This window comes from Streptomyces durmitorensis (genome assembly GCF_023498005.1).
GTDB lineage: Bacteria > Actinomycetota > Actinomycetes > Streptomycetales > Streptomycetaceae > Streptomyces > Streptomyces durmitorensis.
The window spans coordinates 1,231,206-1,288,876 of record NZ_CP097289.1 but is presented as its reverse complement, the minus strand read 5'-3'; the positions used below and the strand labels follow the sequence as shown (position 1 = coordinate 1,288,876).

Genomic DNA, 57,671 nt, shown 5'->3' with positions numbered 1-57,671 from the left:
GCAAGGACGGCGAACCCACCAAACGCACCGCGCACCTCACCCCCGTCCACCAGCAGGGCTGGCTCCTGGACCCCAAACGCCAGGAGCGCGCAGGGTTCCGCATCCTGGAGAAGCCACAGGACCAACGCCTGCTGCCCGGCGGCACCACCCACCACAACCACCCGCACCACGGCGACCGGTACCAACTGACCGTCCGCGACGAGCGAGCCCTGTCCTTCGCCAAGTCTCGCGAAGAGCGGTCACAGGCCCACCGGGTGAAATTCGTGATGGTCACCTTCGATGGCCGCCTCGAAGTCACCGACCCCGACGCCCTGCGTCGCACCCTCACCCAGGGGCTGGGTAAGGCCAAGGCGTACGGCTGCGGGCTCATGACCCTCGCCCCTGTGCCGACGCCTCCGGCACCCGGGGAGTGAGGCGGTGTCGACAGTCGGCAAGCGGGCCGCCCTCACCCCGCGCCATCTCACCCGTACCGGTGAGCGGGTCTCTTTCCTCTACCTGGAGCGCTGCACCGTCCACCGCGATGCCAACGCCATCACGGTTGAGGACGCCGACGGCACCACCCATATCCCCTCCGCCACGATCGCCACCCTCCTGCTCGGGCCCGGCACCCGCATCACCCACCAGGCGATGAGCGTTCTCGGCGAGACGGGAGCGGCGGTCGTCTGGGTAGGAGAGCACGGCGTGCGCTACTACGCCGGAGGCAGAGCGTTGAGCCGTTCAGCTGCACTCGTCGAAGCCCAGGCCGCGCAGTGGGCCAATCTACGCAGCCGCCTCACCGTCGCCTGCGCCATGTACCGGCTGCGCTTCCCCGACGAGGACCCGGACGGCCTGACCCGTCAACAGCTCCTGGGCCGCGAAGGCGACCGTGTCAAAGAGTGCTACCGCGCCCAGGCAGCCCGCACCGGCGTCCGCTGGCAGGGCAGGAAATACACCCCAAGCGACTTCGGCAGCGGCGACCCTGTCAACCAGGGCATCACCGCCGCAGCCCAGTGCATGTACGGTATCGCCCACGCCGTCGTCGCTTCGCTCGGATGCAGCCCCGGCCTCGGCTTCGTCCACTCTGGACACGAACTCTCCTTCGTCCTGGACATCGCAGATCTCTACAAGACCGAGATCGGCATCCCTCTCGCCTTCGACATCGCGGCCGAGGGCCCCGAGGACGTGGGCCCCCGAACCCGCCGCGGCCTGCGCGACCACATCAACGAGACCGGACTCCTGGACCGCTGCGTCAAGGACATCAAGCACCTGCTGCTGCCCGGCGCCCAGGCTGCGGCTGACGACCGGGCTAGCGAACAGGACCGCGTCACACTCCAGAGCGACCAAGGCCAACAGGTGGCAGCCGGAGTGAACTACGGCTCCGCAGACGTGGTCACGGACGCGGATGAGGCGGTCATCTGGTGACCGTCATCGTCCTCTCCACCTGCCCACCCGGGCTTCGTGGGTTCCTCACCCGCTGGCTCCTCGAAATCTCTGCGGGCGTCTTCACTGGCAACCCCTCCGCGCGCGTCCGTGACGTCCTGTGGAACGAGGTTCAGCAATACGCGGGCCAGGGCCGCGCCCTGCTCGCCCACACCACCAACAACGAACAGGGCTTCACCTTCCACACCCATGAACACGCTTGGCACCCGGTTGACCACGAGGGCCTGACCCTCATCCGCCGCCCGAACACACAGACGCCACCGGCCTCCGCCACACCGAAACCCGGCTGGAGCAACGCTGCGAAGCGCCGCCGATTCGGTAAAGGCTGACCTGACTCCATGACCCTTTTGCCGCCGTGCCGGTTTCGGAGAAACTGCTCCGTAACCGCTCTACGGGCTGACAAAAGAGCAGGTCGAGCAGTGTGCTCCCCGCACCCGCGGGGATGGCCCCCGGTGCCGCCGCGGCGGCCGAGGCGGGATCAGGTGCTCCCCGCACCCGCGGGGATGGCCCCGTTTGAACGACCGCGCGTCCGGCTCCCGCACCGTGCTCCCCGCACCCGCGGGGATGGCCCCGAGCCCGACGGAGGCGGACGATGACGACGTACGTGCTCCCCGCACCCGCGGGGATGGCCCCTGGCCGAGCTGCTCTTCGAACCCGCCGCTGTGGTGCTCCCCGCACCCGCGGGGATGGCCTCCCCCATGGACCTGACCACCTTGACCGACGCCCAGTGCTCCCTGCACCCGCGGGGATGGCCCCTGACTGCGGCCTTTCTGAAGTAGGACGGTCATGTGCTCCCCGCACCCGCGGGGATGGCCGCGCACGACGGAAGAGCATCGACTCCACCCAGGTGCTCCCCGCACCCCCGGGGATGGCCCCGACCCGGTACGGCTGTGCGAGCCTGTGCCGATGCGCTCCCCGCACCCGCGGGGATGGCCCCCTCCCCGAGCAGACCGGGATGAGTGCCGCTCAGCGCGAGCTCGTCAGTGCTCCCCGTACCCGCGGGGATGGTCCCCCGGACAGCCACGCCAACGAGGTCACGGTGTCCTCTTTGTTTATCTCCGCCTGCGGGAGTCGCAGGTCATCACCGAGGGTGACAAGTTGCACTCTCGGTGCGGGCGGCGGTGAGGCGGACGGGCGTTCAGTAATACGTCGGAGAAGGGGTGCTCTTCTGCCCCGGCCGAGGTGAGTCGTGGACCGCACGGGGATCAGCTCAGCGGTTTCGCGTCGCAGCGGATGCGTGCAGCGAACGCTGCACCGCATCCGCTGGAGTCGGATCGAGCGGGACGCAGCCGGACGGAAACAGGTTGATATGCCCGCTTCGCCAAGAAAACCGCAGGTGAGAAGTGTCACTGGGATAGTTCGAGTCCCACTCGCCCCACCGCGCTGCCCAGGAAGAATCGTTCTGACCTGGGGAAATGCGCTTTCTGGGGACCTGCGGGCTCCGTAACGGTGCAGCGAACGTGCAGCGTTCTGCGTCCTTGTGACCTTCCGGGCATCCGTGACCTGGGGCTTTGACGCCTTCTCGGTGGGATGAGTGGTCTACGGTCCCACGGCCGCCCCAGTGGGTGACTCGCCTGCACCGAACATCCGTGCCTTTGGTGGCGAAAGGGGACCATCCCGCATATGCGGGGGCCACAACGACGCTTTGGCCGATGCCAAGGGATCACCCCTGCATACGCGGGGACCACGCCAATCTAGCGGTCCCGGCATGTCACGGGACCATCTCCCACAGGTGCGGGGAGCACCGCGGCGATCAGCAGGGTCAGCGCGATCTCGCCGGACCATCCCCGCGGGCGCGGGCAGCACGAACGCTGGCCGGGCACGGCGAGTTTGGACGAGGGGCCACCCCCGCGGGCGCGGGGAGCACCTGCATCTACGGTTCACCTTCGGTTCCCTACGGGGAGCATCCCCGCGGGTGCGGGGAGCACGACCTCACGTCCTGCGAGGACAAGCGGGCCGCGGGACCATCCCCGCGGGCGCGGGGAACACTCCCGGGGTGTGAACCACCCAAGTGCGACTTCGGGACCACCCCCGCTGGTGCAGGGAGCACAAAGTGTCGCCTGCTGCACCGGCCTGCCATTGGGGACCATCCCCGCGAGCGCGGGGAGCATTCCTCGTCTTCGGCGGACTCGGCAGCGGCATCGGGCCCATCCCCGCGCGTGCGGGGAGCGCTTCAGCCGCTTCATCTGCACCGAGATGCGGTCGGGACCATTCCCGCGGGTGCGGGGAGCAGACGCTCATCGATCCGTTCCGGGACCGCATCATGGGAACATCCGCGCGTGTGCGGGGAGCAGACGTCGCACCCGGCGGCGCGGCCAATGCCGGGACCATCCCCGTATGCGCGGGAAGAAGACGCTCTCAACCTGCTACCCGGAGACGACCCGGGGTCATTTCCGCCGACGCGGGGAACAGGGAGTCCCATCGAGGGACCATCCCCGGGTGTGCGGGGACCAGCAGGGACGGACGTACAAGGTGGCACAGCGTCAATATCACCGATCGGTTCAGTGGGCTTGTGGTGTGTGGAGGTGGGTGATTGTGATGTCGCGGATGGCGGTGAGTGCTTCGGGGGCGAGTTTGTGTAGGGGGTGAATGGTGTGGTGCCAGGCTGGAGTGGCCAGGGCGTGGTGGAGGGCTTGGGCGGATGCTGCGTGGTTGGGGGGCAGGGTTGTGGTGGTGTGTGCCAGGTGCTGGATGGCGCGGGTGTAGTGGATGTGTCTGGGTGGACCGGTGGTGGGGTGGTGGCGGATGGACAGGTGCGCGTGGTGGGTTGCGACTGCGGTGAGTGCAAGGGCCCGCAGGAGCGGGTTGGCAGGTTGTTTTGCCACGTGGAGTGCGGTGTGAGTGTCGCCGAGGGCTGCGTGCAGGACGGCGAGGGCGGGGGTGGGGAAGTGTTCGGGCCCCCGGCTGGCGAGGTCGCGTGTCAGCCAGGTCAGTTGCAGGTCGGGGTGCTCGCCGGCCTTGAGGCGCAGGAGTGCCTGGACAAGGACGTCTTCGGGGAGCCAGGAGTGTGGGCTGTGGCGTGATACCTGGTCGCGGGCTTGTTCTAGCAGCGTCTCAAGAAGCTGTCGTGGCGCGGGCGGTAGGTGGTCTGCGGCGGGCAGGAGTTCGGCCAGCGAGGACAGTAGACCGGTGCTTCGAGTGCTGCGGCTGGTGGCGTGGAGGCGTTCGAGGAGGGGAAGGAGCAAGTCACCCGCCTGCTCGGGGGTGCGAGGGGCCAGTTCGGTGGCGACGGCGATGCGGGCTGCGCGGTCGGTGGTACGCCAGGCCGCCCGTGCGGCGGCGCCGCGGGGTTGCGTGTGTTGTTCGATGAGGCGGACGGCGGCCTGTGCCTCGCCGGTGCTGGCCAGTGCTTGTGCCGCATGAGGCCAGTGAGGGTTGTGGGTGGCGGCGTGGGCGGCTTGGTGTGCGTGGCGGCGTGCGAGGGCGGGTTGGTGGGTGTCGCTGTAGGCCAGGGCGAGAGCGGCGTGGATGCGGGCGCGGTCGGTGGGGTGCTGGGCCAGGTCGGTGAGGGGCTGAGTGTCCGCGGCGGGGTCGTTGCGGACGAGGGCGGCTGCCAGGTCGGGGAGCCAGATGGGGCTGCGGCCGCCGCCGGGGATGCTGGCGGGCATGAGCGCCAGTGCCTGCTCCAGTCGCTGCTCGGCCTCACTGCCGGGGGCCGCTTCGGCCAGGCGGAGGGCCTCCTCGGCGAGTTCGATGGCTTCCGTAGGGAACTCATCCGCGCTCGGGGAAGGTTGCTCCGTGTGGTCTTGCGGCTCTGCCGTGAGGTGGGGGTCGGCGAGTTGCCGCACGTGGGTGATCTGCTCGCGCGGTGCGCCGACGTCACTGAGCGCCTCGGTAAGGAGGGCGAGGGTGTGCTGGAAGCCGAATTCGAGGTGGAAGGCGTCGGCCGGCGTCAGGGGGGCAGCGTCCGGGCCCAGGACGTGTTCGATGTGGCGGCAGGCGGTACTCACGAGGCGTGCAGCCGGCCCGGGCCGAAGGGGCGCGGCATAGTGGGCGGCGAGCGAGAGGGTGGAGACGTTTTCCAGGGTGGCCGCGTCGGTGAAGACCTCTTGCGCGTGGGTCAGGATGCGGTCGATGAGGCGGTCAGTGCGGTCGGGGGCCGCGCAGGCTGCTGTGTGCCAGAGCTGGATCGCGCAGGTTGCGGAGTCTGTTTCGGCTGGCTCGTCGCATGTGAGGTCTTCGGCTTGTTCTTCCAGTGTGTTCAGGAGCTCGTCGGCCCGCTCGGGGTGGTCCGCTGCCAGTAGGCGGGCGGCCTGCGCCCAGGTCTCCAGGCGGGCCGTTCCCATCCCGCGGGTGCAGCGCAGCAGGGCCAGGCCCTCCTTGAGGAGACCCTGGCGCTCGCGGCCTTCGCGCGTAGCGCGGGCCGGGGTGGTGGGCTCGGCCCAGTACTCTGCTGGCTGCCGGCGAGGGGTGTTCCCCTCGTGTGTACCGTCGTCGTTCGCTAGGGCTGCTTCCAGCAGGGCGAGGGCCGCGTGCCCGGCGGCGCCTTCCGCTTCGTCGACGCTGTCGCCGAATTGGCTGGCCTCGCGCAGTGCTTGCTGTGCCCACTTGGCTGCCTCCTGGGCGGTGGCAGGGGCATGGATGTCACCTGTGGTTTGCGGGGCGCGTGCCACGCCGGCCAGGTTCAGTGCCTTGTCGACGGTGCGCCCGGCGGTGCTGGTCAGGGCGCGGGCTCGGGGTGCGTCGCCGAGCCGGGCGATGGTCTGCGCCACGGCTGGGGGCAGCGGTCGCACGTGGGGCAGCAGCACGTCCCGGGAGGCGGCGAGCGCCGCGGCCGTGCCCAGCGCTGACACTGAGTTCGCGGATGCGGATGCGGCCCAGTCGAGGTGGAGCAGGGCGACGTCCGCCCCAGCATGCTCAACGAGGCGGAGTTGACGGCGCGCGTCGAGAGCCAGGGCGGTGAGCCGTTTGGTGTCGGCGTCCGCGTGCAGGAGGCGGGCGTAGCCGGTGAGCAGGTAGTTCGGGGTGTCGTGGGGCCAGCCGTCCTCGCCGTACTGGCGAGCCCAGTTGTGCAAGGCAGTGACACAGGCGGTACGGAAGGGTCGGCCGAGTTTCTGATACGCGGTGTTATGAAGTTCCTGGTGGGCGAGCACGAATGTCTGGCTTCCCGCTTCTGCTTCTGCCTCGGTGTGCACGTCCAGGGGCAGCAGATCGGTGCGGGTGGGGGCCAGGGATCGGCCGGTGACACCGGAGAGTTTGTCGCGCACCTGCAAGGGACTGATCGCGGCGAGTTCGGCGAGGTCCGCCCCGGTGAGGGCGCCGTGCGCCGTGACCAACAGACCCAGCAGGTGTTGTCCGACGGGGTCGGCAAGCAGAGTCCGTAGCTCGGTCAGGGCGGCATCGCGGATGATGCGCGCGGCGGGGGAGTCGGCCAGGGGCCGGACGATGGCAGGGTCGCGCAGGGGGTGATCCGATGCCAACTTCTCTGGCACGCGCGGGTGGGGCCGTCCGGCGACGATGACGCGCATCCCGGCAGGCGGGTCCTTGGGCAGGAGTCCGGCGATACCGGTCGAGTCGGAACCGGCATCGGCATCTTCGTCGAGTCCGTCGACGATCAGGATGAGACGGCGATGACGCGCCGCGCAGGCCCGGGCCGCTGCTTCGTACAGCGGGCCTAGGTTCGGTTGCTGCAGGTCGATGGGCGGACGCCGCTTGCCTTCCGCCGCGGCAGCCAGCTGGTTACTGACGGTGCGGACGAAGCCGTCACGGCGGTCGGTGCCCAGACGGCCGACGATGAAGTAGTACGCGATGTCGATTCCGGCGGGCAAACAGCGGGCGGCAAACCAGGACAGCAGCGCCGACTTACCGGCCCAGGGCCCGGCCTGCCACCACAGGTAGTTGGGGGAGCCGTGGGGAGCCGTGACGAAGCGTTCCAGATCGTCAAGTTCCTCCTCGCGTCCCACGAAGTCGACGGGCAGGACATCGAGGAGGGTCTGGGAGGCACCGCGCAGCAGATGGCCTTTTGAGGCTGCGCCCACCCGAGGGCCGCGGCCCCCCTTGCCGCTCTGGCTGACCCTTTGCGCGGCTGCGAGCCGGGCGGCCCAAACTGCCTCAGAGACCGGGACGTGGCCCGGTGATCGGCGATCGGCCCTTGTTTGCAGGTCGGGGATGAGCTTCCTCATCACGTACTCGACGTGGGGCTGATCGGTCGGGGGGTACGCCTTCAGAGGGCTCGTGTTCATCCAGGCCGTGAAGCTGGACTTGTTCACGGTGAAGCCGGACGCGGTGGCCTCACGGACCAACTTCGTGTAGCCGAGCCCGCTGTGGCCGCCCGCAGCCTCGTAAAGCGCCTTCAGGTCGCTCATGAACGTCGGCGTCTGCCTGTCACCGCCGGCTCCGTCGTCTGCGGAAGAGTTCGCTGAACGCATTTTCATCTGCCCCCTGACCAGGTTCTATGCGGGTTCTTCGGCCATGTGAAGTCTGCTGAACGCCCTCGGGAAGGTGGATATCTGTGGGACCGCGCCGGGGGAGAGAACCTCTGGCTGCTGATCCCGAGGGGGACTTGTATGTCCGTGCTGCTGAGTGTCGTCGAGCCCGTCTTCCGGGTGAGTGTCGTCCTGTCCGCCGTCACTGCCTTCGCGTACTGCGCGGTGGTGGTGACGGTGGCGGCCTCGTCGGTCCTTTTCCGTACTCTGGAGCGCCGACGTGATGCCCGGGCGACCTTGAGCATTTTGATGCGGCGCCGTGGCGGCCGGTGAGGTGTATCGGGCTGGTCCTGGCAGGGTCGCTGGGCGTAGCCTCGGCCCCCATCGGATCTCCCGCGAATGTGCGGGAATGGCTCCCGTTAGGAGCACTGCGTCCTTCTCCTCCCGCGTGTGCGGGGATGACCGGCGTGCCGCGGGCCCGGCCCGCCGCATGCGTCCTCAACCGGGCTGCGGCGTGCCCGCGCCTTGCTGTCGGTTGTTGGGTTCAGCGGGTCAGGATGAGACCGCAGCTGTAGGCGCGGGCGTGGCCAAGGCCATTGGTCAGGGCCTCGACGAGGGTTTCGGGGTCAGTGACCGTGAGGGTGCCGCGGATTTCGGCTCGGCCGATCCGGACGGGTTTGTTGCGGTGGGCGCTGGAGATGGTCGGCAGCATGCGGATCCCGAGGGCTTCGGGGGCGGTGGTGGCGCCGATGCGGGCGACGCCGTCCGGGGCCGTCTTGGGTTCGCCAGCGGGTTGCAGGCGCCGGGTGAACCACCGTTTCACGTGCTCGGGTGTGGTGTGTGCGGTGCGGGTGCCCCGGACGCCTTCGGAGACGGGTTTGCCCGACGGTTTGCTGCGGGTGGGGTTGACGGCCGTGCGGAAGGTGACGGGTTCGCCTGTGGTGAAGGTGCGGTCGATGGTGATGATGTGCGGTGCGGTGGTGAAGGCCGCGCGCGGAATCCGCGTCCAATCGCCGGGGACGCGGGACTGGACGACGAGGACGAGGGCGGCGGCTTTCAGGTCCACGGACCAGGTGGACAGGACTCCCATGTCGGCGCGCGGGTTGGGGGCGCCGTCCTCGACCCAGCCGCGGAAGCCGCTCATGACGGTCCGGTGCATCTCCTGAGCGTCGATCAGGGACTTGGCGACCAGGGGGTGGCGGGCGTCGAGGCAGAGGACGGAGTGGGTGGCGACGAAGCGGGCGGTGGAGGCCCGGGTGCTGGTCACGGGATGATGTCCCATTCGGTGGCGGTCGGTGCGATGGTGATGCGGGTGCGGGTCTCCCAGCGGGTGGCGTGTGTGCGGCGGCCGGGGGCGAAGCTGACGGGCTGGTCGTTGATCTGCAGGGCGCCGCGGGTGCCGGAGGGGACCTGGATCCACGCCGAGGTGCGACGGCCTGCGCTGTCGTTGGCCGGCAGGTCGGGCAGGAGGCGTTTGGCGGTGAACGCTTCGGTGATGGTGCCGGGCAGGATCTCCGCGGCCAGGGTGCCGGAGGGCGGGCAGGATTTGCGGCCGAGCCACAGCAGCCTTTTCGGGTGTTCCAGGGCGTAAGCGACGTCCTCCAGCAGTGCCCTGTCGGGGTGGTGCAGGGCGGCGACGAACGCGGCGTCCGACAGATACCAGCGTTCGGTGATCATCGCGGAGCGGGCCAGCTCGGCGGAGACGAGGGTGCCGGAGACGGGATCCTGGGTGATCTTCTTCGGGGCCCCGTACCAGCGGGCGAGTTCGTGGTGGCCGAACTCTGCTCCCTCGGCACTTTCCATGCTTTTGGCGAGGGCGGCGGCCCGTCGGTGATCGGTGATGAGGTCGCGGGGCCGCAGCGGAAAGTGGCCGGCGCCGACGGTGTGGTAGTCGCGTACCGGGGTGCCCGGGTGGTCGGCGCGGACTCCGAAGGTGAGGGCGGCGAGGTCGTCCACCGGCTCGGTGCGATTTCGGCCGAGGGCCGCGGCGCACAGACCGATGACGGCGGACTTGGTGGGGCGGGGATGGGTGTCACGGTGGGAGAACCGGGAGGCCACCCCCCAGGCCTGTAGGGGGGCGGCCAGGCGGACGAGCAGGACGTGCCCGCTCACGCCGTGAGCTCCTCGATGCCGGACACGGCCGCAACGCCGGTGTCGTCCAGGGTGTGCAGGAGTTCGTTGATCTGCGGGTCGTAGGTCAGCACGTGTCCGGCGCTGATGTCGGGCCGACGCCGGCTGACGAAGGCGTGGTGCTTCAGCAGCCGTTTGACCGCGGCCGGCCCGGCGGGGCCTTCGCCGTTCTTGTCGAGGGGGCTTTCGTCGATGGGGGTCTGGAAGGCGGCCGCGTAGTTGTAGGGGCGCTCGCCTTCGAAGGCGAGGACGAGGGCGGGCAGGGAGCCGGTGGAGGCGGTGGAGTTCCTCTTCGCCTCGGGGAAGGCCTCGACGAAGGCGGTGACGAACTCCGCCTCCGCCGCCGCCGACACTTCCTCCGCTTCCTGCTCGCTCATTCCGGCCGCCTGCATGTTGTGGCGCAGCCGTCGGCGGTCGAGTACCGCGTGGCGGTAGAACGTGCCCGAGATCAGGGACTGGTAGCCGGTCATCCCGGCGCCGGCGTTGTCGGCCGCGTCGAGGAAGTCCAGCGCGTTCTTCTTGCGGTCCAGCTTGGCATCGTCGGCCGCGGCGTAGAAGTCGTCGACCTGCTCCGCTTCGTGCACGGTGAAGGCGTGGCTGCTCTGGACCGCTCCGTCGACGTTGGGCGAGTCCGCGATCTCGGCGAGGAAGCGCCCGTACAGGGCGATGTCGATGGCGTCGCGCGGGGCGAGCGCGGTGAGGACCGCGGCGCGGGTCTCGGCCGGCACCGGGGGCAGCTTCGGCTCTGCTGCGCTGTCCTCCTCCGCTTCGTTTGGCACCGTGTCCTTGTCCTTGCGGCCCCGCTTCTTCTTGGCCGCCGCCGCGCCGGCCTGCGCCGCCAGGTACTCGTCGCTCCACGCCCGCACACTTTCGGCGTGCTCGGCGATATGGACCGCGATGCGGGCGCCCGCGTCTGCCGGTGCGAACAGCAGCACCCGGGTCAGGTTGGCGACGGTCTTCTTGTCCGCCTCGCCGAACTTGAGGCCGGTGGCCTCGATCACCGCGCGCGCGGTGCGGATCGCCTCGTCCTGTTGCCAGCCGTGCTCGGCGGTGAGCTCGCGTGCGGTGAGCAGCGCCCACTCGCGGGTGCGGATGCCGGTGGCCCGCCCGGCCAGGGCGCCACGCCCGGCGTTGGCGCGGTCGCGGGCGTGGATCCGCTCCGCCCGGCGTCGCGCCTGACTGGTGATCATGTGGCGCTCGGCGCCGCCGTAGATGATGGACTTGGGTGCGCCGTTCTCATCACGCACCGGGAGCACGGCCACCAGGGTCTCCAGCAGATGCAGGGAGAGGAACTGGCCACCGGTGGAAGTTGAGTTGCTGTTCACGTAAGGGAGTCCTTCTCGGGAGAGGAGGCGGCAGGCAGGGCAGTGGAACGCGTGGCGGCAGCCCGGGCCGCGGGGATGTGGAAGGCCACGCCCCATTCGTAGGGAACCCGGGCCTTGCGGTCGTGCCATCGGGTGAGGTCGTCGACCAGACGGGCCCAGGAGGGCGGCTGCCGCTCGCAGGCCCGAAGGCGGGCGACGGCATGCTGCAGATGCCGCCACGGGATGCGGCGACTGGAGACGATGCGGTCAATCAGACGGGCAGCGCCCGGATCCTCCGGGCCGCGCCTGTCCCCGCTGCCGATCCGACGCGCCGCCTCCCCGAGACTGCCGTACCCGTAGGCGGGCCGGGAACGGCCCTGGTGGTAGATGGCGAACAGGAAAGCTACCTGCGCGTAGACCTCACGCTGCGCCTCGTCCGGGCTGAACCACAGGGCCCTGAAGTGCGGTTCGAGCTGGACGCGGGGGCGCCGGAGCTCGGCGAGGCTGGCGTAGTCGTGGTTGCGGACAAGGCTGGCGAGCCATGCCGTGAGCGCGACGGCGCTGTCACTGGCTTCCGGTTCGGCGCCCGGCCTGGTAGTCATGCGGGCTCCCCTCTCAGTTCGGCCGGAGCCTTCGGCGAAGCCAACTCCTCGTCGAACCGCCTCAGTGCGGCGGCCCGGGCCTTGGCGCCCTGCGCACTCCTGGGCAGCGGATCAAGGCATTCGGCCAGGAACCTGCGCGCGGTGAGGGCGACGGTCTCCGCATACTCCAGCAGCAGCGCCCGCACGTCCTCGCCCAGCGTCGTCTCCTCCATCAGCACATCGAACGGCTCCTGCGTCGCCGCCCAGTGCTGCGAGCGCGCATCGAACCGCGCGATCTGATTGCTCTTGTCGGCCGGTTTCGGGTTCGGATACGCCACGCGCCACGCCGCGAACGCCGCCTTGTACAAGGCGCCCGCCACGTGTTCGGCGATCTCTGACCCCCGGTAGGACGCGAGATACAGGCGGGCCTCCAGCCCGGGGGCGAACGGGAACGTCCCATCCACCCACGCGATCGCGGTCGTCTGCTTGGCGACCAGCCCGACCGCCCACAGGTCAATGCGGCGCGCGGGCTGCTGGCCGGGCTCGGGAGCCACATCCTCGGCCGGGAAAAGCGCCAGCCTGCGGTACAAGGTGCCGCCGTCGTTGCCGCCGGCCTGCGAACGGGCCTCGGCCACCGCCGCGTAGAGGGCGTGCGCCTGCCGCCAGACCGCCCGGGTCGCCGAAGCCCACAGCGGTCTGCGGCTGCCGTCCGCCCGCGCGGCATACACCGCATCCTGCATGTGCTCGTCCGTCAGAGACAGGATCTCACCCGCACCGAGCAGCACCCGGTCCACGAACTCACCATCCGGGGTCGGACGCAGCAGGATCGACCGGCCGAGGTAGCTGTGCAGATCGGCCGGGCCCGCCACCGCCCGACCCTTGGGCTTCGAGGTGAATTCCCGCCGCTTCGTGCCGACGGTCCACGTACGGTTCAGCTCCCCACACGGCCCGTTGACCGGAGCGAGATTGAGGCGCAGCGTCTCACCCAGGGTGTCCCCGAGCGCGATGACCCGGATGCGCGTGCCCAGGCGGGCAGCAGCGAGATTGGTGATGGTGGCACCCAGCGTCGCCTTCCCCGAGATCCTGGCCCGCCCGGCCGGCCCGTACACGTGCTGGGTGAGCATGGCCCTGAAGGCCGCTGCGACCGACAGCGGGCTGGGGTGCTCCAGGTGGTGATGGTCGAAGAACTGGTTGTAGTCACCGACGCGTTCGATCACCAGTTGCGCCGGCCCGGCGCCGTGCTCATCAAGGTACGGGGCGAGCATGGCGTTCTGCCCCAGCGGCTCCACGGGATGGAACAGGTCCCAGACCTCGCTCTCGGGCCGTTGGGCGAGCCACTGGGCAGCCGGCCGGAGAGCATCCTTCTGATCCACCCACGCAGGCCACTGCGCAGCCGACTCCGGATACGTGCCGGACGCGTAGCAGATGGCCAGGAGGAACTCGATGATCGCGACCTTCTCGCCCGGCGTGCCGCCTTCCACAGTCCGCAGGCCGTCGGCATCGTGGAGCAGGTCCACCAGGCTCACATCGACAAGCTGGTCGTCCAGAGTGAGCACCGGGATGCATGAGACCTCCCGCGGATCCCATCTGGGCCGAAATGGTCTCGCACGTAAGGCACTTGGGTCAGGCACGTTCCGCCGCCGCTTCATTGCTCTTAACGGTTACCTTCTGGCATGTGACGGGACGCTAGCAGGAGGGAGCATCCGAGACGACCGGTTCGAAGAGATTGCGAAATCCCTTGAGGGGGAGGGAAGTTGACGATTGGACGGGATGTGTATCAACGCTCGAAAGTGCTGCTTGCAGATGCCTTACCGAACCTGCGGGACGGTTGCCACTGGGAGCGGGCGATCGAGTCACCCGCCGCGCGTTCCCCGCACCCGCGGGGGTGGTCCCCACGATCACGCTTTGCGGTCACGCTTCGCGCTGTGCTGCCCGCACCTGCGGGGATGGTCCCGTCGGAGCACTCCGAAATCGGGGACAAGTAGTGTGCTCCCCGCACCCGCGGGGATGGGCCCGAGGAGACCGTCGACACCACGGCCTTCGACTCGTGCTCCCTGCACCCGCGGGCATGGTTCCTTCCTCTTCAACCCGAGCACGATCTCGGTGATGTGCTCCCTGCACCCGCGGGGATGGTCCCATTTCGATATGGTCGGAGGAGTGTTCGAGGTCGCGCTCCCCGCATCCGCAGGGATGGTCCCCCGGGCAGGGGTGTCGTCGAGGGCCCGATGTACTGCTCCCCGCACTCGCGGGGATGGTCCCTTCTGCGGCACGAGCATCGACGCCACCAACGACTGCTCCCCGCACCGGCAGGGAGGATGTGCGGCGCGGGCCCTTCGCGCTGGGGGGCTACGGACCACCCCCGCACCTGCCGGGGATGTTCCCGCCGTCGGCCAGATGATCAAAACAGGGCTGGCGTGCTCCCCGCGCCCGCAGGGATGGCCCCGCGGTGTAGACCTGCATGAGATTCGCGAGGAGTTGCTCCCTGCGCCCGCAGGGATGGTCCCAGCGCGATAGCTAGGCCGCCACCGACGACGAGCTGCTCCACGCGTTCGCGGGTGGCCCCCCGTCGTCCTGCCCGGCCTCCTCGCCGGTATGTGCTCCCCGCACCCACGAGGGTGCTCCGCCGCCCTGAAGTGGACCAAGACCCAGGCCAGGGCCCTCTCCGCCGACGCGTAGGTGCTCGTAGGGTTGGAGAAGGTTCGCCTGCCGCTGCAAGGCAAAAGGCGTTTGTTGGGCTGACAGTACGTACAAGGTCGGTCTATGCGTGTTCAGTTGGCCCGCTGTTATCAGTGAGGCGGGCTGAAATGTGGCCTTGTCTCGCGGCCTGCCTGGTGGCTGATCTCCTGTCGCTTGGCCGGGGACGGCTGCCAGGAATGCGTGATCAGGTGAGCGCCCTCAGGGCCGCTGCGGAAGAAACAAGACGGTTCCTGTCGAGTCGCTCGATCACGTCGGCAACCGTGCCGGGTGGGTTCTTCCAACTGTCGGCGATACGTTGGATCTCTCCGTAGACGATCTCCGGCGCCAGGTCTATCTGCGCTTCGAGGAATGCGTCCGGGTGGACGGCTTCTACGTCCCATGGCGCCAAGGCTTCCGCGGGGAAATCTTTGAGGTTGAACGTCACAATCACTTGGGCTTTGGCGCGGATCGCCGCAGCCAGAACGTGGCGGTCGTCCTTGTCCGGGAGCTCCAGTATGTCGATGAGCGGCTCGTGTCCCTTCACGAGACAGTCCCGTACCGCTGCCTTCATCAGCCGCCGTGTCCTGTCGAGCACTTCGGGGGCCAGGTCCGGCCTGTCAGCCTTCAGGTTGCGAAAAGTTTCGTCGAGGATGGTCTCGGTCCACTTCGCTTGTACAAGGCCAGCCCCCCGCGACGCGGATGAGGACGTCGCGGAGGATGTTCGGGTAGAGCACGTTCGCGTCGTAAACGGCGACGAAGGCCATCGACTACATCATTCCCATCTCCTGGCCGAGCTGAGTGAGCTCGTCTGCTGCTTCACGACGGCGCCGGTCGTCTGCTTGCTTGTACTCCATGAGCGAGGACGCCGTGATCCTGCGGTGCGTTCCGACTAGACGGCACTCGATTTCGCCTGCGTCCAGGAGGCCGATGAGGAAGGGCCGGGAAACGTTGAGGATGTCTGCCGCTTGCTGGGTAGTGAGCTCCGCGGTGCTGGGGACGATGGACACGCCTCGGCCTGCCCCGAGGTGAGCGAGGAGACCGGCGAGGAGCTCGACGGCCTCACGGGGCAGTGTGAGGGGCTCAGGCTCTCTGTCGTCGAGCGGCTTGACGGCAATCTGTCCGAGGTCGGGATGTTCGGCAAGGTAGCCGCGGACACGGGTGAGGGCACGGTTCGCTGTGGCGGTCTTCTCGGGCGGGAGCTTCACGGGCCTGAAGTCTGTCTTCGTCACGGTGCGCCCCTAGAGTTCGTGGCGGGTGGGCGTCATTGCTTGACGGCACCTCCAGTATCCGCAATAACCGAAACATGTGCAATAAATGAAACAGGTCTGGGTTGAACGTAGGAAGTTCCCGCTGATCGCCCCGCACCCGCTGGGACGGTCACGCACCCGGGTACCGACCCCAGAGAAGACCGAAGTGCTCTCCGCACCCGCGGGGATGCTCTCGACGTCGCCGCCGCCTCCGAAATCTTCGTCAGGTACTCGCCGTACCTGCGGGGGTGTTCCCGGAAAGTCAATAAGAGCGCTTCCTGCGTCTACGCCGCCGGGTTCGACGTCTGCTACCTGCACGCGCGGGGATGGTCCCGCCGGCAAAACCCACTGCCCCGTTGGCCAGGCCTGCTCCCCGCGCCCGCGGGGATGGTCCTACCCCCCGGCATCGAGAGCGGCCGGTGCTGGCAGTACTCCCCGCGGCGCGTGCGGGGAGCAGTTGGCCAGGGCGAACAGATGCGTGGCCAGCGGGGGACCATCCCCGCGTGTGCGAGTAGCAGATCATGCGGTGGGACTACCCGCAGATTGGTGAAGGACCATCCCCGCGGGTGCGGGGAGCAGCCGTCGTGCCGGGCGGCGATGACGTTGGTGTGGGGATCAGCCCTGCGGGTGCGGGGAGCAGCGCAGTGCCGCGTTGAACCGCACTCAGGTGCCGGGACCATTCCGCGTGTGCGGGGAGCAGTGGATGTACGCGCACCGGACGGCGCCGGTGAGGGAATCACCCGCGCGGGTGCGGGGGGTAGCAAGGCCGAGAGGACGACTCGATGAGCGCCGTGGGGTCATTTCCGCGCGTGCGGGGAGCAGGCCGGCATGGGCTCCCACAACGTCGCCCAGGTGGGACCATCCCCGCCTGCGCGAGGAGTAGAGCTGGCTCTTGACCGCGGCTGCTCGCACCGTGGGATCATCCCCGGGCGTGCGGGGAGCAGTGGTTACGCCAGACCAGGGCGTAGCGCGGGCAGGGACCATCCCCGCGTGTGCGGGGAGCAGTCGGATGCCGTGAGGGCATCCAACGTGATCTTGGGACCATCCTCGCACGTGCGAGGAGTAGACGACACGGTCCTTGAACGCCCAGCCCGTCTGGGGACCATCCCCACGGGTGCGGGGAGCAGGTCCAGTTCCAGTGGTACACGACCGAGATCGAGGGACCATCCCCGCATGCGCAGAGGACTGGGTCTTCCCCTTAAGTTCGTCGGCGGGCTTCAGAGACCATCCCCGCGCGTGCAGAGAGCAGCTCGCCAGCATCGTCCTCCAGGCATCGGCGCGGGGCCATCCCCGAGGCTACCGGGAGCAGGACGGGGATCGGCTGTGTCTCGGCGATGACATGGGGCCATCCCCGCGGGTGCGGGGAGCACGAGGGCCTGTGGCGTCGGGTCAAGCTGATCCCGGGGCCATCCCCGTGGGTGCGGGGAGCACGGCGTCGCCGTCGCGGCCGGGCCCGCCGCCATGGGAACATCCTCGCGAGTGTGGGGAGCACTACTATGCCGTCTGGGTCGAAGGTGACGGGGCGGAAACATCCCCGTGCCCACGGGGATGGTCCCACGACGCGATATCCGCGACAGCATGAACCGCTTGCTGCCAGCGCTCGCAGGGACTCTTCCGAGCGCAGACGATCGCCGAGATCGCGCTCCGGTCCCCCCGGCACTTGCGGGGATGGTCCCCCGGAACTGAAGCACCGCACCGGGCCTGGACCACTGCTTCCCGTGCCCGCGGAGAGGTTCCCAGCGCTGAGCCAGGCGGTGGTGTCGATGTTGAGTGCTTCAGGCGCCTGCGAGGATGTTCCCGGCTGTCCGCCGGGTCGCAGGGTGTCGCGGGAGGTGTCCCCGCACCCGCGGGGATGGCCCCCAACACCGCCGAGCCCAAGGCTGGCGGGTTGTGCTCTCCCACCCGCAGAGATGTTCCAGCTACCGGGTCGGCATACGGGCCCGGGGTAGCGTGGTCTTTGCAACCACGGGATGCTCCCGGCCCCGCCTCCGGGTGGGTGTCGGCCTTCCTCGCTCCCCGCATACGCGGGGATGTTCCCGCGTATGCGGGGAGCGAGGAAGCGACCCTGCCGGTACTCCCCGCACCCGCGGGGACGGCCCCGAGTATCGGATGCTGTTCTACCCACCGTCCGAGTGCTTCCCGCCCCCGCGGGATGCCCCCCCGCCGCGCGTCGACTTTCACTTGCGAGAGTGGTTTTCCACGCACCCGCGGGATGTTCCCGCCTGGTAGGAGTCGCTGTGTTCGCTGGTGGCGTGCTCCCCGCACTCGCGGGGATGTTCCCGGCGACCGCCCGGCGGGAATGACGGAGCGGGACTGCCCCCCCCGCACCCGCGAGGATGTCCCAAAGATCGCCTCGGCGTTCGGCGCCAAGAAGATGTGCTTCCCGCTCCTGCGGGGGTGTCCCCGACGCCAGTCATCCCGTCGACGACCTTGATGAATGTTTCCCGCGCCCGCGGGGGTGCTCCCGACTCATACCGCGCTGCCTACTACGGCTCGTATGCGCCCCGCCCCCGCGGGGAGGGTCCCACGTGCCGGTAGGGCAGTTCCCGCAGGCGCCTGTGCTCCCCGCACCCGCGGGGGTGCTCCCTCGGCAGCGGTAACGATCCTCTGACCAGCAACGTGCTCCCCGCACCTGCGGGGGATGGTCCCCCTTCGCTGTACGCGGCTCGTTCGCCATCCTGGTGCTCCCCGCAACCGCGGGGATGGTCCCATCGCCGACGCCTACGCAGCCCGTGCGGGCGGGTGCTCCCCGCACCCGCGGGGGTGGTCCTGACAGGGCCCCGGCGACGCCGGCGGTCAGGCAGTGCTCCCCGCACCAGCGGGGATGGTCCCGATCCGGACGCACTCGTCTGCAGGCGCGACGGGTGCTCCCCGCACCAGCAGGGATGGTCCCCAGATCTTCGCCGAGCCCGCCACCGTCGAGGCGTGCTCCCCGCACCCGCGGGGATGGTCCCTGGCCGGGCCACTTCGCGCGCTACTGCACGAAGTGCTCCCCGCCCCTGCGGGGTTGGTCCCGCCGTTCTCGAAGCGCCGCTAGACGAGTACGAGTGCTCCCCGCACCCCGCGGGGATGGTCCACAGCAGGACCGCTGCCCACGGGCAGCGGTCCGTCCGGGTGGGCGGATTTTTCAGGTCCCTGCGGGCGGACAGTTAATCTCCCTGCCCGGTACTACTTTCTGTCCCTCGGGGGTTCGGTTGCGGGCCTCGCGGCTTCCGCAGCAGCCTCGATGTCAGTGGTGACTGTGATGTTGTCGGCATGAGCTCTTGGAACCTGCTCGACCTTGACAGTGCCTTGCGCGCCAGCTGGGCCGCTGACACCTGTCCCCGGACGACCTCGCTCGCTCTGGCTGGCAGTCGGAGAACCCGGCCTGGGGCCACTGTGACATCACGGCTTTGATCGTCAATGACGTCTTCGGTGGCGATCTCATGGCGGGCGAGGTGCACTTCAACGAGGTCCGGCACGGCTTCCACGTGTGGAACCGGCTGCCCAGTGGCATCGAGATCGACCTGACACGCGAGCAGTTCCAGCGGGGCCAGACCGTCACCAAGGGCCGTGTGGTTGAGCGCCCGCCGGGCCCTTTGCGTCGTTGGGACGAGCTTCTTCGCAAGCGGGTCATCGAGCACCTCGGCTATCTGCCGGAGCCCGCTGTTTGAGCTTGTCGGGATAAGCCTGGCTCGTTCAGCGGGGCAACGCCCCGGCCGACAGTACGCCGACCAGCTGCCTACCCTGACCGTAGCGCGTGGTGACCGAGCATCGATGTGGCCCATGCGCTCGTCCACGAGGGCCTTCTCGGTGCCGAGCTCTCCACCGTCGTCAGGTGGGAGCAGGCAGGCTGGTCACCTGGCCAGAGCCGCCGGTATCGGTACAGGCGGGGCGCCGGGATTACACCTGCAGACCCGCTGCAGGCAGGTGCACCGCACCAGGCCGCTCGAAAAACCTGCGCAACGCGACACAGAAGCCGCAAGACTGGGCCCATGCAGAAGCCGACCTCTTCATCCGCAACACAGGTAGTCATCAAGCCCGTTGGGGCCCGCGACGAGCAGCTCCTGGCCGCGATCGTGGAACTCGGCGACCGCTTCAACAAGACCCTGGGATTCATGCCGCCTGCTGCATACGCGCAGGCGGCTGCGGAGAACCGATTGCTTGCCGCGATGGCCGGCCGGAAGCTCGTCGGGTACACCCTCTTTTCGCTACCCCGACAACAGATCCGTCTCACCCACCTGTGTGTTGATCCTGATTCCCGGGGGCAAGGCATCGGCCGCCTTCTCGTGGACGAGATCTCCGCTCGCCACCACGACCGGTCTGGCATCGTCCTCAAGTGCCGCAAGGACTACGGCTACGACGCCATGTGGCGGCAATTGGGATTCGAGGCACGCAACGAGGTCGACGGCCGCGGCAAGGACCGCAAACCCCTTGTTGTCTGGTCACGCGATCACAACCATCCGCATCTGTTCTCTGACCTTGAGTCGACCGCGCTCTTGTCCGTGGCTATGGACTGCAACGTCTTCGCAGACCTGCATTCGTCTGGAGAGCGGCACGGAGCCCAGGAGTCCCGGACACTCACCTCGGACTGGCTTGCCGGCCTGGTGGACCTCGCTGTTCTGCCGCAGCTCAAGGCCGAGATCGGCAAGATCACTGACTCTGCAGAGCGGCGGCGACAGCTCCAGGCGACCCATGGCTACACCGAGCCGAGTGTGAGCCGTAACGACGCAGACCGCCTGATCGAGGAGCTTCGGTCCGCAGTCCAGGCTCATATCGGCGACAAACGGCAGCTCTCTCAAAATGATCTCCGTGATCTGCGTTATGTCGCGGAGAGCAGTGCCAGCGGCATCCTGTTCTTGGTGACCAGGGATGAGTTCCTCGCCTCTCTTTCTGACATCGCCATGTCGGTTTGTCAGGTACGAATCCTCAGGCCCTCGGATATCGTCCTGCACGTGGACGAGCTCACCAGAGCCCAGGTCTACCAGCCTGGCGATCTCCTCGGCACTTCGCTCACGGTCCAGTCCATCCCCGCCGGACAGGAGCAAGGACACCTTGTCTTCCTCAACAAGGCGGCGGGGGAGCGCCGGAACGGGTTCGTCGCAGAACTACGTCGGCTCGCGACGCATCCGGCCCGGTGGGTCCGGCAGCAGGTGGTTGATGCCGAAGGCACCATCGCAGCTATCTACGGATATGGAGTACGCGACGGCCAGTTGGTCGTGCCGCTGCTTCGGGTTCTTGACGGCCACCCCATGCACCAAACCCTGGCCCGCCAGATCCTCTTCCGGCTGCGTGATCACTGCCGCCGTTCGGGCGTTCGCCTGTTGTCTCTCACCGACAGCCACCTTCAGCCGTCCGTACGCATCGCAGCTGGCGAGGACGGCTTCCGCGAGCACGACAAGGCGCTGGTCACACTCGTCCTGGACGTCTGTGCGGAGGCTCAGACAGTGGACGAGCAGGCACAGTCCGCAGCGGCCCTCATCGGTCTCCAGGTATCAGCCGTACCGGCTGCCATGCCGGCGGCAGCCGCTGCTGCGCTCGAGCGCGCCTGGTGGCCCGCGAAGATCACTGATTCACAGCTGCCGTGCTTTCTCGTTCCCATCCAGCCCTTGTGGTCCAGCGATCTCTTCGGCGTCCCCAGCGCGCTCACTCCCCGCGCCGATCACCTGGGCATCAGTCGCGAGCACGTCTACTACCGCGCCGCGCGCTCTCACGGTGAGAAGGTCCCTGCCCGGATCCTCTGGTACGCCAGCTCGGACAAGAACCAGTCTGTTTCAGCTGTGATCGCCTGCTCCAGTTTCGACACCACTGTCGTCGACACCGGCCGCTCCTTGTACAACCGCTTCCGGCACCTGGGAGTGTGGGGACTGGATGACATCCTGCGCGCGTGCGGTGATCGAGGCCAGGCACGGGCTCTACTGTTTTCCGACACAGAGATCTTCCCTCGACCGGTAGGGCTCCACAAAGTGCAGTCGCTGGCCGCACAGCGCGGGCACCCGCTCGGTGTTCAGTCGATCTTTGCACTCACTCCCGACCTGTTCAGCGCTATCTATCAGGAAGGCCAACCAGCCCAGTGAACGAGCACGAACGCTCACTCCTGATGTCCCTCCACCCTCGCTATGCGTCGGCCATCTTGGACGGAAGGAAGTCCGTCGAACTGCGTCGCCAACGCGTCGCAGTGCCGCCGGGAACGAAGGTCATCCTCTATGCCACATCGCCCGTGATGGCCTTGGTGGGCACCGCAACCGTCACTGAGGTGCAGATCGGGTCGCCATCCGAGATCTGGAAGACGCACAAGGAACATGGTGCTATCAGCCGCCGTGACTACCTCGCCTATATGAAAGGCGCAGAACAGGCGTCAGCCCTGCTCCTCGATGCGGTTAGGTCCTTCTCCGAGCCAGTTCCGCTGGCCCATCTCCGTGCGGGCGGCTCGTTCCACCCGCCTCAGAGCTATCGCTACGTTGACCCCGAAACGCTGCGTGGCTGGGTCCTGGGGCACCCGACAGCAGAAGAAGTACTCCAAGGAACCAGCTCACAGCCAGCAGCCGGTGAGACCAAGTCCGCAGCGACGAACCGGTCACAACGAGGTGAGGGTTCACCCCTGGGCGGCAGCATGGTATTTGCCCGACATGTAGCAGCCTGACCTGCCTAGCTGTGGATCGCGCTGGTGCCGATCTTGATCGAACGTCATTCGGAACGAAGAGGCCATGGGTCCAGATCCGCCATCCGGCACCGGCTGGCAGCGATCGTTGCTGCGATCCGGAGCAGCACTCTCTTGTCTGGGTAGGAATCTGCACCTCGTAGGCCTATCCATGCGTGAGCGGACGGCGCCCCACACTCCACCCTCTGACGGATCATGCAACAGCCCACACCACTCCTGCCCAGCTGCCCACGGACGGACGGGGATCGCCCGGACCCACCCGGACAGCGCCCTCCAGGATTTGCTCTCCATTGGTGCCAGCTGCTCCCCACACCCGCGGGGATAGTTCCGGAGGTTGACGCCGTGCCTATGCACAGCGATGGTGCTCCTCGGACCCGCGGGATGACCCCAAGGCAGACAGCCACAGCGGTGAGGCCCGCACGGTGCTCCCCGCACCCGCAGGGATGGTCCCTACGACTACCGCGACAACGGCGGCCTCGAAGCGTGCTCCCCGCACCCGTGGGGATGGTCCCAGGAGGGGGCTCCCGCCTTTGCCCGCAGTCACGTGCTCCCCGCACCCGCGGGGATGGTCCCGAGGTGTAGAGCGACAGAGGGAGGACGTTACGGTGCTCCCCGTACCCGCGGGGATGGTCCCCCGGACAGCCACGCCAACGAGGTCACGGTGTCCTCTTTGTTTATCTCCGCCTGCGGGAGTCGCAGGTCATCACCGAGGGTGACAAGTTGCACTCTCGGTGCGGGCGGCGGTGAGGCGGACGGGCGTTCAGTAATACGTCGGAGAAGGGGTGCTCTTCTGCCCCGGCCGAGGTGAGTCGTGGACCGCACGGGGATCAGCTCAGCGGTTTCGCGTCGCAGCGGATGCGTGCAGCGAACGCTGCACCGCATCCGCTGGAGTCGGATCGAGCGGGACGCAGCCGGACGGAAACAGGTTGATATGCCCGCTTCGCCAAGAAAACCGCAGGTGAGAAGCGTCACCGGAATAGGTTCGAGTCCCACCCGCCCCACCGAGCCGACCCCAACAGAATCGTTCTGACCTGGGGAAACGCGATTCTCGGGGGCGTTTTCCGTGCAGTGGGCGCTGCATGGAGGTGGGGCGAACGGTCTCGCCATATCCCTTGAACGCGGCGCGGGCCCGCTCGGGCGTCATGTCGTGACCGTTGTCGGTCACGACGATCTGAGTGATGGCATCCCAGTCTCGGTGCAATTCGACGCCGACCAGCGTCGCGTTTGCGTCCAGGGTGTTCCACACCAGTTCCGCGGCGGCAGCGATCTGGGGCTCCTTCTTGAACTGAAGAATCTTTCCAGAGGTGTTGTTGTGTACGCATCCCGACTGTGTCGGTCAGGCGCGCTTGGTGCTCTTGTGGGCCGCGACGATGGCCGCAGGTGTCGCCACAAAGGCGAGGGCGCCGCACAGGACGGCGAGGATCGGGTAGCTGGTGGCGGCGACGACGATGCCGGAGGCCAGGCCGCCGACGGCGCCCGCGATGGCGATGGCGACGTCGACCAGTCCCTGCACCTTGGCCCGGGTTGTCAGGGATGTGCTGTTGGTGACGATCGCGGTGCCGGTGACCAGGCCGAAGCTCCAGCCGACGCCGAGAAGGACGAGGGCGAGGGTGATCAGGGCGAAGGAGTGGCCGGGTGCGAGGGCGGCGACTACGCCCGCGGTGAGCAGCGTGCCGGCCGTTACAACGCTCATCGCAGTGGCGCCGAATCGGTCGACGAGGCGGCCGGCCAGCGGCGACGGCAGGTACATGGAACCCGTGTGCAGGGCGATGACGAGGCCGGACGCGGCGGTGCCGAAGCCGTGGGCGTGCATGTGGATAGGGGTCATGGTCATCACGGCGACCATGACGAGCTGGCTGAGGACGAGGACCAGGACGCCGATGAGCAGGCCGGGGCCGGACCGGGCGGGGGAGTCCGCGGATGTGCTCTCGCCTGAGACCGCGGGCAGGGTGCGGGCGAGTACCAGCGGGTCGGGGCGCAGCCATACGAGGAGGGTGAGTGCGGCCAGCGTGAACGCGACCGTGGAGAGGAGGAACAGGCCGGTCAGCTCGGGCAGGTGGAGCGCGGTCGCCAGGTGTCCGGCGGGGGCGGCGAGCAGGGGGCCGGCGATGCCGCCGACGGTGGTGGCGACGATGACGGTGGAGGTGGCGCGGGCGCGCTGGTGGGGTGCGGCGAGGTCGGCTCCGGCGTAGCGGGCCTGGAGGTTGGACGTGGTGCCGGCGCCGTACAGGAAGAGGGAGATGAAGAGCAGCGCGGGGCTGTCGAGCGCGGCCGCGGCGACGACGCCGGCGCCGCCGAGGGCGCCGGTGAGGTATCCGGCGGCCAGTCCGGGGCGGCGGCCGAGGCGCTGGGAGAGGCGTCCGATGACGACGGCGGCGCCGGCGGAGCCGGCGGTGAGCAGAGCGATGGGCAGTCCGGACAGGGAGGTGTTGTGGAGCATCTGCCCGGCCAGCAGCCCGGCGACGGTGACACCGGCGGCGAGGCCGAGACCGCTGAGGACCTGGGAGACGAGCAGCACGGTCAGGGTGCGCTTTTGCACCGCGGATATGGAGGGAGCGAGAGCGGCGGTGGGCGGGGTGCGGATGGGAGTGCGGGACAGGTGGGCCATGTGGTCCGTACTTTCGGAATACCGGAGCGCCGGAAGGCCAGGGCGGCGGCTACCGGGCGGGGCGGTCGGTGGTCGTCAGGCGGCGGTCAGGTGTGCGCGGGACGGGAGAGCGAGGTCGAACTGGTCGATGACGCGGGTCAGTTGCCTCTCGTCGTCGTGGTCGACGGTCATCGCGCCGTCCGGGGCGGTCGTGAGGTGCCGGTCCAGGACGAACCGGCCCTGACAGACCTGGGCGCCGAGCGCGGTGAGGACCGGGCGCAGGGCGTAGTCGAGGGCCAGGACGTGGGCCGGGCTGCCGCCGGTGGCCAGGGGGAGCACCGGTTTCCCGGTGAACGCGTGCTGGGGCAGCAGGTCGAGGAAGGTCTTGAGCAGGCCGGAGTAGGCGGCCTTGTAGATGGGGGTGGCCACGACGAGGGCGTCGGCCTCGGCGACCAGATTCACGGCGCGGGCGATGGACGGGTCATGGATGTCCGCGGTGAGTAGCGGTGTCGCGGGCAGGTCGCGCAGGGCCAGTACATGGGTGCGGTGTCCGCGGACCCGCAGGTCCGCGGTGGTGTGCTCGGCCAGGAGGGCGGTACGGGACGCACGGGAGGGGCTGCCGGACAGGGCGAGGACGGTGGCCATGGGTACTCCTCGAAATCTCCTGGAGAATCAGGGGGACTTGGCGGTGAAGGGTGATCGGTGCCGATGGGCGCAGGTACGTCCGTCCCGCGTTAGTGAGGGCTGTCGGGCATGCCGTAGGCGTCGGCGATCAGCTCGGTGGAGCGCAGCCGGGCCCGGACGGAGTGGCCGACGCTGCCGATCATGAGCTCGTCGGCGCCGGAGTCCCGCTGGACCTGGTTCAGATGGGCGGTGACCTGCTCGGGGGTGCCGTGCGGGACGTGGTTCAGCCAGCCGTCGACGGCCTGGCGTTCCTGGGCGTCGTAGGGGTAGACGTCCACTTCCTCGGGGGAAGGCAGCAGGTAGGACTTGCGCTGGAACATGCGGAGCATGGCGTGCGCGAGAGTGCCGGCCTGGCGGCGGGCCTCACGCGCGTCGTCGGATGCCGCGACGGTGAAGCTGACCAGCGCGTACGGCTCCGCCAGGGCCTCGGACGGAGTGAACCGCTCGCGGTACAGGTGCAGGGCGTCCACGACATCGCGCGGGTTGAAGTGCGCGGCGAAGGCGAACGGCAGGCCGAGCCGGGCGGCGAGCTGCGCCGAGTAGCCGGATGAGCCGAGCAGCCACACCGGTAGACGGCCGGTGGACGGGGTGACGCCGTTGAGCCGGTCCTGCGCGGGGCCCGGCACGGCGTACACGCGGTCGGCGTAGGGGTGCTCGGCGGGGAAGTCGTCGCCGAGGAAGTGCAGCAGTTCGGCGACCTGTTGGGGGAAGTCCTCGGCGTCGCTCGCGCCGCGGCGCAGGGCGGCGGCCGTGGCGTGGTCGGTGCCCGGGGCGCGACCCAGGCCCAGGTCGATACGGCCGGGGGCGAGGGCGTCCAGCATGCCGAACTGTTCGGCGACCACCAGCGGCGGGTGGTTGGGCAGCATGATCCCGCCCGCGCCGAGCCGCAGCCTGCTGGTCTCCGCGGTGAGGCGGGAGAGCAGGACGGGCGGGCTGGAGGTGGAGACGCCGGGCATGGCGTGGTGCTCGTTCATCCAGTAGCGGGTGAAGCCGCGCCGGTCGGCGAGCCGGGCGAGTTCGATGCTGCCGGTCAGTGCCTCCGTGGCGCTCTGGCCGGTGCCGGTCATGGCGGAGTCCAGTACGGACAGGGCGGCGGGGGCGGAGCCGTGGCGGGCGCCGCGGACGGGGTCGGTCATGGTCGTGCGGTCCTTCGGTTTCGAGGTGTGCGGCGCGCGGGGGCGCCAGCCGACAGCCGTGGCAGTTCCTGTCGGCCGGCGCCCGGCTGTCCGGCGTACGCGTGCGACGTAGGTGAGTTCAGCCGCGGATGCCGAAGTCGACGCGGTCGGTGAGGGCGGCGGCGGCAAAGGCGGCGACAAGCTCGTCGCGGCCCTCGGTGAAGTGGGCCCAGCTGTCGAAGTGGACAGGCACGATGCGGCGGGCGTCCAGGATGCGGGCGGCCTCGGCGGCCTGAGCGCTGTCGAGTGTGAGCAGCGCGCGGTCCATGACGGGAGTGCGGACCGCGCCGGCGAACAGCACCGCGGTGTCCACCGGGCCGAATCGGTCGGCGATCTCACGGACGAGGGAGAGCTGGGCGTTGTCACCGCTGACGTAGACGGTGGGCAGGCCGTCACCGCTCAGGACGAAGCCGACGACCTCCCCGACGACCGGTTCGAGGTCCTCCCGTGCCCCGGGACCGTGCAGGGCCGGGACGCCAGTGACGGTGATCGTGCCGCCGCCGGGACGGTCCAGCTCGATGGACTCCCAGTCCTTGAGCGGGCGTGCGGTGCCGCCCAGCCGGCCCGCGCCGCTGGGCGTAGTCAGGGTCAGGGGTACGTCGGCGAGCAGGGTGCGGCCCGAGGCATCGAGGTTGTCGTCGTGCTCGTCGTGCGACAGCAGCACCACATCGATGCGGCCCAGGTCGGCGGGCGCGGCGGAGGCGGGTGCGGTCTTGGCCAGCCCTGAGGGGTAGGCGCCGGGGGCGTCGAAGGTCGGGTCGGTCAGGAATCGCAGCCCGCCGTACTCGATGAGTGCGGTCGGACCGCCGAAGACACGGACGGGGACCTGCTCGTTGGACGCGCCGGTTGCTGCCATGACGACATCTCCTCACGGATAGATTGGCTTACATCCGTGACCATAGATGTTTGTCACGGATGAATGCAAGCTGTAACGTGAGAAACGTGAGTGAGATCGCTACCGCCATCGCTGACACTGTCGACCCCGGGCTGCCACCGGCGCCGGGCGCTGAGCACTACCCCGCGCTCGACCTCGCCAACAGCGCCATCGCCCTGCCGGGCGGCCAGTTCCTCGACTCGCTGGGCACGCCCTCCGGCGCCAATCAGTGGCTGGTCGACCACGACCTGGTCCCTGCGGACGCGGGTATGCAGGAGATCTGTGCGGCACGTCTGCGCTCCCTGCGCGAGCAGGTGCGTGCCCTGCTCGCCTCCCGGGTCGGCGGCCATCCCGCTCCCGCCACCGCGCTGGCCGCCGTCAACGACGCCCTTACCCGGGTCCCACCGTCTCCCCGCTTGGCTGGGATGTGGTCCGCGGCATGCACCGCACCGCCCCGCACCCCATCGACCAGATCGTCGACCAGGCCCTCGGCATCCTCGCCGCCGACGCCGCTGGCCTGCTCGCCGGGCCCGACGCCGAACGGCTGACGGCCTGCCCCTCCACCCCGTGTAACCGCTACCTGTTGCGTGCCGGACGCCGCCACTGGTGCTCGGTCCGTTGCGGCGACCGTGCCCGCGCCGCTCGCGCCTACGCCCGCCGCACGCGGACCGCCGCCGACTGAGTTCGGCCACCCCGCCCCGCCGGTTCACCGAACCCGCGCCGGGGCGCGGCTTCGCACACCCCCAAGCCCCCGGCGCGGACGGCGCACCTCGCCCTCCCTGCCGGTCATACCCCACGATCGACGAAGGACCATCACCTCTCATGACGGCCACTTTCACCCTGCTGACCACCGGCTACGACAGCCTCGACACCCGCAATGCCGACCGCGACGGCCGTGAGAAGCCGTGGCACGTCGCCTCAAGCGTCTCCCTCCTGTGCGACGGCGACACGATCGCCGTCGTCGACCCCGGCATGGTCGAGGACCGCACACTCATCCTCGACCCGCTCGCCGCCGCCGGAATCAGCCCCGAGGAGGTGACCGACGTGGTCTTCAGCCACCACCACCCCGACCACACCCTCAACGCCGCCCTCTTCCTCAACGCGCGGGCCCACGACGTCTGGGCCGCCTACCACAACCACCTCTGGTACGACCGGCCCGCCGACGGATACCAGCTCTCCCCCTCGATCCGTCTGATCGAAACGCCCGGCCACACCCCCCAGGACATCTCCACCGTCGCGGAAACCGCCGACGGGACCGTCGTCCTCACCCACGCCTGGTGGAGCGCCCACGGCCCCGCTGAAGATCCCACCTCCGACGACCACGAGGGCCTGAGCGCCTCCCGCCGCAAGATCCTCGCCCTCAAGCCCGCCCTGATCGTCCCCGGCCATGGCGACCCCTTCGTCCCCGACGAAAACACCCCCATCTGAACCCGGCACCCCAAACCCGCCGACGCGACAGAGCCCAACTCGGTATCGGACAGCGGCCTTGGGTGCCGTCGGCACCGCGGTTGTCGGTGCATCCGGACAGGCAGAGGACCCCGGCTCGCGCCGGGGTCCAGTCCTTGGGCAAGTGTGGTGTCTGGGCGGGGCCGGGTCAGGAAAGCTCGGCGAGGACCTCATCCGCGGCACGGCGGCCGGAGCGGACGGCGCCGTCCATGTAGCCATTCCAGATCGTGGCGGTTTCCGCCCCAGCCCAGTGGATGCGGCCTACCGGCGAGGTGATCGCCCGGACCATCGAAGGTCGGGTCGGTGAGAAAACGCAGGCCGCCGTACTCGAAGAGGGCAGTCGGGCCGCCGAAAACACGAACGGGGAACGCGGCAGTCTGCAGGGTCGGGGAAGACACGAAAAGAGTTCCTTACGGATGGAGCGCTTGTTAAACGTGAGGTGACTGTGCGCACGCCTCATGGATGAAGGCAACCCGTACCATGAGAAGCATGGAAGAGTTCGTGACGGAAGAAGCCGCCCTGCCGTCGGCGCCGGGCGAGGACGAGCGCCCCGCCCTGGCCCTGGCCAACAGCGCCGTCGCATTGCCCGGCGGGCACAGGGCCGACCTCCTGGGCACCCCGGCGCAGGCCGAGCAGTGGCTGGCGCGGCGCGACCTCGCGCCGGACGGTGCCGGACTGGCGGAGGTATGCGCGACGCAGCTGCGCTCGCTGCGCGAACAGGTCAGGTCGCTACTGGCCTCCCGCGTCGCCGGGCAGCCCGCCCTGCCCGCCGCCGTCAAGGCGGTCAACGACGCGATGACCCGCGTCCCCACCGCTTCCCTCCTGCTGTGGGACGAGAAGACCGGCCCCTACCGCGCCGCACCCCACCCCACCACCGCGATCGTCGAGCACGCCCTCGCGGCCCTCGCCGCCGACGCCGCCGACCTGCTCACCTCGCCCGACGCCGCCCGCTTGACCGCCTGTGCCTCCCCGCCCTGCAACCGCTTCCTGCTGAAGCACGGCCGCCGTCAGTGGTGCTCCACCCGCTGCGGCGACCGCGCCCGCGCCGCCCGCGCCTACGCCCGCCGCATCGAGCCCAGAACGAGCTGAGGTGAGCCCCGGCAGACCCGGGTATTCCGAGGCTGTTGGCCGCCTCTGCTACGCCTCGGTCCGCTCACTGGGGAGGTACGCCCGACCCGGCGTACCGCCGCGACCGCCCTGGACGTGGCCCAGCGCGACCCCGCTGCTCACCGTCGAGGTTGATCGCGGCGGCCTACGGCACGCTTCCGGCGTACTCCGGTTCGCCTCCTACGTCAGGCGGTGGCTGCGGTCCCGGGATCCGGCACCGCAAGGGCCCAGTCTCCCATGGCCTCCAGGACGTCGCGCAGCCCTTGACCGAGGGGTGTCAGCTCGTACACGACGCGGGGTGGGATCTCCGCGTAGGTGGTGCGGGTGACGATGCCGTGCCGTTCGAACTGGCGCAGCCGGCTGGTCAAGGTGTGCGGGCTGATGCCGGGCAGGGCCTCGCGCAGCTGGTTGAAGCGAAGCGGCCCGGACAGCAGCTCACGCACGATCAGGGTGGCCCACGGCCCGTTGAGGAGGGTGAGGAAGCGGGCGACACCGCACTCGGGCAGACAGGCTTCGGGTTCGGTCACGTTCTTGACGATAACTCCATTAGTGCAGTTGATGTAACCGGTGCATCGCATGCACTAATGGGTCCATGACCTACGTGATTCACGGCGCCACCGGCGCCCAAGGTGCCCCTGTCGTCGCTACTCTCGTCGCCGCGGGCAAGCCCGTCACCGCTCTGACCCGCAACCCGGACGCCATCGTGGACGGCGCGCGTGTGGTGGCCGCCGACCACTCCTCCGTGGAGGAGCTCACCGAGGCGTACCGGGGTGCCGACGGGGTGTTCGTCCACTTGCCAATGGTGTCCGAAGAACACCGTCTCGCTTACGCCCGCAACATCGTCACCGCCGTCAATGCGGCCCGACCGGCCCGGGTGGTGTTCTCCACCAGCGGCGCCCCGACCGACCCCGCCAGCGGCGCCCCGACCGACCCCGCCATCGGCGGCGCGGCCGCACTGCTGGCCGGCGGCCTGGCGGGCAGCGGGGTGTCGCATGCGGTGATCGCGCCCACGCTGTACCTGGAGAACCTGCTCATGCCATACGTCATGGACGCCGTGCGTGAACGGGGCACGCTGCCGTACCCGATCCGGAGCGATTTTCCGGTCTCCTGGGCATCCCACCTCGACATCGCCGATGCCGCTCTCGCCCTGTTCGGCCGCCACGACGTCACCGGCGTGGTTTCGGTCGGCCAGTACCCGGCGATCACAGGGGCGAACCTGGCCGAGGCGTTCAGCACTCATTTCGGCAAGCGCGTGGTCTTCGAGCCGATCACTCCCGAGCAGATGCGGGCCTCCGTCGCGCCCGTGATTGGCGAGGGCCCCGCTGCCGACGTTGCCGGCCTCTACCAGGCCATGAGCACGCTTCCCGACCGCTCCATCACTCCAGAGGACGCCGCTCAGAAGTGCCTCGGCATCGCCCCCCGCACCACCGGCCAGTGGCTCACCGACATCGGGCTGTGAAACACCTGTAACGGCTGTTCGCCGGGGCCCCATGGAGCACATGGCACCACCGGCCGAAGGCGGCTAGCGGGAAGCTGCGTCCGGAGCGCCCTGGGCCGACCGTGGGGAGCGGATCTTGGCGTCGCGCGCGTGGCACCCGCACGCAGGCGCAGACCGTGCCCCGGCGCGAAACGGGCATCGGGTCGCGGGCCGCGCACCAGCGGGTCCGTAATATCCTCGACAACCTTCGCCGCCGTGACGTCCTGGTGATGACCGACGAGGTCCGCGACCTGGTGAAGGTCCTCCTCCAAGCGGTAGCCGAAGCCGGAACTCATGTGGCTGTCAAAGAAGCGGGAGAAGTCGCCGGCTGGCAGGAGCGCGCAGGTCTCGCGCTACTGGCGGGCCGGCGTCTTGATGGACGTGTTCGTGGGGGACGTCGATCTGTCCGGTCTGCTGGCTCTACGCACGTCCCTCGCCGAGGAGGGGGCTGCTCGTGGTCTCAAGATCCCGTACGTGGTCAACGGCTGGCAGAGGCGAGACCTGGCCATGGCTGCCGCCCTGACCTGCTACAAGAAGCTCGCAAGACTTGCCACGTGTGCCAACTCTTAGTGGATCTTCTGCTGCTCTAGCCATTTGAATACGTCGGTCCGCTTGTATAGGACTTTCGCATTGCGGCCTCGGCCGAGCTTGTAGCCCTTCAGGCCCAATTTAGCCGCTTCCTTGTAAACCCAACTCGCGGACATGTTGAGCATTATCGATACCTCCGTAGTGTCCATGAGGATGGGCTCCGGGCTGTGGCTTTCGCGAGGTGGGTGATCTGTGTGGCGTGCTCCCTCGACGCTCGCTTTGAGTTCTCTCGTCATACCGTTTCCGTTGGTGGGAATTTGCACAGTCGGCAACGATGTCAGCCTTCTGTTATTGGATGGAGGTGCGTGTCAAATTTTGGTGTCCGGGAGACGTCACCACTCCGCGGAGCCCATGTCTCCCTCAACTGCAGTCTCATCTGCTGGATATGAGAAATCCTGCTTGTGCTACGAGGTCTAAGCCGTCACTCATGCCAAGGCTACCAACGCCTTCTCGGCAAAGGAATCTCCGTCGGCCGCGAATCACCTTGTGGCGTTGGCCGTGCCTGAATCCTTGCAGGGGTCCGCGGACAACTCGAATCAGCAAGAAAGCCGGAACCCAATTCTAGGAATTGGGTTCCGACTTCTGTGGGCTGGCCGGTGAGGGGTATCGACCCTCCAGTGCCCGCGGGCCAACTGGGCGAGCCGGGCGGGTGGTGTCTGTTCCGCGGCGAGGCTGGTGACCGCGTAGACGGTAATGAGGTTGACCTTCCCCGCCTGACCAAGCCGAAGTGCTGACGGCTCACTACTTAGAGGTCGGAGAAGCGGCGCGATCAGCGCCCACAAGTCGTCATCCACATAGACGGCCGAGTCGTCACAAAAGTCACGCCCCGCCAGGGCCATGCAGCAAGATCCTGTTACGCCCTCCTCGGGGACTCGGCGAGGCGGGCGCTGGGTGGTTCTCTGTGGAGCGGTCGTGGGGACATGGTGTGGCTCCGAGTCAATTGACAGGGAGAAGGGTGACGCGGCTCTCAGTGTGGTCCGTGAGGGGCCCTCCTAAGCTGGTGCTGCCGATGGCGTGTCCGGTTTGGGGGAGGCGTCCGCGATGCTCGCCCTGTGCTGACGGTGCGTCAGGAAAGTCAGCAATTGGTCAGCGTCAGTCCTCAAAAACCTTGGGAAAGCTGACCGAACATGCGACTCGTTGTAGGGTAGGGAAACAGCACCTGACCTGCTAAAACGCAGGCAGGGAGCCTATGTCTAGGGGTGCCTCAATGTTGCGTACCATGTTCAAGTCCAAGATCCACCGTGCCACGGTCACCCAGGCGGACCTGCACTACGTGGGCTCGGTGACCATCGACGCCGACCTCCTCGACGCGGCCGACCTGCTGCCGGGCGAGCTCGTGCACATCGTCGACATCACCAACGGCGCCCGCCTGGAGACCTACACCATCGAGGGCGAACGCGGCACCGGCGTCATCGGCATCAACGGCGCGGCCGCGCACCTCGTCCACCCCGGCGATAAGGTGATCATCATCAGCTACGCCCAGGTCGACGACGCCGAGGCACGCACCCTGCGGCCCAAGGTCGTGCACGTCGACGGCGAGGACAACCGCATCGTGGCCCTCGGCGACGACGCGGCCGCGCCGGTGCCGGGCGCCGACGACATGGCGCGCAGTCCGCAGGCCGTGCCAGCCCTTCAGGAGAGCCGATGAGCAGTGGGATCGAGATCCGCGACGACCGGGCGCGCCACGTCCTGGAAGCCCTGGCGGACAGGGAGGTCGTCGGGCAGATCGTCTACTTCATGCTCGACCGGCCCGAGCCCGCCCTCGTCCCGGTGCACACCGAAGTCGTGCCCGCGCACGAGGGCGAGGGCATCGCGGGTTCGCTGGCCAGGGAGCTGTACGCGATGGCGGCGCGGGAAGGCATCGCCGTCGCGCCCCTGTGTCCGTACGTCGTGAAGTGGGCCGAGCGGCACCCGGCCGAGGCGCCCGTCCCCTCCGGGGAGCTGGTCGCCGCCGCCCTGGACAAGGTGAAGTCGGACCCGGCCGCGTGGTGAGGCCGACGCTCGCCCTGCTGCACACCTCGCCCGTGCACGTCCCCGTCTTCGAGGGGCTGCGGGACCAGGACCACCCGGGGCTCCCCCTGCGCCACCTCGTCCACGAGGACCTGCTCGCGCGGGCCCGTGCCGAGGGGCCCGACGCGGTGGCCGACGACATCCAGGAGCTGCTGGTCGCGGCTGTCGCCGAGGGGGCGGGCGTCGTGCTCTGCACCTGCTCGACGATCGGCGCCGTCACCGAGGCCCGCGCCGCGGCCGTCGGCATCCCCCTCGTGCGGGTCGACCGGCCCATGGCGGCCGCCGCCGTGGCCGCCGGCCGGTCCGTGGCCGTCGTCGCCACCCTGGAGAGCACCCTGGGCCCGACCCGCGCCCTGGTCGAGGAGGAGGCCGCCCGCGCCGGGCGGACCGTCGACGTCACCACGGTCCTGGTGGAGGGCGCCTGGGAGCGCTTCGAGGCCGGTGACGGGGAAGGCCACCTGCGCCTGATCGCGGACGCCGTCGACGCCCTGGACGGCGTCGACTCCGTCGTCCTCGCCCAGGCTTCCATGGCCGGGGCCGCGGACCGCACCACCCTTGCCGTGCCGGTCGTCTCCAGCCCGCGCCCCGGGCTGCGCGCGGCCGTTCTCCGGTGCACCGCGGACGCCAAGTCGTAGGCTGAGCGCGGGAGATGAGTGACCGCTCACCTCCCGCGTACTCCTTCGACTTCACAGGAGCGGACATGGCGCAGCAGGACGAAGAGGCCGTCATCAGTCCCACCGGCTGGGTGGCCGACCAGGCCCGGCTTTACGAGGAGTCGGGCGGCACGAAGGGCACCGGGGTGCAAGGTGTCCCCTGCCTGCTGCTCGACTACCGCGGACGCACCACGGGGCAGCTGCGCCGCACCGTGCTCATCTACGGCCGCGACGGCGACGACTACCTCATCGTGGCCTCGAACGGCGGAGCCGACGAGCACCCCCTGTGGTACCGCAACCTCGTCGCGAACCCCGACGTACGGCTCCGCGTGGGCACCGAGGAGCGGTTCGACGCGCGCGCCGAGACCCTGTCGGCCGAGGACAAGGCCAGGGTCTGGCCGGGCCTCGTCGAGTTGTTCGCCCCCTACGCGGACTATCAGGCCAAGACGGATCGCGACATCCCCGTCGTGCGGCTCAGCCGCACCCGGGACTGAGCCGGACGGCTCGGGGACGTGTCGACTCGGCAGGCGTGGGCACGCGAGGCGGGAGAGAGTGGTCACGACCGATCTCCGACTCGATGGAGGAGAGATGACCGTCCCGTACCCCGAACCCACGCCGCCCAGCCCGATCCCCGACCCGGGCGGGCCGAGTCCGGTGCCCGACCCCGAGCGTCCCGTGCCGGGCCCTGGCCCCGGCCCCGTGCCGCGGCCCACGCCGACCCCGCCGCCGTCCCCGCTCCCGCCGCCGGGACCGGAACCCGAGACCGAGCCGAAGCCGGTCTGACGGAGGGATCTGACGGCGGGAGAGGCCGACAGGCGCCAGGCCTGACGGCCTGACTAGGCCTGCACTTCCGAGCGGTCCGCGCCCCACAGGGTGTGGAACGACCCCTCGCGGTCCGTACGCCGATAGGTGTGCGCCCCGAAGAAGTCCCGCTGCCCCTGCGTGAGCGCGGCGGGCAGGCGGTCCGCGCGCAGCGCGTCGTAGTACGCGAGGGCCGCCGAGAAGCCCGGCGTCGGCACGCCCTGCTGGGTGGCCGCCACCAGGACCGCGCGCCAGTCGTCCTGGGCCGCGCCGATCTCCTGCGCGAACGTCTTGTCCGAGAGCAGGCTCGGCAGGTCCGCGCGCGTGTCGTACGCGGCGCGGATGCGGTCCAGGAAGGCGGCGCGGATGATGCAGCCGCCGCGCCAGATGGCGGCGACCGAGCCCAGGTCGATGTCCCAGCCGTACTCCTCGCTGCCCGCGGCGACCTCGTGGAAGCCCTGCGTGTACGACACGATCTTCGAGGCGTAGAGCGCCTGCTCGACCTGGTCGGCGAACGCCCCGGCCTCCGCCTCGCTCAGCGCGCGCGCCGTCGGGCCCGCCAACTCCTTGGAAGCCGCCCGCAGTTCGGTGTGGCCCGACAGGGAGCGTGCGAACACCGCCTCCGCGATGCCCGACACCGGAACGCCCAGGTCGAGGGCGATCTGCACGGTCCAGCGGCCGGTGCCCTTCTGCTCGGCCCGGTCCTGGACCACGTCCACGAACGGCTTGCCCGTCGCGGCGTCCACGTGCTTCAGGACCTCGGCCGTGATCTCGATCAGATAGGAGTCGAGGCGGCCGGTGTTCCAGGTGCGGAAGATGTCCGCGATCTGGGCGGGGGAGTAGCCCGCCACGTCACGCAGCAGCTGATACGCCTCCGCGATCAGCTGCATGTCGGCGTACTCGATGCCGTTGTGCACCATCTTCACGAAGTGCCCCGCGCCGTCCGGACCCACGTGGGTGACGCACGGGGAGCCGTCCTTCGCCTTCGCGGAGATCTTCTCCAGCATCGGACCGAGCGAGGCGTACGACTCCTGCGAGCCGCCCGGCATGATGCTCGGGCCGAGGAGCGCGCCCTCCTCGCCGCCGGAGACGCCCGTGCCGACGAAGTGGATGTCCTGCTCGCGCAGTTCGCGCTCGCGGCGCCGGGTGTCGGCGAAGTGCGCGTTGCCGCCGTCGATGATCATGTCGCCCGGCTCCATGAGGGGCGCGAACTCCTTGATGACGGCGTCCGTGGGCTCACCCGCCTTCACCATGATGACCAGGCGGCGCGGGCGCTCCAGGGCCGCGACGAACTCCTTGGCGGTCTCGGTGGCGATGAACTCGCCCTCGTGGCCGAACTCCTCGACCAATGCCTGCGTCTTGGCCGCCGTGCGGTTGTGCAGGGCGACGGTGTAGCCGTTGCGTGCGAAGTTGCGGGCCAGATTGCGCCCCATGACCGCGAGGCCCGTGACCCCGATCTGGGCTGACGTGCTGCTCATGCCGTGGCTCCTGAAGTGGAAGTGCCGGTGGTGTTCGCCAGTATTGCCCCGCGGCGTAGCGTGACGTTGACGACACTGTGTCCGACGGAGGAGCCGCCCGTGCCCCATTTCGACATGCCGCTCGACGAACTGCGCCGCTACCGGCCCGACGTGGCCGAGCCCGAGGATTTCGACGCCTTCTGGGAGAAGACCCTTTCGGCCGCACGTGAGCACGATCTGGACGCCCGCTTCGTTCCCTTCGACGCGCACCTGAGCACGGTCGACGTCTTCGACGTGACGTTCGCGGGGTTCGGCGGACACCCGGTCAAAGGTTGGCTGATATTGCCCGCGGGGACGACCGAGCCGCTGCCCGCCGTCGTCCAGTACATCGGATACGGCGGCGGCCGCGGACTGCCGCACGAGCACCTGCTCTGGTCGGCGGCGGGCTTCGCGCACTTCGTGATGGACACCCGGGGGCAGGGCAGCGGCGGTTCGGCGGGCGACACCCCCGACCCGGTCGGCAGCGGGCCCGCCTACCCCGGCTACATGACGCGCGGCATCGAGGACCCGCACGAGTACTACTACCGGCGCGTCTTCACCGACGGCGTACGCGCCGTGGAGGCGGCCCGCGCGCATCCGCTTGTGGACTCCTCGCGCGTCGCCGCGGTCGGCGGCAGCCAGGGAGGCGGGATCACGCTCGCCGTCGGCGGACTCGTCCACGACCTGGCGGCGATCGCGCCCGATGTGCCGTTCCTGTGCGACTTCCCGCGCGCCACGACGCTCACCGACCGGCCGCCGTACCGGGAGATCGCCCTCTACATGAAGGCGAAGCGCGGCTCCGAGGAGCGCGTCTTCCGTACGCTCGCCTACTTCGACGGCGTGCACTTCGCGGCGCGCGGCACGGCGCCCGCGCTCTTCTCGGCGGCTCTCGAGGACATGACGTGCCCGCCGTCCACCGTGTTCGCGGCCCTCAATTCCTATGCGGGGTCGGAGCGTTCGATGGAGGTGTACTCCTTCAACGATCACGAGGGCGGTGGCCCCTACCAGCAAAGTGTCCAACTCCAGTGGATCCCGCAGCACTTGAAGGGCTGACCGAACGGAGGCCCCCTCTCTCACGCACCCTTGTCACGGTTCGGTCCGAGCGGCTAACTTGCCGCCTTGTCGTGTGTCTGACGTGACTGTGAATGCGTGTGACGGAGGGGGCTCCCATGGCCGTACGCGGTCGGCACCGCCGGTATCAGCCGAACCGGATCAACCGTGCGTCGCTGACCGTCACGGCGGGTGGCGCGGGGATGGCGCTGCCACTGATCGGCACCGGCACGGCAGAGGCGGCCGACGTCGACACCTGGAACAAGGTGGCGGCCTGCGAGTCGACCAACAACTGGAGCATCAACACCGGCAACGGTTACTACGGCGGCCTCCAGTTCAAGCAGTCCACCTGGGAGGCGTACGGCGGCACCGCCTACGCCCCGCGCGCCGACCGCGCCACCAAGGACCAGCAGATAGCCGTCGCCGAGAAGGTCCTCGACGCACAGGGCCCGCAGGCCTGGCCGGTCTGCTCGGAGCGGGCGGGCCTGACGCGGGGCGGTGACGCGCCCGACGTCACGCCGATGAGCGCGCCCAAGAAGGCGGCGAAGGCCCCCCAGCGCGACGTCAAGGACGTCAAGCCGGAAGTGACCCCGCAGTCCACCGCGGGCCGCGGCCAGATGTACACGGTCGTCCGCGGTGACACGCTCTCCGGGATCGCCGATGAGCGCCGGGTCAGCGGCGGCTGGCAGAAGCTGTACGAGGCCAACCGCAAGGCGATCGGCGGCGACCCCGACCTGATCACGCCGGGCCAGCGGCTCGCGCTCCAGGCCTCGCAGAAGAAGGCCGGGAAGCCACAGGCCGCGCCCGAGCCGCGTACGGAGCCCAAGCAGCGGGCCGAGCCGAAGCAGCAGCCGAAGCAGCAGGCGAAGCCGAAGCCGCAGCAGAAGGCCGAGCCGAAGAAGGCGAAGCCCGCCCAGGCCGCGCAGGGCTTCTCCGCACCGGTGGCCGCGTCGCCGAGCACCCCCTACCGCGCCGCGGGCGGATCCTGGTCGAAGGGCTACCACACGGGCGTCGACTTCCCCGTGGCCACCGGCACTTCGGTGAAGGCGGTCGCCGCGGGCACGGTCGTGTCGGCGGGCTGGGGCGGTTCGTACGGCTACGAAGTGGTGATCCGGCACGCCGACGGCAAGTACTCCCAGTACGGCCACCTCTCGGCGCTCACCGTGAAGACCGGGCAGAAGGTGGGCGCGGGGCAGCGCATCGCGCGCTCGGGGTCCACGGGCAACAGCACGGGCCCGCATCTGCACTTCGAGGTGCGGACGGGGCCCGGGTTCGGCTCCGACGTCGACCCGCTCGCGTATCTGCGGGCCGGCGGCGTCCGGATCTGACGCGGACGCAACGCTTCGAGAACGACTGAAGCCCCTCGGGATTCCCCTGGGGCTTCAGGACGTGCTCGGATCGCGTGCTCGGCCCGCTCCAGACGCTTCAGGAACCGATGCGCTCGCGGCCGTGGCCGTGGCGGAACAGCACCCGCCGGTGCGGTCCCGTCGCGGGCTGTGGCTGGGGCTGGGAGGGCACCGCGGGCAGCTCCTCCGGCCACGCCTCGGGGGCCACGGCGTCCGCCGCCACGGGGCCGCCCTTGGCCACGGTCACCGTCGGTGTCGGAACGCCCTGTGCGGCGCCGATCCGCTCCGTGGTCAGCAGGATCAGACCGCCCGCCGCGACGACGCCGAAGCCCAGGGCCACGGCTGTGCCCGCCGAGCCGTAGCGGAACGATTCGCCGAAGAGCGTGAGGCCCACCGCGGCCGCCACGACCGGATTCACGACCGTCACCGTCGACAGCGGCGCCGCGAGGCCCGCGCCGCGGTACGAGGCCTGCGAGATCAGCACACCTGCCGTCGCCAGGACCGCGATCACGGCGAGGCTGGGCGCCTGGTGCATCAGGGGCTCGTTCGCCTCCCAGTCCACCGCCACCGTCTTGGTGAACACCGAGGCAATGCCGAAGGCGACGCCCGCCGCACTGGCGAGCAACACGCTGCGCACCACAGGATGCCGGTGCACCGCGTGCGCCACGACCATGAGCGCCACCACGGCGCCCGCGGTCACCAGTGCCACCATGACCCGCTCGGCGTCGTCCAGGGACTGCGCGTCGGCCGACTGCGTCAGCGAGAGCAGCCCGGCAAGGCCCACGGTCGCCATGATCGCGCCGCGCCACGCGGTGGCGCCTGCCTTGCGGCGCACGAAGAGAGCGGCCATCGGCAGGGCGAAGACGATGGTGAGTGCACCGAGGGGCTGCACGAGGCTCAGCGGGCCGTACGCGAGCGCCACCACATGAAGCAGCGCACCCAGGCCGTTGAGCCCGATGGCGACCCACCAGATGCCGCGGCGCAGCGGGGCGTACCGTCGCTCCGGCGTGCTGACGGCGACGCGCTCCTGCAAAATGGCCCCGCCCGCATACGCCACGGCGGATATGAGCGAGAGCACCACGGCCAGTGTGAGGGCACTCATGAGGTGCTCCACGGCTGGCGCTGCGCCCCCTGGTGGGCCCGGGGCGTCCGGTGCGGCGAACGGTCGGCTTCCATACTCACTACGATCTCGCGGATTTCGCTCCACGTCGTCGTACCTCAGCAGGCATTGGGTCCTACTACCGATGGAGTACGACCCGGGAGATGTCCTCCCCCGGGTGGGTTACGCCGCGGTTCGGTGGATCATCCAGAATCTCGAAAGTTCGTGCGTTGCAGGCCCGTCGGAACGCCCTCGTCCAGGCCGCTGGCCGCGGCCGGGGCGCGCTTGAGCGCCTCGTGCGGGGTGCTGCCCCTCCAGTGTGCTCCTGGCCCCGCGAACGCGCGCCAGCGGATATCCGTCCATGCCGTCTGACCTGCGGTTCTGTGCTGACCTGCGGTTTTGTAATGCCCGGCCGTGATCTTGACCCGCGTGGAGACGCGGCGAGCCGGTGGGACGGCTTCTGCACCGACCGGTCACAGCCGGTGCCGTTCTTCGGGGCGAAACCGGACGAGAATAGGCTCTGCTCTCGTGAAAGCCCCTCTCGACCTGACAGCACTCGGTTCCGTCGGCGGATTCTTCGCCCTGCGCGCGGGGGCGCCGCCGAGCGGTGTCCAAGTGGCGTCCCTGGCGCGGGTGTACGCCGGGGACGACGGCCCCCTCGCGTTCCGCGTCGACAAGGTCGCCGCCCGGCTCGGGGCGCCCGACACGCGCGTCGCCGTGTCCGTGGCGCAGCTCGGGCTCGCGGCGCGGCTGTGGTCCGTGACGCTCGGCTCGGCCGCTCTGCACGGCGAAGTGCCGGACCTCGACCCGGAGCTGCTGCACTGGGACGCGGACGGCACCTCGCCCGACGACCTGTGGCTGAGGGAGCTGACGACGCGGCCCGCCGACGCCGCGAGCATCCGGGACGTCGTACAGCACGGTCATCTGGCGCCCCTGGCCGACGCCTTGCGCGCGCGGTACCGGATCTCCGCAGCGCTGCTGTGGGGCAACGCGGGCTCCGCGCTCGCCGGAGCTGCCCGCGAACTGGACACCTGGGCGCGGCGCAACGGACGTACCGACGTGGGAGAGCGCGCAAGGGCCCTCGCCGCCGAACTCTTCGACCACCCCGACCTGCGCTCCACCGGAACCCTGCGCGGCACCGCGTTCCGGCGCCGCAGCTGCTGCCTCTACTACCGCTGTCCGGACGGAGGCGTGTGCGGGGACTGCTGCTTCGACCGGCCGCCCCAGAGGTCGGTGCGGGGCTCTTCCCCACCGGGCGCTTCTGGGTGACCATGAGGGTGCGGGCGACCGGCGGCTGGGGCGGACGGACGGGGGGTGCTGCGTGCGAGTGGGACTGCTCACCCGGGAGTATCCGCCGGATGTCTACGGCGGAGCTGGAGTCCATGTCGAGTTCCTCGCACGGGAGTTGGCGGCCCTCGTCGATGTCGACGTGCACTGCTGGGGGAACGCCGCCGCCGCCGAAGGAATCGCGCGCCACCAGGCCTGGGACGCCCTGGACGGCGCCAACGACGCCCTGCGCACCTTCTCCGTGGACCTGTCCATGGCGGCCGCTCTCACCGGCTGCGACCTCGTCCACTCCCACACCTGGTACGCCAACCTCGCGGGCCACTTCGGCAAGCTCCTGCACGGCATCCCGCACGTCATGACCTCGCACTCCCTGGAGCCCCTGCGCCCCTGGAAGGCCGAGCAGCTCGGCGGCGGGTACGCCCTCTCCGGCTGGGCCGAGCGCACCGCCGTCGAGGCCGCGGACGCCGTGATCGCCGTCTCGCGCGGCATGCGGGCGGACATCCTCAGCTGCTACCCCGCCATCGACCCGGCGAAGGTGCACGTCGTCCACAACGGCATCGACACGGCCCTGTACCGCCCGGACCCCGGCACGGACGTCCTCGAACACCTGGGGATCGACCCCGAGCGGCCCTATGTCCTGTTCGTCGGACGCATCACCCGGCAGAAGGGAGTGCCCCATCTGCTGCGCGCCGCCAAGGAGTTGGATCCGGCCACCCAGCTCGTACTCTGCGCCGGAGCCCCCGACACCCCGCAGATCGACGCCGAGTTCCGCACCCTCTTCGAGGAGCTGAGCCGGGCCCGCGGGGGAGTCCACTGGATCCCGGAGATGCTCCCGCGCCCCCAGATCGTCCAACTCCTCACGCACGCCAGGGTGTTCGTCTGCCCCTCGGTGTACGAGCCGCTCGGCATCGTCAACCTGGAGGCGATGGCGTGCGGTACCCCTGTCGTGGCGTCGGACGTCGGGGGCATCCCCGAGGTCGTCGACCATGGAAGCACGGGGCTCCTCGTCCCGTACGAGGAGAAGGAGCCGGCGGCCTTCGAGGCACGGCTCGCGCAGGCCCTGAACGAACTGGCCGCCGATCCGCGCGCCGCGACCCGCATGGGCGCGGCCGGACGCGACCGGGCCGTCAGGGAGTTCGGCTGGGACGCGGTCGCGCGACGCACGACCGGCGTGTACGAGGAGTTACTCGAGTCCAAGTGATCCCAGTTAAGGGGGCGGCGCGATGCGCGGTGGACCTTCGGTGCTCGGAATCGTCCTGGCGGGCGGTGAGGGGAAGCGCCTGATGCCCCTCACGGCCGACCGGGCCAAACCAGCGGTCACGTTCGGCGGCACGTACCGCCTCGTCGACTTCGTGCTCTCCAACCTCGTCAACGGCGACATCCTGCGGATCTGCGTACTGACCCAGTACAAGTCGCACTCCCTCGACCGGCACGTCACCACCACCTGGCGCATGTCCAGCCTCCTCGGCAACTACGTCACGCCGGTCCCGGCACAGCAACGCCTGGGCCCGCGCTGGTACTTGGGCAGCGCCGACGCGATCCTGCAGTCCCTCAACCTCGTCCACGACGAACAGCCCGACTACATCGCGGTGTTCGGCGCCGACCACGTCTACCGCATGGATCCCCGGCAGATGCTCAACCAGCACTTCGAGAGCGGCGCCGGGGTCACGGTCGCGGGGATCAAGGTGCCGCGCGCGGACGCGGCGTCCTTCGGCATCATCACACCCGCGCGGGACGGCACACGTGTCGACCGCTTCCTGGAGAAGCCCACCGATCCGCCGGGCCTGCCCGGATCGCCGCACGAGGTGTTCGCCTCCATGGGCAACTACGTCTTCACGACGAAGACCCTCGTCGACGCGATCCAGCAGGACGCCGAGGACGACAACTCCGTGCACGACATGGGTGGTTCGATCCTGCCCATGCTCACCGAGCGGGGCCTGGCCCAGCTGTACGACTTCGACGACAACCACGTGCCGGGGGAGACCGCGCGCGACCACGGCTACTGGCGTGACGTCGGCTCGCTCGACGCGTACTACGAAGCGCACATGGACCTGATCTCCGATCAGCCGGTCTTCAACCTGGACAACCGGCGCTGGCCCATCTACACCCACCCGGGCGGCCTGCCGCCCGCCAAGTTCTGCGCGGCCGGCATCGCCAGCGAGTCCATCGTCAGCCCGGGATGTGTCATCCGGGGACAGGTCACGCGCTCCGTGCTGTCTCCCGGTGTGACGATCGAGGACGGGGCGGTCGTGCAGGGCTCGGTGCTGCACGACAACGTACGCGTGGGCAGGGGCGCGGTGGTGCGGGGCGCCGTGCTCGACAAGAACGTGGACGTCCCGCCCGGGGCGACGATCGGGGTCAACCCTGAGCGGGACGAAGAGCTCTACACGGTGTCGAAGGGCGGCGTGATCGCGCTGGGGAAGGGGCAGGCCGTTCCGATGTAGCCATGCCTCCTGTTTGGTTCTGGCGGTTGTGCCTCCTGGCTACAGGACTCGGCGTCTGCGGCCCAGCCACGTCTGGGCGATCACGACGAGCGCCAAGAAGGCGCCGCTGACCACCTGTTGGTAGGCGGAGTCGAGCGAGCCGATCTGGTTGATGACGTTCTGGATGACCTTCAGGAGCAGTACGCCGACGAGTGAACCGCTGATGAAGCCGAATCCGCCGGTCAGCAGGGTGCCCCCGATGACGACCGCGGAGATCGCCTCCAGTTCCATGCCCGAGCCGAGGATGGTGACGCCCGAGACGAGCCAGGCCGCGTTGAGCGCGCCCGCGAGGCCCGCGCAGAGGCCGGAGAGGGTGTAGACGGTGACCTTGGTGCGCGCCACGGGGGCTCCCATGAGGGCCGCCGCGTCCTCATTGCCGCCGACCGCGTACACGTACTGGCCGAAGCGGCTGCGGCGCAGGACCACGGCGCCCGCGACGAAGAGGGCGAGGGTGATCCAGACCGGGGCTCCGATGCCCAGGACCTTTCCCTGGCCGAGCGTCGCGAAGAAGGAGTCCTTGTCGACCAGGTAGGTCTTGGAGCCCTCGTCGGTGATGGACAGGAGGATGCCGCGTGCGCCCAGCATCGCGGCCAGCGTCACGATGAAGGGGGCCAGGCGGGAGCGGGCGATGAGGAGGCCGTTGACGAGGCCGATGAGTCCGCAGACGGCCAGGGGCAGGAGGAGCGCCACCGCCGTTCCGTACTGCGAGCCCCAGGCCGCGAGTACCCCGCCGAGCGCGAAGAGCGAGCCCACGGAGAGGTCGATCCCGCCGGTGATGATCACGAACGTCATGCCGAGCGCGACGACCGCGAGGAACGCGGAGGAGACCGCCATGTTCTCCAGGTTGTCCGCGGTCATGAACGTGTCGAAGCTGAGCGACGCAGCGATGACGGCGACCACCAGGGTGACCAGGGCGCCGTGCTGCTGTGCGAGTGCGCTGATGCGCTCGGAGCGGGTCGGGCCTGTCGGTTCGTCGCCGCTCGTCTTCATGGGGTTCGCCTCGGATAGGACGGTGCCTGTCACCGCTTGCCCCTCTCACGTGCCGCGTACACGGCCAGAATGATCACTATGGCCTGGGCGATCTGTGTCCAGGAGGGCGGCAGATCGTGCTTGATGAGCGTGGCGGTGAGCAGCTGGATCAGCACGGCGCCCGCCACGGTCCCGCCGATCCGTACGCGTCCGCCGCTGAGCGGTGTGCCGCCGACCACGACCGCGGTGATCGCGGACAGTTCCATCAGGTTGCCGAGTGAGGTCGGGTCGCTTGCGGTGAGGCGGGCCGTCGCCAGGACGCCCGCGATGGCGGCGAGGGCGCCCGAGCAGACGTAGACCAGGATCAGGACGCGTCGTACGGGGAGTCCCGCGAGGCGGGCGGCCGGGCGGCTGTCGCCGATGGCGAGGAGCTGGCGGCCGAAGGTGGTGCGGCGGACGACGAAGGCGACGAGGAGTGCGAGTGCGGCGGCTATCAGGGCGAGGTAGGGGATGCCGAGGACATCGCCGGAGCCGAGGGACGCCATGGTCGGGTCGCGTACGTCCTTGAGCTGGGGGAGCAGCACGAGGGCGAGGCCGCGGCCCGCGACCATCAACGCCAGGGTGGCGACGATGGGTTGGATGCCGATGAACGCGATGAGGGAGCCGTTCGCGAGGCCGATGGCCGCGCCGCCGATGATCGCGACGATGAGCGCGATCCAGGTGCCGTAGCCGAGGTAGAGGGAGAGGAGGGACGTGGAGAGCGCCATGACCGAGCCGACGGAGAGGTCCACGCCTTCGCTGCCGATGGCCAGCGCCATGCCCAGGGCGACGATGAGGACGGGGGCCACTTGGACCGCTTGGGTGCGGAAGTTCTCGGCCGAGAGGAAGTGGGGGGTCACGGCGATGTTGAGGAGCAGGAGGACGGCTACGCCCAGGTAGACGCCGTAGGACTGGAGGTGGCGGAGGATGCGCTCGCGGTCGGCTGCTTTGCCTCCCAGGGCGAGGTCAGTCATGGGTACTCCGGGGGAGCCGGGTCAGCTGGGTGAGCTGTCGGGTGCGGGTCTTCGCCTCGGGTCCGGTTGTGGGGCGGGGCCGCGCCGGTATGTCCGTCCTCGCTATCGTCCGGTGGCCGCCTGGATGCTTCCGCACCGGAGTGCCGCGAACCGTGCTCCGGGCGGACATACCGGCACGTCCCCTCCGGTCGGCTCGGCGGCCGCAGGTGAGTTGGGGGCTAGTCACTGGGGCTCCCCGTTGTTGCTATCGCTCGCATGAGGGCGTCCTCCGTGACCTGGGGGCCCGTCAGTTCTTCGATCACCGTGCCGTCCTTGAGGACGATGACCCGGTCGGAGCCCTCTATGAGTTCCTCCATGTCGGAGGAGATGAGGAGCACCGCCAGGCCGTCGTTGGCCAACTCGTCGATCAGCTTTTGGACTTCGGCCTTCGCTCCGATGTCTATGCCTCGGGTCGGCTCGTCGAGGAGGAGCACCTTGGGGTTCATGGCCAGCCAGCGGGCCAGGAGGACCTTCTGCTGGTTGCCGCCCGACAGTTCGCCCACCTTTTGGTGAGGGCCCGACGCCTTGATGCGCAGGCGCTTCATGAAGGTGTCCACGATGGCGTCGATCGCCGACTCGTCCACCAGGCCGAAGCGGGAGAGGCGGGGGAGTGCGGCCAGCGCGATGTTCTCGCGGACCGAGAGGCCGGGGACTATGCCCTCGGCCTTGCGGTCCTCGGGGAGGAGGCTGATCCCGGCGCGGATGGCCGCCGGGGGTGAGCCGGTGCGGATCGTTTCGCCTGCTATCGCCACCCGTCCGGAGTCGGGGGCCAGTGCGCCCGCGATGGCTTTCGCCGTTTCGCTGCGGCCCGAGCCCAGCAGGCCGCCCAGGCCCACCACTTCGCCGGGGCGGATCTCCACCGAGACGTCGTGGAGGTGGTGGCGCATGGTGAGGTTGTCTGCCTGGAGGATGGGCCGGGTGTCCGGGGCGTGGTCTCCGGAGAACTTGGTCGCGCCCTCTTCGCGGACCTCTCCGACCTCGCGGCCCAGCATGAGGGAGACGAGGTGGAGTCGGTCGAGCTTCGCGATCGGGCCTGTGTGCACCAGCTTGCCGTCGCGGAGAACCGTGACCGTGTCGCACACCTCGTACAGCTCTTCCAGGCGGTGGCTGACGTAGATCACCGCGATGCCGCGGTCCCGCAGCATGCGGATGACGCCGAACAGGGTCTGGACCTCGCGGGGTTCGAGGGACGACGTCGGCTCGTCCATGATGACGACCTGCGCGTCGACCGAGACGGCGCGTGCCAGGGCCACCATCTGCTGGGTTCCTACGCCGAGTTCGCGCAGGGGGCGGCGTACGTCGACGGTGATGCCGAGGCGTCGCAGGGCCTCGTTGGCCTCGCGGTGCATGCGGCGGAAGTCGATGAGGCCCAGACGGCCGCGTGGCTCGCGGCCGAGGAAGAGGTTGCGGGCCACGCTCATCAGGGGGACGAGGTTGACCTCCTGGTAGATGGTGGAGATGCCCGCGTGCTGGGCCTCCAGGGGTGTGGCGAAGGCGACTTGGCGGTTGTTGAAGGTCAGGTTGCCTGTGTCCGGTGCGTAGACGCCTGTGAGTACTTTGATCAGGGTCGACTTGCCCGCGCCGTTCTCGCCGATCAGGGCGTGGACCTCACCGGAGCGAGCGGTGAAGTCGACCGCGTCCAGGGCTCGTACGCCGGGAAATGTCTTGGTGAGACTGGCTACTGAGAGGACGTCAGGCATTTCAGTAGGCCTTGCCGAGGTCCGCCTTGGCGTTGGTCTTCGTGTACGCGCTGTCCTTGATCACGATGTCCTGCGAGACCTTGGTGCCCTTGGTGAAGGTGTCCAGGGTCTGGAAGGCGAGGGGGCCGAAGCGCGGGTTCGACTCGATGACACCGTCGATCCAGCCGTCGACGATGCCCTGCACGGCGTTGCGCGTGCCGTCGACCGTCACGATCTTCACGTCGCCGGCCTTCTTGCCGGCGCCCTTGAGGGCGTTGACGGCGCCGAGGCCCATCTCGTCGTTCTCCGCGTAGATCCCGGTGATGTCCGGCTTGGACTGGATGAGCTGCTCGGTGACCTGCTGGCCCTTCTCGCGGGCGAACTCGCCCGTCTGCTTGAAGACGACCTTCAGGTCGGGGGCCTTCTCCTTGATGCGGTCCTCGAAGCCCTTGGTGCGCTCGGTGGTGACGTTGTTGCCCGCGGCGCCGAGCAGGATCGCGACCTTGCCCTTGCCGCCTGTCGTCTTGATCATCTGGTCCGCCGCGCGCTTGCCCTGCTCGACGAAGTCCGAGCCGATGAAGCTGACGTAGTCCTTGCAGGCCTTGGCGTTGATCTTGCGGTCGATGGTGACGATCGGGATGTGCTTGGCGGAGGCCGCGCGAAGCACCGGCTCCCAGCCGTCGGAGTTCAGCGGCGCGATGACAAGGAGGTCGGCGCCCTTGGCGATGAGGTCCTGGACGTCGCTGATCTGCTTGGAGAACTGCGACTGGGCGTTGGCGGTGAGCAGCTTGACGCCGCGCTTCTCCGCCTCGGCCTTGATGGACGCCGTCTCCGCGATGCGGAAGGGGTTGGCCTCCTTCTCCGACTGGGAGAAGCCGACGGTGGCGGTCTTGAGGTCCAGCTTCTTGCCGCCGTAGGCGTCTATCGCGCAGGTCGGGCCGCTGCCCTCGCTCGGCTCCGAGACGACCTGGCCCGAGTCGCCCTGGTCCTGTGACGCGGAGCTCTTGTCGCCGTCGTCCTCGGACTTGGCGCATCCGGTGGCGAGCGCGAGGCTCGCGGCGAGACCGGCGGCGAGGAGGGTCCTGGCTGAGGTGCGGCTAAGGCGTGTGGTCGGCTTCATGGAGTCCCCAAAACGGCACGGCCCCGGCGCTGAGAGCGCTCACGGGAGGATCGGCACTTGCGGTCAACTCGGCGGTACGGGGAGCTTTTTACATCGTTGGAAGAACCCTGTAAACCCTCCGCGCAAGGGGAGGCCGCAGCTGCCGACCTGGTCGATCAGCGTCGGCCCAGCGTGCTTTCCCGCTCCACCAGGCGGAATTCCGCCGCGAGTTCACGGCCCTCGGGCTCTCCCGCGCCCTCCAGGCTGCGCAGCAGCGAGGCCACCGCGAGGCGGGCGATGGCCTGCTTGTCCGGCGAGACCGTGGTCAGCGTGACGGCCCCGAACTGGCCCTCGGCGATGTCGTCGAAGCCGACCACCGCCACGTCCCACGGCACGCGCAGACCGCGCTCGTGCAGCACCCGCATGGCGCCGATGGCCACCAGGTCGTTGTAGGCGAAGACCGCGTCGGGCCGCACTCCCGCGTCCAGCATCCGCGCCATCGCCTTTGCCCCGTCCCAGCGGTTCCAGCCGCCGACCGGGCCCACCAGATTGTCCGGCGCGGCTATCCCCGCCTGCGTCAACTCCTCGCGCCAGCCCTGGAGTCGGAGGTTCGCGGGACGGTTGGCGGAGTCCGTGCGGGCACCGAGATACGCGATGCGGGAGCGGCCGCGGCCGATGAGGTGGCGCACCGCCGTGCGGGCCGCGGCCACGTTGTCGATCGCGATGTGGTCGTACGGCAGGTCGTACTGGCGCTCGCCGAGCAGCACCAGCGGTACGTCGTCCTCGCGGCCGAGCAGGTCGTCCGCCTCCAGCTCGAGGGGGCTCAGGATCAGACCGTCGATCACCCGGGCCCGGAAACCCTGGCTGACCAGGACCTCCTGCTCGCGTTCGCCGCGGGTGTGGTCGAGCAGGACGGTGAAATCGTGCTCGGCCGCCGCGTCGATGACCGCACCGGCCAGCTCGGCGAAGTACGGGTTGCCGAGCTCGGGAACGGCCAGCGCGATGATTCCCGTACGGCCCTTCCGCAGGTGACGCGCCGTCAAATTCGGCCGGTAGCCCAGCTCGTCGATCGCCTCCTGGACGCGCGCCCGCATCGCCGGGGTGACGTGCTGATACTTGTTCACCACGTTCGAGACGGTCTTGATGGAGACGCCCGCGTGCTCCGCGACGTCTTTGAGGCTAACCCGCACGTGCAGCTCCCTGCGTCGACGTGGACCCCTGTGCCGGGGTGTTTGTCATGGCCCTGGACAGCGCGCCGAGGGGCGTGCTGTCATGCCAACTGCCGTTCCTTCCAACGTTGTACAGACTCGTTGTACCGACTGGAGCGGCGAGCCGCCACCCTTCCTCAGCCTTCGAGCACCGCTTCAAGCAAAGGAGGATCCGTGCGCCCCATCCGTCACAGACGACTCCGCAGGCAGCTGATACTGCTGCTCACCGTCGCCCTCGCCTTCGCCGGACTCACCGCCGTGCCGGCCGCGACAGCCGCCGACGAACCCCCCGAGGTCCACGGCCTGAAGGGCGAGTACTACACGCAGTCCGCCCCCGGCGCCTTCGACTTCCACGAGCTCAAGGCCACCGGCTTCGACCAGCGCATCGACTTCGACAACCTCGACCCGCGCCTGACCTTCGCCACCGGGAAGGCCGACGACGCCACCGTCCGCTGGACCGGCAAGGTCGTTCCGGAGAAGACCGGATCCCACACCTTCTCCATGATCGGCGACAACGGCTTCCGGCTCTGGGTCGACGGCAAGCTCGCCATCGACCACTGGGTCGACGACTGGGACAAGGAACAGACCGCGCAACCCGTCGAGTTGACGGCCGGCAAGGCCTACGACATCAAGGTCGAGTACTTCGAGCACTACGGCGGCTCCAATCTCCACCTGCGCTGGACCGAGCCCGGCGGCACCAAGGAGGCCGTCCCGCAGTCGGCCTTCCGCCTCCCCGACGGCTTCGAGTACGACGGAGCCACCTCCGCCACCGTCCTCAAGGACGGCCGCACCCTGAAGCTCGACTTCGCACAGGAGCTGGCCGCGCCCCCGAACGATCTCGCCACCCACATCGAGGCGGTCATCGGCGGCGCCAAGTGGCCCATCAGCACGGTCAAGGCCGACCCGAAGGACCCGCGCGCGCTCCTGGTGGGCCTCAAGGAACCCGTCGTCGGCAACAAGACAGGCACGGCCAAGGGCACAGCCGACCTGCGCTACGACGGCAAGGGCGGCTTGACCGGCGACGACGGCAAGGCGGTGTCCGCGTTCTGGAGCAGCGGCCCCAACCACTCCGAGCACCAGCTGCGCACCAAGTGGGCCGACAAGGTGGGCCCGGACAACGCGCTCCCCGAGTACCCCCGCCCCCAGCTGACCCGTGACGCCTGGCGCAACCTCAACGGCTCCTGGCAGTTCGCCTCCGCCAAGGCCGGCGAGAAGCCCCCGGTCGGCAAGCAGCTCGGCGAGAAGATCCTCGTCCCCTACCCCGTGGAGTCCCAGCTCTCCGGAGTGGAGCGGCACGAGGACCGCATGTGGTACCGCAGGACCTTCACCGTCCCCGAGGGCTGGAAGGTCGGCGACGGCAAGCGCCTCAAGCTCAACTTCGGCGCGGTCGACTGGCAGTCCGAGGTGTTCGTGAACGGCAAGAAGGTCGCCGAACACAAGGGCGGCTACGACAAGTTCAGTGCCGACATCACGGACGCCCTGAAGCCGGGCAAGACCCAGGAGCTGATCGTCGGCGTCTACGACCCGACCGACTCCAAGGACGGCGAGAACCCGCCCGTCGGCAAGCAGCGCCTGGACCCCAGCGGCATCTGGTACACCCCGTCCTCCGGCATCTGGCAGACGGTGTGGATGGAGCCGGTGGCGGCCGACCACGCCGACTCGCTCAAGATCACACCCGACGTGGCCACCAAGGAGGTCACCGTCGAGCCGAAGGGCGTACGCGACGGAGTGCCGGTCAAGGCGGTCGCGTACGAAGGCAAGAAGAAGGTCGCCGAGGCGAGCGGACGCACGGGCACACCGCTCAAGCTGAAGATCGCCGATCCGCGCCTGTGGTCGCCGGACGATCCCTTCCTCTACGACCTGAAGGTGACCGTCGGCCGCGACCAGGTCAAGAGCTACTTCGGGATGCGCACGGTCGCGGTGGAGAAGGTGAACGGCACCCCGCGCACGATGCTCAACGGCAAGCCGCAGTTCCTGATGGCCACGCTCGACCAGGGCTTCTGGCCGGACGGCCTGCACACGGCGCCGACCGACGAGGCGCTCGCGTACGACCTCAAGATGCACAAGGAGATGGGCTTCAACTCCGTGCGCAAGCACATCAAGGTGGAGCCTGACCGCTGGTTCTACTGGGCGGACAAGCTGGGCCTGATGGTCTGGCAGGACATGCCCTCGATGCGCTCGGACCGCAACCCGAGCACCGCCGCTCGCGCTCAGTACGAGAGCGAGATGAAGCAGATGATCGACGAGCACGCGAACCACCCGTCGATCGTCATGTGGGTCACCTTCAACGAGGGCTGGGGCCAGTACGACCAGGGCCGCATCGCCACCCAGGCCAAGTCCTGGGACCCGACCCGCCTGGTCAACGGCATGTCGGGCCTCAACCTCGGTGCCGACGGCGGCACCGGCGACATCATGGACGAGCACGGCTACCCGAGCCCGGCACTGCCGCCCAAGCCGGACGGCGTACGGGCACAGATCAACGGGGAGTACGGCGGACTCGGACTCGCGGTACCCGGGCACGCCTGGTCCGTCCAGCAGAGTTACGTCGACGTGGACCCGGCGACGTACACGGACGACTACCTCACGAAGCTCGACGAGGTGCACAAGCTCGCCTGCAAGGGCGGCAACGGCGCCGTCTACACGCAGATCTCCGATGTGGAGGGCGAGTTGAACGGCCTGCTAACGTACGACCGCAGGGTCGTCAAGCCCGACGTGAAGCGGCTCAAGGCAGCACATGAAGCCCTGATCGGCGACGCGTCGCGGCCGGACCCGGCGGGGTGCTCCGGCTCCTGACGAGGCGTTAGCGCTCCGGCCCGGTGGGCCGGAGCGCTTAACCCGTGGACGCGGGCCCGCCCGCTTGGCACGATCGCCCGGTGATCACCGAGAACGAGTGGGCAGGGGCCGCGGCCCGCAACAACGCCGAGTGGTGCGACGCGGTCTGCCGCACGCACGGACTGCGGGGGGAGTTCGGCGCGGGGATGTGGAGCAGCGCGCGCCGGACGCCGCCGCTGTATCCCGATGCCGTGACGCTCACCCCCGACGCGTCGGCGGCCGACCTGGTGGCCCGGATCGACACGGCGTCACCGGGCTGCTCCGTCAAGGACAGCTTCGCCTGCCTCGATCTGGATCCACTGGGCTTCGAGGTGCTGTTCGAAGCCCAGTGGATCCACCGGGAGCCGGGTCCAACTCCCGTTGCGGCACACCTCAATTGGGAGCAGATCAAGAGCTCCGAGTCCCTGCCCGCGTGGGAGACCGCGTGGAACGACGGCGAAGAGGGCACAGGCCTCTTCCGCCCGGGGCTGCTGTCCGACGGCACGACGTTCCTTGCCGCCTACGCCGAGGGGCGGATCGTGGCAGGCGCCATTGCGAGCCCCGGCGCGTCGGTGGTCGGTGTCTCGAACCTGTTCACTTCGGCCGACGAGGAGTCCGCCTGGGCGGGCTGCCTGGCGGAGGTCGCCCGGCTCTGGCCGGGCCTGCCCGTCGTCGGATACGAGAGCGGCGAGAGCCTGGACGCCGCGGTCGGTCAGGGGTTCACGCCGGTCGGACCGCTGCGGGTGTGGCTGCACACCGGCTGACGCGGGGTCTCAGGCCGCTGCGGCCCGCCCGGCCCGCCCCGCGAGGAGCTGGGCCGTCACCTCGGCCACCCGGCCGCCCAGATGCCGGCAGGTGAGCACGTCGGACTTGTGCACCTGCTCCGCCGACACGTCGGTGTCCGTCTGCGCGCCGGCCCCGAGGAAGAACCCGAGCCGGTTCAGGTCCTGCTCGCTGCTGGTGGAGCTGTTCCAGCCAGGAAAGAGACCGAGGTTGACCCAGTGCATGTGGTGCTGGGCGGCGAGCACGGAGAGGGACATCAGCGCGTGCAGCTTGTCGCCGCTCTTGGAGCCGGAGTTGACGAACCCCGCGGCGACCTTGTCCCGCCACGCGCCGGTCATGCAGCGGCGCGAGGAGAGCTCGGCGAAGGTCTGGAAGCCCGCCGAGACGTTGCCCATGTAGGTGGCGCTGCCGAAGATGATGGCGTCCGCCTCGTCGAGGACGGTCCACTGTTCCTCGGTGATGTGGTCGACGGCCAGCGTGGTGACCGTGGCGCCCGCCAGGCGAGCGCCCTCGGCCACCGCGTCGGCGAGGGCGGCGGTGTGCCCCCATCCCGAGTGGTGGGCGACGATGACGCCGGGCCGGTTGATGCCTAGGGCAGCGGACATGATGTGACTCCTCGTGTGTCCGGGTCCGGTGTGGTGAGAGCAGGTCGGGTCGGTCGGGTCGGTCGTGTCGGCCTGGTCAGGCCCGGTAGGCGGGGGCGACTTCCGCATAGCGCTCGCGCCACCCCGGGACGCGCGTCCCGGCCAGGTGCGCGGCGAGCCGATCGAGGTACGCGTGCGTGCCGGGCCCGTACTCCTTGGCGTTGGGCACGCTCAGGCCGCGGTGGGTGAAGGTGAGCACCGTGCCTTCGCCGTCGGGCGTCAGCTCGTAACGCACCACGCCGTCCTCGGCGAGGGCCTGCTTCCACTCGTGCTCCAGCACGTGCGGCGGATCCCAGACGAGGATCCGGCCGGTCATCCGCTTGTCCTGGACGGGGTTGGCCGGACCCGTGGGCACCATGTCGATGACACCGCCCGCGCGGCCCTCGACGAGTGTCTTGCCGAACCAGGCGGCCCGCTGCTCCGGGTCGGCGATGGCGGACCAGACCGCCTCGACCGGATAGGGCAGGTGCCGGACGAAGGTGAGGACGGTCTGCCCTCCGTCGAGTGCCAGTTCCCCTGCCAGTTCCCCTGTCGGTTCCCCGAGGTGATTGCTCACGACGGTCCCTCCGCTTTCTTGTGCGTGCGCGCCAAGTGCTGTTCCAGGGCGCCGAGATGGTCCGCCCAGTAGCGGCGGTAGCGGCCGATCCACGCGTCGACCTCGGCGAGGCCGTCGGGGCGCAGCGCGTAGATCCTGCGCTGCGCGTCCGCGCGCACCTCGACCAGGCCGACCTCCCGCAGCACCCGCAGATGCCGGGAGACGGCGGGCTGGGTCAGCTCCGGGAGCAGCGCGACCAGCTCGCCCGCGGACCGCTCACCCTCCGCGAGCGCGTCGAGCAGGGCCCTGCGGCTCGGCTCGGCCACAGCTTCGAACACGTCCATGGATCGAGTATCACGCGTTGCTTATATAAAGGCAAGCTGATGCGAGGCGGCCTTCAGTGGCGCCCCTCGATGGCGGCCCCCAGCCCCTTGACGCGTGCGACGGGACCCCCGAAGAATGATCGCGTTCCGTGCGTTGACAACGTTGTCCAAGGAGGCGTTCCCACCCATGAGATGGACCCAACGGCTACGCGGTACGGGGGTGGCGGTGGCCGCGGCCGCGCTCCTCGGGGGAGCCCTCGCCATACCGGCGGCCCAGGCCGCCCCGGCAGGCGACGGTCAACTGACCGACCTGGTCAACCCGTTCATCGGCACCGAGAACGAGGGCAACACCTATCCCGGAGCGGCCGTGCCCTTCGGCATGGTCCAGTTCTCGCCCGACACCGGGCACAACACCGGCTACGACCACTCCGACACCCACATCCGCGGCTTCTCGACTGTCCATCTCTCCGGCGTGGGTTGCGGGTTGGGCGGCGATCTGCCGGTGCTTCCCACCACGGGTGACGTCAAGGAGACGGACTACGCCAAGTACGCGGCGGAGTTCAGTCACGACGACGAGAAGGCGAGCCCCGGCGCGTACAAGGTGGGCCTCAAGTCCGGCATCGACGCCGAGCTGACCGCGACTAAGCGCACCGGCGTGCAGCGCTACACCTTCCCCGCCACCGACAAGGCCAACGTCCTGCTCAACGCGGGCCAGTCGCTGCACAAGACGGGCAGTACCAAGGTCGAGATCCTCGACAGCCGCACGGTCCGCACGGCGATCACCGGCAGCGGCTTCTGCCAGGACACCAAGCCGTACACGGTCTACACGATCACCCGCTTCGACCGCCCCTTCACCACGTCGGGCACCTGGAAGGGCGACACCGTCACCGCGGGCTCCAAGACGTCGTCGGCGGGCGAGGAGCGCAACGGCGCCTACGTCCGGTTCGACACCTCCAAGGACCGCACCGTCGAGGCGACCACGGCTCTCTCGTACGTCGACGCCAAGGGCGCCGCGCTCAATCTCCGCGCGGAGGGCGGGCGTTCGTACGACCATGTGGCCAAGGCGGCCCAGCGGGCATGGGAGGACCGGCTCGACGACGTGAAGGCGCAGGGCGGCAGCGAGACCGTGCGCCGCACCTTCTACTCGTCCCTCTACCGTTCCTTCCTCGCGCCGAACATCGGCAGCGACGTCGACGGCCGGTACACGGGCTGGGACCAGAAGGTCCACCGGGCCAAGGGGTTCACCTACTACCAGAACTGGTCGCTCTGGGACACCTACCGCACCCAGGCCCAGCTCCTGTCCCTGCTCGCGCCGCACGAGTCCCGCGACATGGCGCTCTCCGTCCTGAAGATCGACGAGGAGAGCGGCTGGCTGCCCAAGTGGGGCTACGGCACGGTCGAGACGAACATCATGACCGGCGACCCGGTCACCCCCTTCCTCACCAACGCCTACCAGCAGGGTCTGCTGAAGGGGCATGAGGAGGAGGCGTACCGCGCGCTGAAGAAGAACGCCGACGGTGTGCCGCCCGCCGAATCGGCGCCCGTGGGACGCGAGGCCAACAAGGAGTATCTGAGCGACGGTTTCGCGCCGTACATCAAGGGCCGCCCGCACGCCAAGCCCGGCGACTCGGACTACGACCACGGCGCTTCCGCGACCCTGGAGTACGCCCTCTCGGACGCGATGCTCGGGCAGATGGCCGGTGAGCTGGGGCACGACGCCGACGCCAAGCGGTACGCGGAGCGTGCGCAGAACTACCGGAAGATCTTCGACGCCTCGACCGGGTTCTTCCGTGCGCGGGACAAGGCCGGTGCCTTCACCGGGCCCGCCGACCCGGCCAAGAGCGAGGGCTTCCACGAGGGCACGTCCTGGCAGTACCAGTGGCTCGTCCCCCAGGACCTGCCCGGCATGGTCGACCTCATCGGCGGCAAGCAGGCCACCAATGACCGCCTGGACTCCTTCTTCGCCTACGAGGAGCTCCTGAAGGACCCGGCGAAGACCGCCCGCGAGGTATGGGTCAACGGTCCTTACGACTACTACAACGC

At 69.3% G+C, this 57,671-nt stretch carries 47 protein-coding genes, 4 pseudogenes and 1 CRISPR repeat array (2 of these 52 cut by a window edge); of the genes and pseudogenes, 25 read left to right on the top strand and 26 right to left on the bottom strand.

Annotation, left to right across the window (positions count from 1 at the left end):
- The 3 genes in view from cas6e (M4V62_RS06090) to cas2e are tightly spaced (at most 4 nt apart) and all read left to right on the top strand, a layout consistent with a single transcriptional unit that may run on beyond the window.
- Positions 1-413 carry the 3' portion of a type I-E CRISPR-associated protein Cas6/Cse3/CasE gene (gene cas6e / locus M4V62_RS06090; RefSeq protein ID WP_249586188.1) on the top strand. The gene continues 379 nt to the left of window position 1, outside the view, so only the last 413 of its 792 coding nucleotides appear in the window; its start codon lies beyond the left edge, outside the window; it ends in the stop codon at positions 411-413.
- A gap of 4 nt (positions 414-417) precedes the next feature.
- Positions 418-1,401 (top strand): type I-E CRISPR-associated endonuclease Cas1e, encoded by a 984-nt coding sequence (gene cas1e, locus M4V62_RS06085; RefSeq protein ID WP_249586187.1) that lies wholly within the window; start codon positions 418-420, stop codon positions 1,399-1,401.
- Positions 1,398-1,748, top strand: a complete 351-nt coding sequence (gene cas2e / locus M4V62_RS06080) for a type I-E CRISPR-associated endoribonuclease Cas2e (RefSeq protein ID WP_249586186.1) — start codon at positions 1,398-1,400, stop codon at positions 1,746-1,748. Before cas1e ends, cas2e begins: the two co-directional genes overlap by 4 nt.
- A gap of 92 nt (positions 1,749-1,840) precedes the next feature.
- Positions 1,841-2,429: direct repeats of the CRISPR family, unit length 27 nt; unit sequence GTGCTCCCCGCACCCGCGGGGATGGCC.
- Between the two features lie 1,491 nt (positions 2,430-3,920).
- Here the strand turns inward: cas2e and M4V62_RS06075 are convergent.
- Complete coding sequence (locus tag M4V62_RS06075; protein WP_249586185.1) at positions 3,921-7,724, bottom strand: P-loop domain-containing protein; 3,804 nt, start codon at positions 7,722-7,724, stop codon at positions 3,921-3,923.
- Positions 7,725-7,925: 201 nt separating this feature from the next.
- Here M4V62_RS06075 and M4V62_RS06070 point away from each other — a divergent pair, with 201 nt between their 5' ends.
- Entirely contained in the window at positions 7,926-8,117 is a 192-nt protein-coding gene (locus M4V62_RS06070; protein ID WP_249586184.1) for a hypothetical protein, read from the top strand.
- Positions 8,118-8,328: 211 nt separating this feature from the next.
- Here M4V62_RS06070 and cas6e (M4V62_RS06065) read toward each other — a convergent pair whose 3' ends face one another.
- The 7 genes from cas6e (M4V62_RS06065) to M4V62_RS06035 all read right to left on the bottom strand — a co-directional run bounded on the left by cas6e (M4V62_RS06065) (position 8,329) and on the right by M4V62_RS06035 (position 15,704).
- Positions 8,329-9,051: a type I-E CRISPR-associated protein Cas6/Cse3/CasE gene (gene cas6e, locus M4V62_RS06065; protein ID WP_249586183.1), complete on the bottom strand. Its 723-nt coding sequence runs from the start codon at positions 9,049-9,051 to the stop codon at positions 8,329-8,331.
- A complete protein-coding gene (cas5e, locus tag M4V62_RS06060) occupies positions 9,048-9,896 on the bottom strand; it encodes a type I-E CRISPR-associated protein Cas5/CasD (RefSeq protein ID WP_249586182.1) in 849 nt (282 codons plus the stop codon). Before cas5e ends, cas6e (M4V62_RS06065) begins: the two co-directional genes overlap by 4 nt.
- The gene (locus M4V62_RS06055; RefSeq protein ID WP_249586181.1) at positions 9,893-11,239 is read right to left on the bottom strand and encodes a type I-E CRISPR-associated protein Cas7/Cse4/CasC; all 1,347 of its coding nucleotides are present in this window, start codon (positions 11,237-11,239) and stop codon (positions 9,893-9,895) included. Before M4V62_RS06055 ends, cas5e begins: the two co-directional genes overlap by 4 nt.
- Complete coding sequence (gene casB, locus M4V62_RS06050) at positions 11,236-11,820, bottom strand: type I-E CRISPR-associated protein Cse2/CasB (RefSeq protein WP_249586180.1); 585 nt, start codon at positions 11,818-11,820, stop codon at positions 11,236-11,238. The genes M4V62_RS06055 and casB overlap by 4 nt, the downstream gene beginning before the upstream one ends.
- Positions 11,817-13,355: a type I-E CRISPR-associated protein Cse1/CasA gene (locus tag M4V62_RS06045; protein WP_249586179.1), complete on the bottom strand. Its 1,539-nt coding sequence runs from the start codon at positions 13,353-13,355 to the stop codon at positions 11,817-11,819. Before M4V62_RS06045 ends, casB begins: the two co-directional genes overlap by 4 nt.
- A 1,325-nt stretch (positions 13,356-14,680) precedes the next feature.
- Complete coding sequence (locus M4V62_RS06040; protein ID WP_249592709.1) at positions 14,681-15,103, bottom strand: PIN domain-containing protein; 423 nt, start codon at positions 15,101-15,103, stop codon at positions 14,681-14,683.
- Positions 15,104-15,242: 139 nt separating this feature from the next.
- Positions 15,243-15,704, bottom strand: coding sequence for a helix-turn-helix domain-containing protein (locus M4V62_RS06035; RefSeq protein WP_249586178.1), 462 nt, complete (start codon positions 15,702-15,704; stop codon positions 15,243-15,245).
- A gap of 3,273 nt (positions 15,705-18,977) precedes the next feature.
- Between M4V62_RS06035 and M4V62_RS06030 the strand changes: the two are divergent.
- The 3 genes and pseudogenes from M4V62_RS06030 to M4V62_RS06020 all read left to right on the top strand — a co-directional run bounded on the left by M4V62_RS06030 (position 18,978) and on the right by M4V62_RS06020 (position 22,344).
- A pseudogene (locus M4V62_RS06030) lies at positions 18,978-19,375 on the top strand (YunG family protein).
- Between the two features lie 321 nt (positions 19,376-19,696).
- Positions 19,697-21,778: a GNAT family N-acetyltransferase gene (locus M4V62_RS06025; protein ID WP_249586177.1), complete on the top strand. Its 2,082-nt coding sequence runs from the start codon at positions 19,697-19,699 to the stop codon at positions 21,776-21,778.
- A gap of 23 nt (positions 21,779-21,801) precedes the next feature.
- Positions 21,802-22,344 carry an ASCH domain-containing protein gene (locus tag M4V62_RS06020; RefSeq protein ID WP_249592708.1) on the top strand — a complete coding sequence of 181 codons (543 nt, stop codon included), beginning with the start codon at positions 21,802-21,804 and terminating at the stop codon, positions 22,342-22,344.
- Positions 22,345-23,194: 850 nt separating this feature from the next.
- Here the strand turns inward: M4V62_RS06020 and M4V62_RS06015 are convergent.
- From M4V62_RS06015 to M4V62_RS05995, 5 genes are all read right to left on the bottom strand, one after another.
- Entirely contained in the window at positions 23,195-23,611 is a 417-nt protein-coding gene (locus tag M4V62_RS06015; protein ID WP_283779148.1) for an ATP-binding protein, read from the bottom strand.
- 87 nt (positions 23,612-23,698) lie between these two features.
- On the bottom strand, positions 23,699-24,970 hold the full coding sequence (locus tag M4V62_RS06010; protein ID WP_249586175.1) for an MFS transporter: 1,272 nt from the start codon (positions 24,968-24,970) through the stop codon (positions 23,699-23,701).
- A gap of 75 nt (positions 24,971-25,045) precedes the next feature.
- A complete protein-coding gene (gene ssuE / locus M4V62_RS06005) occupies positions 25,046-25,594 on the bottom strand; it encodes an NADPH-dependent FMN reductase (RefSeq protein ID WP_249586174.1) in 549 nt (182 codons plus the stop codon).
- Positions 25,595-25,683: 89 nt separating this feature from the next.
- The gene (locus tag M4V62_RS06000) at positions 25,684-26,769 is read right to left on the bottom strand and encodes an LLM class flavin-dependent oxidoreductase (RefSeq protein WP_249586173.1); all 1,086 of its coding nucleotides are present in this window, start codon (positions 26,767-26,769) and stop codon (positions 25,684-25,686) included.
- A gap of 118 nt (positions 26,770-26,887) precedes the next feature.
- A complete protein-coding gene (locus M4V62_RS05995) occupies positions 26,888-27,664 on the bottom strand; it encodes an MBL fold metallo-hydrolase (RefSeq protein WP_249586172.1) in 777 nt (258 codons plus the stop codon).
- Between the two features lie 59 nt (positions 27,665-27,723).
- On the opposite strand from M4V62_RS05995, the pseudogene M4V62_RS05990 reads away from it, so the two are divergent.
- Positions 27,724-28,364 (top strand): annotated as a pseudogene (locus M4V62_RS05990) (ABATE domain-containing protein).
- 140 nt (positions 28,365-28,504) lie between these two features.
- Positions 28,505-29,110, top strand: a complete 606-nt coding sequence (locus M4V62_RS05985; protein ID WP_249586171.1) for an MBL fold metallo-hydrolase — start codon at positions 28,505-28,507, stop codon at positions 29,108-29,110.
- A gap of 166 nt (positions 29,111-29,276) precedes the next feature.
- Here the strand turns inward: M4V62_RS05985 and M4V62_RS05980 are convergent.
- Together M4V62_RS05980 and M4V62_RS05975 are read right to left on the bottom strand one after the other, a co-directional pair.
- A pseudogene (locus M4V62_RS05980) lies at positions 29,277-29,408 on the bottom strand (FAD-dependent oxidoreductase); the annotation flags it as partial.
- Positions 29,392-29,526 (bottom strand): annotated as a pseudogene (locus M4V62_RS05975) (MBL fold metallo-hydrolase); the annotation flags it as partial. The pseudogenes M4V62_RS05980 and M4V62_RS05975, both read right to left, overlap by 17 nt.
- A gap of 91 nt (positions 29,527-29,617) precedes the next feature.
- Here M4V62_RS05975 and M4V62_RS05970 point away from each other — a divergent pair.
- Positions 29,618-30,217 carry a CGNR zinc finger domain-containing protein gene (locus M4V62_RS05970; RefSeq protein ID WP_249586170.1) on the top strand — a complete coding sequence of 200 codons (600 nt, stop codon included), beginning with the start codon at positions 29,618-29,620 and terminating at the stop codon, positions 30,215-30,217.
- Positions 30,218-30,420: 203 nt separating this feature from the next.
- On the opposite strand, the gene M4V62_RS05965 is transcribed toward M4V62_RS05970, so the two are convergent.
- Positions 30,421-30,762 carry a winged helix-turn-helix transcriptional regulator gene (locus M4V62_RS05965; RefSeq protein WP_249586169.1) on the bottom strand — a complete coding sequence of 114 codons (342 nt, stop codon included), beginning with the start codon at positions 30,760-30,762 and terminating at the stop codon, positions 30,421-30,423.
- Between the two features lie 65 nt (positions 30,763-30,827).
- Between M4V62_RS05965 and M4V62_RS05960 the strand changes: the two genes are divergently transcribed.
- The 7 genes from M4V62_RS05960 to M4V62_RS05930 all read left to right on the top strand — a co-directional run bounded on the left by M4V62_RS05960 (position 30,828) and on the right by M4V62_RS05930 (position 35,746).
- The gene (locus M4V62_RS05960) at positions 30,828-31,694 is read left to right on the top strand and encodes an SDR family oxidoreductase (protein ID WP_249586168.1); all 867 of its coding nucleotides are present in this window, start codon (positions 30,828-30,830) and stop codon (positions 31,692-31,694) included.
- A gap of 312 nt (positions 31,695-32,006) precedes the next feature.
- Positions 32,007-32,282, top strand: coding sequence for a hypothetical protein (locus M4V62_RS05955; RefSeq protein ID WP_249586167.1), 276 nt, complete (start codon positions 32,007-32,009; stop codon positions 32,280-32,282).
- 1,225 nt (positions 32,283-33,507) lie between these two features.
- On the top strand, positions 33,508-33,948 hold the full coding sequence (gene panD / locus M4V62_RS05950) for an aspartate 1-decarboxylase (protein ID WP_249586166.1): 441 nt from the start codon (positions 33,508-33,510) through the stop codon (positions 33,946-33,948).
- Positions 33,945-34,292 (top strand): GNAT family N-acetyltransferase, encoded by a 348-nt coding sequence (locus M4V62_RS05945; RefSeq protein WP_249586165.1) that lies wholly within the window; start codon positions 33,945-33,947, stop codon positions 34,290-34,292. The genes panD and M4V62_RS05945 overlap by 4 nt, the downstream gene beginning before the upstream one ends.
- Complete coding sequence (locus tag M4V62_RS05940) at positions 34,286-34,945, top strand: aspartate/glutamate racemase family protein (protein WP_249586164.1); 660 nt, start codon at positions 34,286-34,288, stop codon at positions 34,943-34,945. The genes M4V62_RS05945 and M4V62_RS05940 overlap by 7 nt, the downstream gene beginning before the upstream one ends.
- Before the next feature lie 65 nt (positions 34,946-35,010).
- Entirely contained in the window at positions 35,011-35,457 is a 447-nt protein-coding gene (locus M4V62_RS05935) for a nitroreductase family deazaflavin-dependent oxidoreductase (RefSeq protein WP_249586163.1), read from the top strand.
- A gap of 94 nt (positions 35,458-35,551) precedes the next feature.
- Positions 35,552-35,746, top strand: a complete 195-nt coding sequence (locus M4V62_RS05930; protein ID WP_249586162.1) for a hypothetical protein — start codon at positions 35,552-35,554, stop codon at positions 35,744-35,746.
- 53 nt (positions 35,747-35,799) lie between these two features.
- On the opposite strand, the gene gndA is transcribed toward M4V62_RS05930, so the two are convergent.
- Complete coding sequence (gene gndA / locus M4V62_RS05925) at positions 35,800-37,242, bottom strand: NADP-dependent phosphogluconate dehydrogenase (RefSeq protein ID WP_249586161.1); 1,443 nt, start codon at positions 37,240-37,242, stop codon at positions 35,800-35,802.
- A gap of 99 nt (positions 37,243-37,341) precedes the next feature.
- Here gndA and M4V62_RS05920 point away from each other — a divergent pair, with 99 nt between their 5' ends.
- A complete protein-coding gene (locus M4V62_RS05920; protein ID WP_249586160.1) occupies positions 37,342-38,313 on the top strand; it encodes an acetylxylan esterase in 972 nt (323 codons plus the stop codon).
- Between the two features lie 116 nt (positions 38,314-38,429).
- Entirely contained in the window at positions 38,430-39,638 is a 1,209-nt protein-coding gene (locus M4V62_RS05915) for a transglycosylase family protein (protein ID WP_249586159.1), read from the top strand.
- Between the two features lie 97 nt (positions 39,639-39,735).
- Here M4V62_RS05915 and M4V62_RS05910 read toward each other — a convergent pair whose 3' ends face one another.
- On the bottom strand, positions 39,736-40,758 hold the full coding sequence (locus M4V62_RS05910) for a DMT family transporter (RefSeq protein ID WP_249586158.1): 1,023 nt from the start codon (positions 40,756-40,758) through the stop codon (positions 39,736-39,738).
- A gap of 525 nt (positions 40,759-41,283) precedes the next feature.
- Here M4V62_RS05910 and M4V62_RS05900 point away from each other — a divergent pair.
- The 3 genes from M4V62_RS05900 to glgC are packed head-to-tail and all read left to right on the top strand — an operon-like array spanning position 41,284 to position 44,486.
- Positions 41,284-42,024, top strand: coding sequence for an IucA/IucC family C-terminal-domain containing protein (locus tag M4V62_RS05900; protein WP_249586157.1), 741 nt, complete (start codon positions 41,284-41,286; stop codon positions 42,022-42,024).
- A gap of 52 nt (positions 42,025-42,076) precedes the next feature.
- A complete protein-coding gene (glgA, locus tag M4V62_RS05895; RefSeq protein ID WP_249586156.1) occupies positions 42,077-43,243 on the top strand; it encodes a glycogen synthase in 1,167 nt (388 codons plus the stop codon).
- Between the two features lie 22 nt (positions 43,244-43,265).
- Positions 43,266-44,486, top strand: a complete 1,221-nt coding sequence (glgC, locus tag M4V62_RS05890) for a glucose-1-phosphate adenylyltransferase (protein ID WP_249586155.1) — start codon at positions 43,266-43,268, stop codon at positions 44,484-44,486.
- 39 nt (positions 44,487-44,525) lie between these two features.
- Here glgC and M4V62_RS05885 read toward each other — a convergent pair whose 3' ends face one another.
- The 5 genes from M4V62_RS05885 to M4V62_RS05865 form a co-directional block, all read right to left on the bottom strand.
- The gene (locus tag M4V62_RS05885; protein WP_249586154.1) at positions 44,526-45,515 is read right to left on the bottom strand and encodes an ABC transporter permease; all 990 of its coding nucleotides are present in this window, start codon (positions 45,513-45,515) and stop codon (positions 44,526-44,528) included.
- 29 nt (positions 45,516-45,544) lie between these two features.
- On the bottom strand, positions 45,545-46,507 hold the full coding sequence (locus tag M4V62_RS05880) for an ABC transporter permease (RefSeq protein WP_249586153.1): 963 nt from the start codon (positions 46,505-46,507) through the stop codon (positions 45,545-45,547).
- Positions 46,508-46,725: 218 nt separating this feature from the next.
- Positions 46,726-48,246, bottom strand: coding sequence for a sugar ABC transporter ATP-binding protein (locus M4V62_RS05875; RefSeq protein ID WP_249586152.1), 1,521 nt, complete (start codon positions 48,244-48,246; stop codon positions 46,726-46,728).
- 1 nt (position 48,247) lies between these two features.
- Entirely contained in the window at positions 48,248-49,345 is a 1,098-nt protein-coding gene (locus M4V62_RS05870) for an ABC transporter substrate-binding protein (RefSeq protein WP_249586151.1), read from the bottom strand.
- 155 nt (positions 49,346-49,500) lie between these two features.
- A complete protein-coding gene (locus tag M4V62_RS05865; RefSeq protein WP_249586150.1) occupies positions 49,501-50,514 on the bottom strand; it encodes a LacI family DNA-binding transcriptional regulator in 1,014 nt (337 codons plus the stop codon).
- A gap of 201 nt (positions 50,515-50,715) precedes the next feature.
- Between M4V62_RS05865 and M4V62_RS05860 the strand changes: the two genes are divergently transcribed.
- Together M4V62_RS05860 and M4V62_RS05855 are read left to right on the top strand one after the other, a co-directional pair.
- On the top strand, positions 50,716-53,325 hold the full coding sequence (locus M4V62_RS05860; protein WP_249592707.1) for a PA14 domain-containing protein: 2,610 nt from the start codon (positions 50,716-50,718) through the stop codon (positions 53,323-53,325).
- A gap of 80 nt (positions 53,326-53,405) precedes the next feature.
- On the top strand, positions 53,406-54,107 hold the full coding sequence (locus M4V62_RS05855) for a hypothetical protein (protein ID WP_249586149.1): 702 nt from the start codon (positions 53,406-53,408) through the stop codon (positions 54,105-54,107).
- A 9-nt stretch (positions 54,108-54,116) separates the two neighbouring features.
- On the opposite strand, the gene M4V62_RS05850 is transcribed toward M4V62_RS05855, so the two are convergent.
- From M4V62_RS05850 to M4V62_RS05840, 3 genes are all read right to left on the bottom strand, one after another.
- Positions 54,117-54,731 carry a flavodoxin family protein gene (locus M4V62_RS05850; RefSeq protein WP_249586148.1) on the bottom strand — a complete coding sequence of 205 codons (615 nt, stop codon included), beginning with the start codon at positions 54,729-54,731 and terminating at the stop codon, positions 54,117-54,119.
- A gap of 76 nt (positions 54,732-54,807) precedes the next feature.
- Positions 54,808-55,326 carry an SRPBCC family protein gene (locus M4V62_RS05845; RefSeq protein WP_249586147.1) on the bottom strand — a complete coding sequence of 173 codons (519 nt, stop codon included), beginning with the start codon at positions 55,324-55,326 and terminating at the stop codon, positions 54,808-54,810.
- Positions 55,323-55,649 (bottom strand): ArsR/SmtB family transcription factor, encoded by a 327-nt coding sequence (locus M4V62_RS05840; protein ID WP_249586146.1) that lies wholly within the window; start codon positions 55,647-55,649, stop codon positions 55,323-55,325. The genes M4V62_RS05845 and M4V62_RS05840 overlap by 4 nt, the downstream gene beginning before the upstream one ends.
- 166 nt (positions 55,650-55,815) lie before the next feature.
- On the opposite strand from M4V62_RS05840, the gene M4V62_RS05835 reads away from it, so the two are divergent.
- On the top strand, positions 55,816-57,671 hold the 5' portion of the coding sequence (locus tag M4V62_RS05835; RefSeq protein WP_249586145.1) for a GH92 family glycosyl hydrolase. Its footprint extends 487 nt past the window's final position; 1,856 of the gene's 2,343 nt are visible here — the first part of the coding sequence; the start codon lies at positions 55,816-55,818; the stop codon falls past the right edge of the window.

Coding starts and splice junctions, on each gene's coding strand:
- M4V62_RS06075 (WP_249586185.1), bottom strand. CDS start 7,724: ATGAGCGACCTGAAGGCGCTTTACGAGGCTGCGGGCGGCCACAGCGGG.
- M4V62_RS06070 (WP_249586184.1), top strand. CDS start 7,926: ATGTCCGTGCTGCTGAGTGTCGTCGAGCCCGTCTTCCGGGTGAGTGTC.
- casB (WP_249586180.1), bottom strand. CDS start 11,820: ATGACTACCAGGCCGGGCGCCGAACCGGAAGCCAGTGACAGCGCCGTC.
- M4V62_RS06025 (WP_249586177.1), top strand. CDS start 19,697: ATGCAGAAGCCGACCTCTTCATCCGCAACACAGGTAGTCATCAAGCCC.
- M4V62_RS06020 (WP_249592708.1), top strand. CDS start 21,802: ATGTCCCTCCACCCTCGCTATGCGTCGGCCATCTTGGACGGAAGGAAG.
- M4V62_RS06010 (WP_249586175.1), bottom strand. CDS start 24,970: ATGGCCCACCTGTCCCGCACTCCCATCCGCACCCCGCCCACCGCCGCT.
- ssuE (WP_249586174.1), bottom strand. CDS start 25,594: ATGGCCACCGTCCTCGCCCTGTCCGGCAGCCCCTCCCGTGCGTCCCGT.
- M4V62_RS06000 (WP_249586173.1), bottom strand. CDS start 26,769: ATGACCGACCCCGTCCGCGGCGCCCGCCACGGCTCCGCCCCCGCCGCC.
- M4V62_RS05995 (WP_249586172.1), bottom strand. CDS start 27,664: ATGGCAGCAACCGGCGCGTCCAACGAGCAGGTCCCCGTCCGTGTCTTC.
- M4V62_RS05985 (WP_249586171.1), top strand. CDS start 28,505: ATGACGGCCACTTTCACCCTGCTGACCACCGGCTACGACAGCCTCGAC.
- M4V62_RS05970 (WP_249586170.1), top strand. CDS start 29,618: ATGGAAGAGTTCGTGACGGAAGAAGCCGCCCTGCCGTCGGCGCCGGGC.
- M4V62_RS05960 (WP_249586168.1), top strand. CDS start 30,828: ATGACCTACGTGATTCACGGCGCCACCGGCGCCCAAGGTGCCCCTGTC.
- M4V62_RS05955 (WP_249586167.1), top strand. CDS start 32,007: ATGTGGCTGTCAAAGAAGCGGGAGAAGTCGCCGGCTGGCAGGAGCGCG.
- panD (WP_249586166.1), top strand. CDS start 33,508: ATGTTGCGTACCATGTTCAAGTCCAAGATCCACCGTGCCACGGTCACC.
- M4V62_RS05945 (WP_249586165.1), top strand. CDS start 33,945: ATGAGCAGTGGGATCGAGATCCGCGACGACCGGGCGCGCCACGTCCTG.
- M4V62_RS05935 (WP_249586163.1), top strand. CDS start 35,011: ATGGCGCAGCAGGACGAAGAGGCCGTCATCAGTCCCACCGGCTGGGTG.
- M4V62_RS05930 (WP_249586162.1), top strand. CDS start 35,552: ATGACCGTCCCGTACCCCGAACCCACGCCGCCCAGCCCGATCCCCGAC.
- gndA (WP_249586161.1), bottom strand. CDS start 37,242: ATGAGCAGCACGTCAGCCCAGATCGGGGTCACGGGCCTCGCGGTCATG.
- M4V62_RS05915 (WP_249586159.1), top strand. CDS start 38,430: ATGGCCGTACGCGGTCGGCACCGCCGGTATCAGCCGAACCGGATCAAC.
- M4V62_RS05910 (WP_249586158.1), bottom strand. CDS start 40,758: ATGAGTGCCCTCACACTGGCCGTGGTGCTCTCGCTCATATCCGCCGTG.
- glgC (WP_249586155.1), top strand. CDS start 43,266: ATGCGCGGTGGACCTTCGGTGCTCGGAATCGTCCTGGCGGGCGGTGAG.
- M4V62_RS05885 (WP_249586154.1), bottom strand. CDS start 45,515: ATGAAGACGAGCGGCGACGAACCGACAGGCCCGACCCGCTCCGAGCGC.
- M4V62_RS05880 (WP_249586153.1), bottom strand. CDS start 46,507: ATGACTGACCTCGCCCTGGGAGGCAAAGCAGCCGACCGCGAGCGCATC.
- M4V62_RS05875 (WP_249586152.1), bottom strand. CDS start 48,246: ATGCCTGACGTCCTCTCAGTAGCCAGTCTCACCAAGACATTTCCCGGC.
- M4V62_RS05870 (WP_249586151.1), bottom strand. CDS start 49,345: ATGAAGCCGACCACACGCCTTAGCCGCACCTCAGCCAGGACCCTCCTC.
- M4V62_RS05850 (WP_249586148.1), bottom strand. CDS start 54,731: ATGTCCGCTGCCCTAGGCATCAACCGGCCCGGCGTCATCGTCGCCCAC.
- M4V62_RS05840 (WP_249586146.1), bottom strand. CDS start 55,649: ATGGACGTGTTCGAAGCTGTGGCCGAGCCGAGCCGCAGGGCCCTGCTC.